Raw genomic sequence first — 55724 nt, forward strand, 5'->3', positions numbered from 1 at the left:
GCCCGGCCTGCGCCGTGCGGTGTTGGAACGTCTTGGCCGCGGCTGGTCGCCCGAGCAGGTCGCCGGCCGGCTGGCTCGCGAGCACGGCCGCAGGGTGATCTCCTATGAGAGCATCTACCGCTTCATCTACGCCCAGCTCATCCGCACCTCGGACTTCAGCTGGCGGCGCTATCTGCCGCGCGGCAAGAGCAGGCGCGGTCGCCGCGGCAAGCGGGGCGGCAGTCCCGCAAGCTTCATTGAGGGCCGTGTTTCGCTGGATCAGCGTCCCATCGAGGTCGCCGATCGCAAGACCCCGGGGGCATTGGGAGGCCGACCTCATGATGTTCTCCAAATACGGTCAGCAGATCCTGGCCGTGCATGAGCGCACCTCCCGCCTGTTGCTCGGCGTCCCCCTCGCAAGCAAGCTCGCCTCCGGCGTCGCGCACCATCTCGTGCGCCTGTTCGAGGTGCTGCCAGAGCCGATCCGCCAGACCGTTACCTTCGACAACGGCACCGAGTTCGCATCTCACCTTTCCCTGCAAAGCCTCTTGATCAAGACGTTCTTCTGCGATCCCCACGCCCCCTGGCAAAAAGGCGGCATCGAGAACGCCATCGGCCGCATGCGCCGCTTCATCCCGCGCAAGACCGACCTCGAGAAGCTGCCGACCCGCCGCCTCCGCAAGTCCATCGCCGCCTACAACAACACCCCGCGCAAATGCCTTGACTTCAGGACCCCCGCAGAGGTCTTTGCTGCTCACGTGTTGCACTTCGAGTGTGAATCCACCTCCCTGCTTTCGCAGGGACGACACTGAATATGGGGCGTTAGCGATCCGCCCGCCCAATCACATCCATCAGCTCGACGATCTTGCGCCGCTGGTCGGCTTTGTCGCCGGACGAGATCGCATGCTCGACGCAATGCGCCACATGATCGCGCAGCACCTCTTCCTCGACGCGGCGTAGCGCCGCGCGCGCCGCGGCGATCTGCGTCACCACGTCGATGCAATAGCGGTCGTCCTCGACCATGGCGGCCAACCCGCGGATCTGACCCTCGATCCGTTTGAGCCGTTTTAAGCAGGATGTCTTGACCTCGTCTCTCATAAGTCTCATATACCCCCCTAGGGTATATAAATCAAGAGGCCGGAATCGCGGCCGGGAAGAGCTTCGTGGCACACGCAACGCACGACCATCCGCACGCGGATCATCACCATCACGGCGCGGCCGCGCATTCCTGCTGTGGCGGCAAGCATGATCACGACACGACGCCGGCTGAAGCGGCGTTCGCGATCGATCCGGTCTGCGGCATGAAGGTCAATCCGGCGACCGCCAAGCACCGCTTCGCCTACAAGGGCGAGGAGTATTTGTTCTGCAGCGGCCGCTGCCGCGAGCGCTTCGAGGCCGAGCCCGAGAAGTATCTCAAGCCGCGCGAGGCGGAGCCGCCGGCGCCTGCCGGCACGATCTACACCTGCCCGATGCACCCCGAGGTGCGCCAGGTCGGTCCCGGCTCTTGCCCGATCTGCGGCATGGCGCTGGAGCCCGAGCAGGTCTCGCTCGACGATGGACCCGACCCAGAGCTGATCGACATGACCAGGCGGTTCTGGATCGGTCTCGCGCTGACGTTACCAGTGTTCGTGCTCGAGATGGGCAGCCATCTCGGGCTGATGCATCTGGTGCCGCAGTCCACCTCGAACTGGATCTCGTTCGTGCTGGCGACGCCGGTGGTGCTGTGGGCCGGCGCGCCGTTCTTCGTGCGCGGCTGGCAGTCGCTGGTCACGCGTAACCTCAACATGTTCACGCTGATCGCGATGGGCACCGGCGTTGCCTATGTCTACAGCGTAATCGCCACGCTGGCGCCGCAACTGTTCCCGCCGGCGTTCCGCGACATGCATGGCGCGGTTGCGGTGTATTTCGAGGCGGCGGCCGTGATCACGGTGCTGGTGCTGCTCGGCCAGGTGCTGGAATTGCGCGCTCGCGCGCAGACCTCGGGCGCGATCCGCGCGCTGCTCGGCCTTGCGCCCAAGACCGCGCGGCGCATCACCGACCTTGGCGACGAGGATATCGACATCGACGCGATCAAGGTCGGCGATCGCCTGCGCGTGCGCCCCGGCGAGAAGGTGCCGGTCGACGGCATCGTCATCGAGGGCAACGCTGTGATCGACGAGTCCATGGTGACTGGTGAAGCGATGCCGGTGACGAAAGCTGAGGGCGCCAGCGTGATCGGCGGCACCGTCAACCAGAGCGGCGGCCTCGTGATGCGCGCCGAAAAGATCGGCCGCGACACCATGCTGTCGCGGATCGTCGACATGGTGGCGAAGGCGCAGCGCTCGCGCGCGCCGATCCAGCGGCTCGCCGATCGCGTCGCGGGCTGGTTCGTGCCCGCGGTGATCGCGGCCGCCGTGCTCGCCTTCATCGCATGGACAATGTTCGGCCCTGAACCGCGCCTGACCTTTGCATTGGTCGCAGCCGTCACCGTGCTGATCATCGCCTGCCCCTGTGCGCTGGGACTGGCGACGCCGATGTCGATCATGGTCGGTGTCGGCCGCGGCGCGCATTCCGGCATCCTGATCCGCGACGCACAGGCGCTGGAGCGGATGGAAGCAATCGATACGCTGGTCATCGACAAGACCGGAACGCTCACCGAAGGCAAGCCGAAGGTCGTGCGCATCATTGCCGCCGAAGGCTTTGACGAGAACGGCGTGCTGCGCCTTGCCGCCAGTGTCGAGCAGGGCAGCGAGCATCCGCTGGCGCACGCGATCATCGCCTCTGCCAGGGAGCGCCAGCTCGCATCATCAGCCGTCAGCAATTTTACCTCGCCCTCCGGCAAGGGCGCGACAGGCACCGTCGAAGGCAAGCAGGTTGCACTCGGCAATTCGGTGCTGATGGCCGAGCAGAGCATTGCGACGGCCGCGCTGGACCAGGCCGCCGAGACCGCGCGGCGGGACGGCGCCACGGCGATCTATATCGCGGTTGATGGCCGCATCGCCGGCGTGATTGCGATCGCCGATCCGGTCAAACCTTCGGCGGCGAGTGCGTTGCAGGCGTTGCGCGGCGAAGCCCTGCGCATCGTGATGCTGACCGGCGACAATGAGACCACCGCGCGCGCGGTGGCGAAGACGCTTGGCATCGACGAGGTCGAGGCCGGCGTGCTGCCGGAGCGCAAGAGCGAGGTGGTGCAGCGGCTGCGCGGCGAGGGCCGCATCGTCGCGATGGCCGGCGATGGCGTCAACGACGCGCCGGCGCTCGCCGCCGCCGATGTCGGCATCGCGATGGGCGGCGGCACCGACGTCGCGATCGAGAGCGCCGGGATCACGCTGCTCACCGGCGACCTGATGGGTCTCGTTCGCGCACGGCGATTGTCGGTCGCGACGATGCGCAACATCCGCCAGAACCTGGCGTTCGCCTTCGTCTACAACGCCGCCGGCGTGCCGATCGCAGCCGGCGTGCTGTATCCGCTGTTCGGCATCCTGCTGTCGCCGATGGTCGGCGCCGCCGCGATGGCGCTGTCCTCGGTCAGCGTGATCGGCAACGCGCTGCGGCTGTCGCGGACGAGGCTGGATTGAACTGCCCTTCACCTCGCCCCGCTTGCGGGGAGAGGTCGGATTGCATCGCAGATGCGATCCGGGTGAGGGGGACTCTCCATGAGTCCATCTTTCACCATCTTCGCGGAAACAGCGCGTCACCCCAGCCCTCTCCCCGCATCCGCCTTCGCCCGAAGGCAGGCTTCGGCGGACAAGACAGCGGGGAGAGGGTGAAGAGAGCTAAGCCGGCAGCAGCAGAAGCTGCGCACGCCGCTCCATCTCGGCATCAAGCCAGGTCGCGAGATCCTCGCTTACCTCGACCATCGGCAGCCGCACCTCGGGGCTGTCGATCAGGCCCTGCCGCCACAGCCAGTGCTTGGCCGGCGCCGGGCTCGGTTCGGCGAACAATAGCCGCGTCAGGCCGGCGACGCTCTGCCAGGCGGCCAGCGCCGCGTCACGCTTGCCTTGCTGCAACAGCGTGCGGATCGAGGCGAAGGTGTTTGTTTCCAGATGTGCCGAGAGCAGGATCGCGCCGTCGGCGCCGTCCGAGAGCGCATCGAATGTCTGCGCGTCCTCGCCGGTCAGCACGCGGAAGCCGGCCGGCCGCCGGTTGAGGAAGTCGATCGACTGAGCGCGGTCGGCGGAGCAATCCTTCATGCCGGCGATGTTCGGATGGTCGGCGAGCGCCAGCAGCGTCTCATTGGTCAGGTTCACTGCCGTGCGATAGGGAATGTTGTAGAGCACGATCGGCCACGACGCGTGATCGGCGAGCGCGTTGAAATGCTGCACCAGCCCGCGCTGCGAGGGTCTGATGTAGTAGGGGCTCGCGATCAGATAACCGTTGATCGGCCAGTCGGCCGTGTCGTCCAGCGCTTCCTTCATCCTGGCGGTGGAGGCGCCGGAGAGCCCGAGGACGACCGGCAAATGGCGGGAGTTGGCAGCGAGCTCGTCGAGCACGACGCTGACCAGCCCCTCCAGTTCGTCAGTGCTGAGCGCCATGCCTTCACCGGAGGTGGCACCGAGGATGAAGCCGTCGACCGGGCCGCTGGCATAGTGCCGCACGAGGCGGCGCAGCGACGTGGCGTCGAGTTCGCCGTCGCGGAACGGCGTGATCAAGGGCAGCCAGAGGCCCTGCAATTGCTGGTGTAGGTTAGTCATGTTCCATCTCCTGGGAAGGCAGAACCGGAGACGGGACCAACAAAAAACCCCGTCCAGGCGGCGGGGTTTCGGGATCGGTTTGAACGCGAAGGTGATCTTATCGCGCGCGATCTCGTGTCCCCGGGAGGGGAGCTTTTTTCGACGAGAGAACGGCGCACGAAGTCGTGATCATGGGATAATGATGCTGCGCTGCGAGGTTGTTGTCAATGCACATGCAGATCGGGGCGTGCGACACGTTTGTGCATGACACAGAGGTGAAAAGACGGAGCGATGAAAAAAAGCCGGGCTCGAATGAGCCCGGCTTAAGGTATTGGCCACGTGAGGCCGACACAATCACCTTCCAAGAGGGATTACTGAACTTCCGCGCCACTGGAGGAGGGGGACATATGCGCGACGCGACCGCTCAGCGTGTCAACACTATGATCCCCATCGACGCCATGCAGCAACTATCCAGGTCGCATGTCAGTCATGCGGAGACCGGGGGCAGCGTGGATAGCCCTATAAACTAGCCCTATAAGGCCGGCTTAATCAGGACGGCCAGCGCTGTGCCTTGCTGACCACGAAGTCGCGGAACACCTGCACCCGGGCCACGGTCTTCAGCTCTTCCGGATAAACGAAGTAGGTGTCGAGCGCGATCGAGTCGGACTCGCCGAACAGCTGCACGAGGTTGTTCTGTTCGACCAGATAGTCCGGCAGCGCGGCGATGCCGAGGCCCTGCTGGCAGGCGCGCACCAACCCCAAGATGTTGTTGACCTTGAAGTAGGGTTCGCGCGGACCGGAGCCGTTGCGGCCGGCATCGATCAGCCAGCTGCGGTTCTGCAGATGCGGCGGCACCTGCGAGTCGCCGAGCATGATGATGCGGTGCGAGTCGAGATCATCGAGCGTCCGCGGCGTGCCGAAGCGCTTGATGTATTCCGGCGAGCAATAGGCGTGGAAGCCGATCGAGAACAGCTTGCGCTGGATCAGGTCCGGCTGGGTCGGCTTGCGGGTGCGGATCGCGACGTCGGCCTCGCGCATCGACAAATCGAGATCCTCGTCGGTGACGATCAGCGAGATCCGGATGTCGGGATACAGCGCGGTGAATTCGTCGAGCCGCGGGATCAGCCAGTTGATGCCGAGCGCCGGCGGGGTCGTGATCTTGAGGTCGCCGCTCGGCCGTTCGCGGCTGTCGGTGAGCTTGGCGCGCGCCGCCTGCAGCTGCATGAACACGTCATGCGCGGTGCGGAACAGGAGGTCGCCCTGTTCGGTGAGGATCAGGCCGCGGGCATGGCGGTGAAACAGCGACACCGAGAGTTCCTGCTCCAGCGCGCTGACCTGGCGGGAGACCGCCGATTGCGACAGGCCAAGCTGCTCGCCGGCATGCGTGAAGCTGCCAGCTTCCGCCGCCGCGTGAAAGACCTTCAGCTTGTCCCAGTCCATGTCCGTAAATCCGTCGCGAGATCGTGCCATGATTATTCCGCCGCTGCGCGATCGCTCGCGCGAAGAGCCAGGAAGCGTTCCGCCTCGAGCGCTGCCATGCAGCCGAGGCCGGCGGCGGTGACCGCCTGCCGGAAGGTCTCATCCGCCACGTCCCCCGCGGCGAACAGGCCGGGCACCGAGGTCGCCGTGGAGTTCGGCGCCACCTCGACATAGCCCGACGGTTTCAGCTTGATCTGGCCTTTGACGAGCTCCGTCGCCGGCGCATGGCCGATCGCGATGAAGACACCGTCGGTCTTGAGGTCCCTCAGCGCGCCGGTCTTGACGTTCTTCAGCCGCACATGGGTGACCTTGTTCGGGTTCTCCGAGCCGCAGATCTCATCGATCGCGGAATCCCACACCACCTTGATCTTGGGATGCTTGAACAGCCGCTCCTGCAGGATACGCTCGGCGCGGAAATGATCGCGGCGGTGCACGATGGTGACCTGGGAGGCGTGGTTGGTCAGGTACAGCGCTTCCTCGACCGCGGTGTTGCCGCCGCCGACCACCACGACTTCCTTGCCGCGGTAGAAGAAGCCGTCGCAGGTCGCGCAGGCCGATACGCCGCCGCCCTGGAATTTCTCTTCCGAGGGAAGTCCGAGCCAGCGCGCCTGGGCGCCGGTGGCGAGGACGACCGTCTCGGCGAGATAGACGTCGCCGGAATCGCAGGTCAGGCGAAACGGCCGCTGGCCGAGTTCCAGTTTGTTGACGAGGTCGGTGACGATCTTGGTCCCAACATGCGCCGCCTGCTTCTCCATCTGCTCCATCAGCCAGGGGCCCTGGATCACGTCGGCGAAGCCCGGATAGTTCTCGACGTCGGTGGTGATGGTGAGCTGGCCGCCCGGCTGGATGCCCTGGATCAGGATCGGCTCGAGCATCGCGCGTGCCGCGTAGATCGCTGCGGTGTAACCGGCGGGGCCGGACCCGATGATGACGACCTTGGCGTGGACAGGCGCGGGCATTAGCTGATCCCTCTCTGCTGGGGACTTTGACGGGGACTTGTGTGGGAAGCACCCCGGAAGCGGGTCACGGCGGTGCTAAAAGTGTCAAATCCAAGTCTAGGATATCTGGGAAGCTATGCAAGATTTGCAATCCATGGCAGCGATTTTTCCCCGGAACTGAAGTCACATTCGCGAAATCATGCGCTGCACGCGCAATAAAATTGCGCAATGCCGGCTGGCTGCGCTATGAGAGTTGCCGGCGAACCAGCCAACCTTCCAAACTCCTAGGGAACTGTAGTCGCGTGTCGAAGAACCTTGACGAGATCGACCTCAAAATCCTCGCCGAGATCCAGGCCGATGGCCGAATCACCAATGTGGAACTCGCCAAACGCGTCGGTATCTCGCCGCCGCCCTGCCTGCGCCGGGTCCGCGCGCTGGAAGAGGAAGGCTACATCCAAGGATACCGCGGCCTGCTCGATCCGCGCCGCCTCGGCTACGACGTCACGGTGTTCGCCTCGGTGCATCTGTCGAGCCAGGCCGACGCCGATCTCCGCGCCTTCGAGAATTTCGTGCGCGCCGAGCCGCTGGTGCGCGAATGCTGGATGCTGTCGGGCGAGGTCGATTTCATCCTCAAATGCGTCGCCCCCGACATGGCGACGTTCCAGGACTTCGTCACCCACCTGACAGCCGCGCCGCACGTGCGCAACGTCAGGACGTCGCTGGTGCTGCACAATTCGAAATACGAAGCCGCGGTGCCGCTGGGCGTGAAGGTAGCGAGCTGAGGCGCCACGCAGCGCCTCGACCGTCATTGCGAGGAGCGAAGCGACGAAGCAATCCATCGCTCCGCATGTGCGGGCAGATGGATTGCTTCGCTTCGCTCGCAATGACGATGTTTGCTACTTCTTGGTTTGCTACCGCTTGCCCATCGCAGCATCGACGCTGATCGGACCCGGACCCGAGGTCGCGAGGTAGAGGCAGGCGAAGCAGAACAGGATCGCCGCGGTGCCGTTGTTGAGCAGCGGCAGGAACACCGGCTCGGCCGGGTTCTTGAACATGTGGCCGAGGAAATAGGCGAACGCCATCTCGCCCGACAGGATGAAGGCGACCAGCCGCGAGAACAGGCCGAGCATCAGCAGCGCACCGAGCACCAGCTCGAGCCAGCCCGCAGCCTGGATCAACGGCGGGATGTTGGCGAAGTACGCGACCACGGGAAACTTGAAGATCTTGGCGACGCCATACTGAAACAGCAGCAATCCGGTGATGAACCGGAACAGGCTCAGCACGGTCGGCTGCCATTTGGAGAACATCTGGTCCATTGTCATTGACCCCCTGTTTGACACACTGGAACGTTGCACGATGCAGAAACACACGGTGTCCGCCACCGGAGTGTGATGTCAACACCTTGCAGCTGGAATCATTCCTCGCGCGATGGCAGTTGCGAGTGAACGCGGCAGTGACACGGTGACGCGCAGCGATGCGTGTTGCGACGCAATCATCAGCCCGAAACTTTGTCCCCGACATGATTATACTGCATAAACATGTCACGGCCTGCCTAGTATGGTGCGCGGAGGCTCACCACTCACATTGCCGTCAAAACGCGGGCATAAAAAAAGCCGCGTGCAAGACGCGGCCTTTTTGCACCAGTCACATCAAGGTAACTACCGCCACTCGACCTTGGTGATCTCGTAGGCCTTGGCGCCGCCAGGCGCCATCACCTCGACGGTGGTGCCCTTCTTCTTGCCGATTAGCGCGCGCGCGAGCGGCGAGGTGATGGAGATGCGGCCCTTCTTGGCGTCGGCCTCGACCTCGCCGACGATCTGCCACACCGCCTTCTTCTCGGTGTCCTCGTCGATCAGCGTTACGGTCGCGCCGAACTTGATGGTGTCGCCGGACAGTTTCGAAATGTCGATGATGTCGGCGCGCGCGAGCTTGTCCTCGAGCTCCGCGATGCGGCCCTCGTTGTGCGACTGCTCTTCCTTGGCCGCGTGATACTCGGCGTTCTCCGAGAGGTCGCCGTGCGAACGCGCTTCCGCGATGTGTTCGATGATGCGCGGACGATCCTCCGACTGGCGTCGCTTCAACTCGTCCGTCAGCGCGGCGTATCCGCCCGCGGTCATCGGAACCTTATCCATCATCTTCGTCCTTCATCCTGCGCGCCCGGCGGCCGTGCAGGAATATCCAGTTCAGCTAACGCAGGAATCAGGACGCACGCGCGCCCGGAAGCCCAGTGATATTCGGCCCCGCTAAGGGCCGTGACAACATCCAATCGCGCGGTGAGTTCCAGCCATTCGGCTAATTGACCGCTTCGGGCCTTCAGCCCGGGCAGCGGTCAGCTTTCGGAAAAGTAACTCTGAAGCGTGCGGACCTCAAGGTCCCCGTCCCGATAGGCCCGGATCCCCCGTGCGGCCGCCACCGCGCCTGAAAGAGTGGTGTAATATGGCACTTTATGCAAGAGGGCAGCCCGCCGCAGCGAGCGGCTGTCGGCCAGCGCCTGCGGACCTTCGGTGGTATTGAAGACCAGCTGGACGTCGCCATTGGTGATGGCGTCGACGATGTGCGGACGGCCTTCGAGCACCTTGTTCACCTTCTCCGTCGGCACGCCATTGTCGCTGAGGTAGCGTTGCGTGCCCGAGGTTGCCATCACCTTGAAGCCGAGCGAGTGCAATAGCCGCACCGCATCCGCGATGCGCATCTTGTCGTCGCCGCGCACCGAGACGAACACCGTGCCTTGCCGCGGCACGCGCGTGCCACCGCCGAGCTGGCTCTTCGCGAACGCGACCTCGAAGGAGCGGTCGATGCCCATCACTTCGCCGGTCGAACGCATCTCCGGTCCGAGCACGGTGTCGACGCCCGGGAAGCGTGCGAACGGGAATACGGATTCCTTCACGCCGACATGGTCGAGCTTCTTCTTCTTCAGCTTGAAGTCGGCGAGCTTCTCGCCGGCCATGATCCGCGCCGCGATCTTGGCGACCGGCGTGCCGATCACCTTGGCGACGAACGGCACCGTGCGGGACGCGCGCGGGTTGACCTCGAGCACGTAGATCTCGCCGTCCTTGATGGCGTATTGCACGTTCATCAGGCCGACGACGTCGAGGCCGAGCGCCAGTTCACGCGTCTGCCGCTCCAGCTCCTCGATGGTCGCCGCGTCGAGCGAATGCGGCGGCAGCGAGCAGGCGGAGTCGCCGGAATGGATGCCGGCTTCCTCGATGTGCTCCATGATGCCGACGATGAAGGTGTCCTTGCCGTCGCAGAGGCAGTCGACGTCGACCTCGGTCGCATCGGACAGATAGCGGTCGAACAGCAGCGGATTCTTGCCGAGCACGGTGTTGATCTGCCCGGTCTTGTCGTTCGGGTAGCGCGCCTTGACGTCGGCGGGCACGAGCTCCGGCAGCGTTCCCAAGAGGTAATCGTTGAGCTGGGTCTCCTCGCGGATGATCTGCATCGCGCGGCCGCCGAGCACGTAGGACGGACGCACCACCAGCGGCAGATCGAGATCGGCGGCGACCAGGCGGGCCTGCTCGACCGAATAGGCGATGCCGTTCTTCGGCTGCTTGAGGCGGAGCTTGTCGAGCACGCGCTTGAAGCGGTCGCGGTCCTCGGCGAGGTCGATCGCGTCGGGCGAGGTGCCGAGGATCGGCACTTCGGCGGCTTCGAGCGCGCGGGCAAGCTTCAGCGGGGTCTGGCCGCCGAACTGCACGATCACGCCGTGCAGCGTGCCGTTCGTGCGCTCGGTCGCGATGATCTCGAGCACGTCCTCGCCGGTGAGCGGTTCGAAATACAGCCGATCGGCAGTATCGTAGTCGGTCGACACCGTCTCCGGATTGCAGTTGACCATGATGGTCTCGTAGCCGGCGTCCTCGAGCGCGAAGCAGGCGTGGCAGCAGCAATAGTCGAACTCGATGCCCTGGCCGATGCGGTTCGGCCCGCCGCCGAGGATGATCACCTTCTTGCGGTCCGACGGCGCGCTCTCGTCGGCGAGCTCGCCGGCGAACGGCCGCTCATAGGTCGAATACATGTAGGCGGTAGGCGAGGCGAACTCCGCCGCGCAGGTGTCGATGCGCTTGAACACCGGGCGCACCCCGAGCGCGTGGCGCTTGGCAGTGACGTCGGCCTCGGTGGTCTCCGTGAGCACGGCGAGCCGCGCATCGGAGAAGCCCATCGCCTTCAGCATCCGCATCGAGAACGCATTCGCCGGCAGGCCGCTGCTGCGGACCTTGTCTTCCATCTCGACGATGCTGCGCAGCTCGGCGAGGAACCAGGGATCGATCTTGCAGGAGTTGAAGATCTCCTCGTTCGACCAGCCGAGCCGCATCGCCTGCGCGACCTGCAGCAGGCGGTTCGGCGTCGGCGTGCCGAGGGCGGCGCGGATCGCATTCTTGTCGTCGCTGCGGCCGAGGCCTTCGATGTCGATCTCGTCGAGGCCGGTCAGCCCGGTCTCGAGCCCGCGCAGCGCCTTCTGCAGGCTCTCCTGGAAGGTACGGCCGATCGCCATCACCTCGCCGACCGACTTCATCGAGGTCGTCAGCGTGGAGGAGGCGCCGGGGAATTTCTCGAACGCGAAGCGCGGGATCTTGGTGACGACGTAGTCGATCGTCGGCTCGAACGAGGCCGGCGTGGCGCCGCCGGTGATGTCGTTGGCGATCTCGTCGAGCGTGTAGCCGATCGCGAGCTTGGCTGCGACCTTGGCGATCGGGAAGCCGGTGGCTTTCGAGGCCAACGCCGAAGAGCGAGAAACGCGCGGGTTCATCTCGATCACGACCATGCGGCCGTCGTCCGGATTGATGCCGAACTGCACGTTGGAGCCGCCGGTCTCCACCCCGATCTCGCGCAGCACCGCAATCGATGCGTCGCGCATGATCTGGTATTCCTTGTCGGTCAGCGTCAGCGCCGGCGCCACCGTGATGGAATCGCCGGTGTGCACGCCCATCGGATCGACGTTCTCGATCGAGCAGATGATGATGCAATTGTCCTTCTTGTCGCGCACCACCTCCATCTCGAACTCTTTCCAGCCGAGAACGGATTCCTCGATCAGCACCTCGTTGGTCGGCGAGGCATCGAGGCCGCGCTCGATGATGTCGAGATATTCTTCCTTGTTGTAGGCGATGCCGCCGCCGGTGCCGCCGAGCGTGAAGGAGGGGCGGATGATCGCGGGCAGGCCGATGTCGGACAGCGCCATCAGAGCCTCGGCCAATGCCTGCTGCTGGTAGCGCTTGCGCCGCTCGTTCTCGCCGGCTTCCCACTTGCGCTCGAACGCTTCGAGCTCGGCGCCGGACAGCTTGGCCTGGTCGGCGAGGTATTTGTCGCGGTCGGACTTCTTCAGCGCCGAGGCGTTGGCGAGCCGCGACCGGGGCGTCTGCAGCCCGATCTTCTCCATGGCGTCGCGGAACAGCTGGCGATCCTCCGCCTTGTCGATCGCGTCCGCCGTGGCGCCGATCATCTCGACGTCGAACTTCTCCAGCGTGCCCTGCTTGCGCAGCGACAGCGCGCAGTTCAGCGCGGTCTGGCCGCCCATGGTCGGCAGCAGCGCGAAGCCGCCGGGCAGGACGTAGCGTTCCTTTTCGATGATCTTGGCGACGATTTCGGGCGTAATCGGCTCGATATAGGTCGCGTCCGCCAGCTCCGGGTCGGTCATGATCGTCGCCGGGTTGGAATTGACCAGGACGATCCGATAGCCCTCTTCCTTCAGCGTCTTGCACGCCTGCGTGCCGGAATAGTCGAATTCGCAGGCTTGGCCGATCACGATGGGACCGGCGCCGATGATCAGGATGGTGGAGATGTCGGTTCTTTTGGGCATCAGCTCTCGCGGACTGGAATTTGGGCACAAAAAAAGGGCGCGCTTCCCGCGCGTCCCTCGAGCCATGCGCTACATTTTGTAGCGCCGGAAGCGCGATCCCTCGCGCGCGGGAGGTCTTTAGACCAGTTTCCGCACCCGCGAAACCCCCAAAAACGCCCAATCAACCGCGATTCTGGGGGAAATCCCTCATTCGATGGATGCCGGGCTTGGGGGCGCTCGGGGGTGGCGGGGAGTGGCCCTGTTGGGGGCCCGGCTTCGTCCTGCGGGCTACGCCGCGGCAGCCTTCGCTACAAGAAGGCTTGCCGAGCCGAAGCTGCGCGAGCAGCGAAGGCTGGAGGCCCGGCCTGGATTTGAACCAGGATAAACAGTGTTGCACCACTGCCGCGTCGAAGCTTCCGCCACCGGGCCGAGCGGATCATTGCTGATTATTTCAGTGCCTGCTACGTTTACTTTTGGTTAACCCTAATTTTTTCTGCAACCTGTGATCAGTGGTGCGCCACGAATGTCATTCGCCACGGATTGTGCCCGATGTTGCGCGGCGCCCGCGAGGCGCTGAACCCCGCGGCAGCGAACTTTGCGATCATCTCGTCCTCGCGGTAGCGCTGCAGCCCGATCCTGGTGCGCAGCTGCCGGTAGTCCGACAGCGCCGTTGAGGCGAGCCCGACCAGCGCATCGCGCAGGAAGCCGTGGGTCGCCGCAAAGCGCAGCAGTGCGATGACGTCCCTGGCCATGCCGACCTCAGGCCGCAGGATATCGCCGAGCACGAAACGGCCGGAGGGTTTCAGCAGGCGGTGGATCACATCGAACGCCGAGTCGAGCTCCTGCGGCGTCATGTATTGCGCCACCGAGTTCATCACCACGAGGTCGATCGAGTCCGCCTGCATGTTCTTCAGTTCATCGAGCGAGCGGACGCGGATCCTGGTGTCGGACGCAAAGCGCGCGACCAGGCGGCCGCGCACGCCGGGCGCCGGCTCCGCCAGATAGAGCTGGGCGCAGGCATTGGCGACCTTCACCGCCGACAGCGCCTCGCCGCAGGCATAATCCAGCACCACGGCGTCGGGCGAGGGGATGTATCCGATGATGTCGTTGGCGATGACCTGGAAATGCAGGTCGCGGTGCAGCTTGCTCGCATAGATCGTATGCGTGGAATCGTAATAATCGATCCATTCATCCATCGCGTTTTGTATCCGGCAGAACGGGTTCCTGACTTCCAGGAACAGGTGGGCTGATGATGCGTTAGCGGTCCGGCGGCCAATGTTCAATGCGCCGAAATACGGGGGTTCCTAACAGGAAGGTTTACCGTGAGCAAAGCCAAGATTGACGCCAACAGGACGGACAAGATCTCGCCCGATCTCGACACGCCGAGCGACCTGCCGCAGGCTGCGGTGGATACGATCTCGACCTCGCTCAACACGCTTCTGGCAGACGCCTTTGCGCTCTACCTGAAGACCAAGAATTTTCACTGGCACGTCAGCGGCCGGCATTTCCATGATTACCATCTGTTGTTGGACGAGCAGTCGGACGCGATCTTTGCGACCACCGACCAGCTTGCCGAGCGGGTGCGCAAGCTCGGCGGCGCGACGCTGCGGTCGATCGGCGACATCGCCAAGCATCAAACCATCAAGGACAATGACGAGGGCTATGTCCCGCCGCGCGAAATGCTGCGCGAGCTGATGGAGGACAACAAGCACATGGCGGCTGCGATGCGCAAGGCGCACAAGCTCGCCGACGACCACGAGGATTCCGGCACCGCCGGCCTGCTCGAAACCTTCATCGACGAAACCGAGCGCCGCACCTGGTTCCTGTTCGAGGCCAGTCGCCAGGAAGGCAGCAACGCGGCCTGATATTCACCCTTTCCCCTTGTGGGAAAGGGTGGCGCAATCGAGCGGAGCGAGATGAAGCCGGGTGAGGGGTCTCTATCCGCGGAGATAGACCCCTCATCCGGCTCGCATCTGTCGATGCGAGCCATCTTCTCCCACAAGGGGAGAAGGGAAGGGGCGCCGGGGCACGAGCCAACTCCTGGCGCTACTCCAATCCCTACCGCTTCCACAGCCGCACCAGCGGCCCGCCCTTGCCCAGCACCGGATCGGTCGCGGGGATCGCCACCAGCGGGATCGTCTTCAGCGCCCGCGCGTGGTTCTCCGGCGTCGGCCGTTGCAGGTCCATCGGCGGGCCCGGCGGATAGGCGCCGACCACGCTGAAATCGCCGCTCGCCGACAGGCATTGATGCCCGGTGCCGGCCGGCAGGATCGCGACGTCGCCGGCTGCGATCTCGAGCGCACGCCCATGCTCGCCGCCGAACTGCACGCGCGCGCTGCCGCGGGCGACGCCCAGCACCTCGTGCACGGTGGCGTGGTAATGCGCGAAGTCGTAGACGCCGTTGCGCCACATCGCGCCCCAGCCGTTCTTGCCGAACAGCTGCTCGATCGTCGCCTCGGGATTGCTGCCGACGTCGACCACGGCCTTGTAGACCAGGAACGGCATCGGATTGTTCGGCACCAGACCGTCGTCCTGAAAGACGAGGGCCTGGGGTTCGGCATCGGTGCTGACGACCGGCATGGTGGCGCTCCAGCGTCGTGAGGGGCCGTGATGTCAGGATAGATCAAACCATCGATCCGGAAACCGTTCCCGCTAGATCTTGAACTTCAAGACGTCGTCCTTGAATTTGAGCCCGTGCCCCGGCCGCTCCGGCGCGGTGATCATGCCGTTGGCGATCTCTGGCGGGTCGACCCAGAGGTCGTCGATCAGGGCCATGTTCTCGCACCAGATGCCATTCGGGATCGAGGCCAAAAGGTGCACATTGAGCTCGGGAAACAGGTGCGGCGCGATGGTGATGCCGAACGTGTCTGCGAGTGCTGCGATCTTGCGCAAATCGGTCATGCCGCCGCGCATCGGGTCGGGTTGCAGGATCGGCAGGCAGGGATTGAGGAAGAACGGCCGCAGATCGTAGCGCGTGAAATGCGTCTCGCCGCCGACGACGCGCATGTCGAGCGCGGCCGCGATGCGCTGGTAGCCGGCGAAATCATCGGCCGGTACCGGCTCCTCGAGCCAGTAGATGCCGTACTTCTCGAACTTGCGTCCCATCTCGATCGCGACATCGGCGCTCCAGCCCATGTTGACGTCGATCATGATGTCGATGTCCGGCCCGAGCGCCTCGCGCATGCGGCGCACGTTGTCGAGGTCCTGCGCCGGCGTATGGACATGCGCGACCTGCATCTTGATCGCCTTGTAGCCCTGTTTGACGAAATGCAGCGCCTTCTCGATCATTCCGTCGCCGCCGGCGCCGCGGAAGCAGCCGGAGCCATAGACCGGGATTTCCGAGCGATAGTGCCCCCACAGCCGATGCAGCGGCAGGCCGGCGCGCTTTCCCACCGCGTCCCACAGCGCGATGTCGAGCGCCGACATCGCCATCGCGGCGATGCCGCCGCGGCCATAGGTCATCGTCGCGGTCCAGAGATCGCGCCAGATCGCCTCGATCGCGGTGGCGTCCTTGCCGATGACGCGCGGAATGATGCACTCGTCGAGACAGGCCGCGATCGACTGCATCCCCGGGCGGAACACGAACAGATAGCCCATGCCGGTGATGCCGCCTGCGGTCTCGACGTCGCAGATCAGGATGTCGCGCGTGGCGCCCAGTGCTGCGCCTTTCAGCCAGGGATCGTCGGCCCAGGGCAGTCGCAGCATCGTCACGCGGATGTCGCGGATGGTCATGTCTGAATGGGCTGACGTCATCGGGCGTTTCCTCAATTCCGGGCCGGATCATGTTTGCCTGATCTCGGACAGGGGAAACTCAATCACAGAGCGCGGGCGACGATCCAGCGCGCTTCGTCATGCCTCCAATGCGCGAAGACGTGATTGCCTTCAGGAATTCCTAGGCAGCTCGAACACCAGGCAGGTGGTGGTGGCATGCGCGACGAGCTTGCCCTTGCCGTCGGTGATGCGTGCCTCGGCGGTCGCAACCCGGCGGCCGGCGTTGAGGACCTGGCCCTCGGTGCGGATCGTGCCGGTGTCCTGGCTCATGCCGCGGACGAAGGAGATCTTGAACTCCAGCGTCGTGTAGCCAAAACCCTTCGGTAGCGTGGTCTGCACCGCTAGCCCCATCGCGGAGTCCAAGAGGATCGCGGCGTAGCCGCCATGCACCGAGCCGATCGGGTTGTAATGGCGCAGGCCGGGGACGCTGTGGATCACCACATGGCCGGTCTCGGCGGTGCAGTCGAACGGCTCGACCGTCTCCATGATCGGCGGCTCCGGCAGGGTGCGGGCGAAGATGCCGCGCACGAAATCGAGCCCCGGCATCGACGCCATCACCTCCAGCGAGGAGACGCCGTAGGTGGGTTGTGGGGCGGCGCTGTCGGTCATTGGAAAATCTCCGTCATTGCGAGCGGAGCGAAGCAATCCATCGCTCCATGCGAGGATAGATGGATTGCTTCGTCGCTGCGCTCCTCGCAATGACGGATGTTGTTTAGGCGGCCTGCTTCTTCTTCCGCATCAGGTCGGCAAAGCGCTGGAACAGGTAGTGCGAGTCGCGCGGGCCGGGCGAGGCTTCGGGGTGATATTGCACCGAGAACACCGGCTTGCCCTCGAGCGCGATGCCGCAATTGGAGCCGTCGAACAGCGAGATATGGGTCTGGGTCGCGCCTTTGGGCAGCGTCGCCTGGTCCACCGCAAAGCCGTGGTTCATCGAGGTGATCTCGACCTTGCCGGTGGTCTCGTCCTTGACCGGATGGTTGGCGCCGTGGTGGCCCTGATGCATCTTCATGGTCTTGGCGCCGACGGCGAGGCCGAGCATCTGATGGCCGAGGCAGATGCCGAAGGTCGGCGTCCCCGAGGCGATCACCTGCTGGATGACGGGCACGGCATATTTGCCGGTCGCGGCGGGATCGCCGGGGCCGTTCGACAGGAACACGCCGTCCGGCTTCATCGCCAGGATGTCCTCGGCCGCGGTCGTTGCCGGCACCACGGTCACCTTGGCGCCGACGCCGGCGAGCAGGCGCAGAATGTTGCGCTTGATGCCGTAGTCGATCGCGACCACGTTGAATTCCGGCGCGGTCTGCTGGCCAAAACCCTTGCCCCACACCCAGGGCGTCTCATCCCAGGTGAAGCGCTGGCCGGAGGTGACCATCGGCACCAAATCCATGCCCTCGAGGCCGGGCCATTCCCGGGCCTCTTCCTTCAGGCCGTGCAGGTCGAACTCGCCGGTCTTCGAATGCGCGATCACCGCATTGGGCATGCCCTTGGAGCGGATCAGCGCGGTCAGTGCGCGGGTGTCGATGCCGGAGAGGCCGATGATGCCGCGCGCCTTCAACCACTGGTCGAGATGGCGGGTGGCGCGATAGTTCGAGGGATCCGTGATCGCCGAGCGCAGGATCACGCCGCGCGCGCCGGGCGTCGCGGCCATGTTCACCGTCTCGATGTCTTCCTCGTTGGTACCGACATTGCCGATATGCGGGAAGGTGAAGGTGATGATCTGGCCGGCATAGGACGGATCGGTGAGGATCTCCTCATAGCCGGTCATCGCGGTGTTGAAGCAGACCTCGCCGACGGCGTGGCCTTCCGCGCCGAGACCGAAGCCTTCCAGCACGGTACCATCGGCGAGCACAAGGAGCGCGGTCGGTTTGTGGTCCGGCCAGGCGGGAGCGTTTTCGGGGGTTGTCATGAGCCCTTTAAATAGTCGCCGCACCCTGCGGCGTCAAAGTGAAAGGGCACGGATTCACACGGCAATCCCGTCCGATTTGACAGGCCAGAACGGCCTTTTAATCTAAAGTTCCTCGAAGCGGCCGTTTGCTTGCCGAAAATGACCCGGTCCGGAGCCTCCCATGGACAACACGATGCCGATCCTGCTCGTCCCGGGCCTCATCTGCTCGCCGCGGATCTTCGCCCCGGTCATCCCGGCGCTGTGGCGGCTCGGGCCGGTCACGATCGCCAACCATGTCCGGGACGACAATATGGGGGCGATCGCCCGCCGGATCCTGGCCGAGGCGCCGCCGCGCTTTGCCCTCGCCGGACATTCGATGGGCGGTTACATCGCCTTCGAGATCATGCGGCAGGCGCCGGAGCGCGTGGCGAAGCTGGCGCTGATGAATACGCAGGCGAGGGCGGACACTCCGGAGGCGACCGCGCGCCGCCGCGGCATGATGGAGCGTGCCAAAAGCGGTCAATATCGCAGCGTGGTCGACGAACTGTTTCCCGGCTTCGTGCATCCGTCGCGGCAGGGCGACGCGAGCCTGCGCCAGATTGTTGATGATATGAGCGAGGACGTGGGCGCCGAGGCTTTCATCCGCCAGCAGAACGCGGTGCTCAGCCGGCCGGATTCGCGGCCGAGCATGGCTTGGATCAAGTGCCCGACCTTGGTGCTGACGTCGGATACCGACAACACCGTTCCGAATTCATTGTCGGACGAGATGGCCAACGGCATTCCGGGCGCCAAGCTCGTGGTGCTCGCCGATTGCGGTCACCTGCCGCAGCTGGAGCAGCCGCAGGCCTGCGCCGATGCGCTGGTTGAGTGGCTGAGGAACTAGGTTGTCCTGTTGGTGCAAACTGCCTACATGAAGGGATTACCGGCTTAAGGATACCAGGATGCTGCGCGACGACATCAACACTGCGGTCAAGGAAGCGATGAAGGCGAAGGACGAGCGCAAGCTCTCCACGCTGCGCATGGTCAATTCGACCATCAAGAACGCCGACATCGACGCGCGCGGGCAGGGCAAGCCGCCACTCTCCGATGCCGATCTGCTCGGTCTGTTGCAGAAGATGATCAAGCAGCGCCAGGAATCGGTCGAGCTCTACGACAAGGGCGGCCGCGCCGAGCTCGCTGACCAGGAGCGCGCGGAGATCGCCGTGATCTCCGCCTACCTGCCGAAGCAGATGTCCGACGACGACGTGAAGGCCGCGATCGCGGCCATCATCGCCGAGACCAATGCCGCAGGGATCAAGGACATGGGCAAGGTGATCGGCGCCTTGAAGGCGAAATATGCCGGCCAGATGGATTTCGGCAAGGCCAGCGGCCTGGTGAAGGCGGCGCTCGCGGGATAGCGGTGGAGGCTTCCGATGTTTCGTGTCGCCGCGGACAGCCTGGAAGCCTACCTCGCCTTTGATCCGGCCCGGACCGAAGATCTCGAACAACTGCACGCGGTGATGCGGAAGGCTGCGCCTTCGCTCAAGCGGCATTTTCATGCGGGCACGCCGGCCGGCGAGGCCGGCATGCGCATGAACATGATCGGCTACGGCCAGTTTCGCTACGCGATCAAGTCCGGCAAGACGGCAGCCTGGCCCGTGATCGGCGTGGCGCTGCAGAAGAACTACATCAGCGTCTATGTCGCGGTGACCCGTGGCGGCAAGCCGTTGGTGTCTTGCTACGCCGGCAAGCTCGGTGAATTGCGCGCCGGCGGCAACAATTTCAGTTTTGAGACGTTTGATGATCTGAAGACGCCCGCCGTCGCGGCGCTGTTCGCCGAGGCCGCCGATATCTTTAGGGCGGATCAGGAGAACCCGGTCCGCTATATGCAGGGAAGCTGAGGACCCGTGGCAGGCGCCGCCCCGGATGAAGTTCTGGGTATACAGGGAGACAGGCCATGGCCGATCAGCAAGCTCCTTCCGGTCCGGATCTGACACAAGGCGTGGCCCTTTCCGACTTCCCGGGCGCGATGTTGCTCGGCCATGTCGGAGAGGAGGACGTGCTGCTGGTGCGCTCGGGGCCGGATATCTTCGCCATCGATGCGCATTGCAGCCACTACCATGGCCCGCTCGCCGACGGCCTGGTCGAGGGCGAGACCATCCATTGCCCCTGGCATCACGCCTGTTTTGATATTCGCACCGGCGAAGCGACCGCCGCGCCCGCCTTCAACGCGCTCGCGGTCTGGAAGGTCGAGCGCGACGGCGATCGCATCGTCGTGCGCGAGAAGCGCGCGCAGCCGAAGTCTCGCGTCAAGGGCGCCCTCGATGCGCCCGGCCGGATCGTGATTGTCGGCGGAGGTGCGGCAGGCTTCGCCGCGGCCGAGATGCTGCGGCGGCAGGACTATCGCGGCAGCATCGTCATGCTGAGCGGCGAGACCACGCCGCCGGTGGACCGGCCGAATTTGTCGAAGGACTTCCTCGCCGGCAGCGCGCCGGAAGACTGGTTGCCGCTGAAGCCGGACGATTTCTATGCCGACGCGGCGATCGATCTGAAACTCGCGACCGAGGCCAAGTCGATCGACACCGGCCGCCGCAATGTCGTGCTCGCCGGCGGCGAAGCGATCCCCTATGACCGGCTGCTGCTGGCGACCGGTGCCGAGCCGGTGCGGCTGCCGATCCCGGGCGCGGACCAGCCCCACGTTCACGTGTTGCGCACGCTCGACGATTGCCGGGCGATCATCGCCTCGGCCAGCGGCGCGCGCCGCGCTGTCGTGATCGGTGCAAGCTTCATCGGGCTCGAGGTTGCGGCCTCGTTGCGCGCGCGGGAGATCGAGGTTCACGTGGTCGGGCTGGAGCAGCGGCCGATGGAGCGCGTGCTCGGGCCCGACATGGGCGATTTCGTCCGCACGCTGCACGAGGAGCATGGCGTCGTCTTCCATCTCGGCGACACCGTGACCGCGATCGAGGGCAAGCGCGCGCACCTGAAGAGCGGGCCCGTGCTCGACGCCGATCTCGTCGTGGTCGGGGTCGGCGTGAAGCCGCGGCTGACGCTGGCGGAGGCAGCCGGGCTCGCGATCGATCGCGGCGTGACGGTGGACGCCTATCTCGAGACCAGCGTTCCCGGCATCTATGCCGCCGGTGACATCGCGCGCTGGCCCGATCCGCACAGCGGCGAGAATATCCGGGTCGAGCACTGGGTGGTGGCCGAGCGCCAGGGCCAGACCGTCGCGTGGAATATGCTCGGGCAGCGCGAGGTCTTCGACGCGGTGCCGTTCTTCTGGAGCCAGCATTACGACGTGCCGATCAACTATGTCGGCCACGCCGAGCAGTGGGACGAGATCGCGGTGGACGGCAGCATCGCCGGCAGGGATTGCGTGCTGCGCTACAAGCGCGGCGGGCGCCTGCTCGCGGTCGCCTCGATCTATCGCGACCTCGACAGCCTCAAGGCCGAAGCCGCGATGCAGCGCGCGGCGGCCTGACCGCTTTCGCCTCTAGGAGGGTTTGTGGTCTGACCGCAATGGTCTAATCTGCGGCCATGCTTCAGGATGCCAAGACCTACGACGAGCTCTATCGCAACTTCCGCTGGGACGTTCCGGCGCGCTTCAACATGGCGACCGCGTGCTGCGATCGTTATGCCGACGGCACCGGCCGGCTTGCGCTGGTCTATGTCGACGAGGATGGCGGCACCACGCGCACCTCGTTCGACGAGGTCGCGGACGCCTCGCGCCGCTTCGCCAACGTCCTGACCGCCGACGGCCTGGTGCGCGGCGACCGCGTCGCGGTGTTCCTGTCGCAATCCCTCGAATTGCCGGTCGCGCATCTCGCCGCATTCCGCGCGGCCATGATCTCGATCCCGCTGTTCGCGCTGTTCGGCGAGGACGCGCTCGAATTCCGCCTGTCGAATTCGGCGGCGAAGGCCGTCGTCACCGATCAGGCCGGTTGGGAGAAGATCGCAAAAATCCGCGACCGGCTGCCCGAGCTGAAGAGCGTCTATATCGTCGGCGACAAGACGCCGGCTGGGACCAAACCATTCTGGAGCGCGATCAAGTCGGCGTCTCCCGAGTTCACCACCGTCGAGACCTCGGCCGATGATCCCGCGCTGATCATCTATACGTCCGGCACCACGGGCAATCCGAAGGGCGCGCTGCATGCGCATCGCGTCGTGCTCGGCCATCTGCCCAATGTCGAGATGTGCCACAACTTCCTGCCGCGGCCGGGCGACCTGATGTGGACGCCGGCCGACTGGGCCTGGATCGGCGGCCTGATCAACGGCCTGTTCGCATTCTGGTATCACGGCATCCCGATGGTCGGTCACCGCGCCCGCAAGTTCGAGCCGCAGGCGGCGATGCAGATGATGGCCGAACTCGGCATCCGCAACGTGTTCCTGCCGCCGACCGCGCTGAAGCTGATGCGGCAGGCCGATGTGAAGAACTCCGGCGTCAAGCTGCGCAGCATCTTCACCGGCGGCGAGTCGCTCGGCGGCGAATTGCTGGGCTGGGTGCGCGAGACCTTCGGCATCGATGCCCACGAAGTGTTCGGGCAGACCGAATGCAATCTCGTGATCGGCAGCAACTCCAATTTGTTTCCGATCCGCCCGGGCTCGATGGGCCGCGCCACGCCGGGCTTCGACGTCCGCATCGTCAACGACAACGGCGAGGAATTGCCGCGCGGGCAGCGCGGCATCATCGGCGTGCGCCAGCCATGCCCCTGCACCATGATCGAGTACTGGCGCAATCCGGAGGCCACCGCGAAGAAATACGCCGGCGAGTTTCTCTTGACCGGCGATCTCGGCGTGCAGGATGAGGACGGCTATTTCTGGTACGTCAGCCGCGAGGACGACGTCATCACCACGGCCGGTTATCGCGTCGGCCCGTCCGAGATCGAGCACACGCTGATGAAGCATCCCGCGGTCGCGATGTCGGCGGTGGTCGGCATCCCCGATCCGATCCGCACCGAATCGATCAAGGCCTGGATCGTGCTGCGGCCGGGTTATGCGGCGAACGACGCCCTCGCGCGCGAGATCCAGGAGTTCGTCAAGGTGCAGCTCGCCGCCCACGAATACCCGCGCTTCGTGCAGTTCGCCGACAGCCTGCCGATGACGGCGACCGGCAAGGTGTTGCGGCGCGAGCTGCGGGCGCTGGGCTAGATTCCTTCCGGCAAGTTCGACACGATAGGCAAATGCAGAAAACTGCCTCCCAGGTCCCGGGCCTGCACCGCGCCTCGCTCAGGAAGCTCCACGAACTGGATGGAGCGCTGGAGCTGATGTACTACGGCTGGCGCGGGATGACGCTGGAGGCCGACGCGTATCTTGCCACGGTCGGCCTGTCACGCCCGCACCATCGCATCCTCTATGTCGTTGCACGGCGGCCCGACATCTCGATCGGTGAACTGATCGAGGTGCTCGGTATTTCCAAGCAGGCCTTGAACCGCCCACTCGCATTGCTGCTGGAGCGTAAACTCGTCGCAGCGAAGCGGTCGCCCGAGCAGCATCGTTCGAAATTGCTGCGCCTGACCGCAGCAGGGCAAAAGATCGAACAGAGCGCGTCCAACCACGAGCGCAAGGTCCTCCGTGACGCCTTCGCCCATGTCGGCGCGCCCGGCGCCGCCGCGTGGATGGCGGTCATGGGGGCGATCGCCGACAACAGCTAGCCGCATCCTCACGTCAACATAGTTGACGTGAGAATTGTGCCGTGCCAGTCTTCCCGCCGTCACGCCGGGGAGGGCGGTAGCATGGGCGAACAGATCATGGATCGGGCGGCGGCCGGACGCTTTGTCGAGGCGTGGTGTGCCAACTGGTGCAAGGTCGATATCGACGCCGTGGTCGCGCACTTTGCCGAGAATGCGGAGATGCGCAGCCCCCTGGCGCTGAAATTGACGGAGTCCCCTGTGGTCGCCGGGGTCGAGAACATCCGCGCCTACTGGCGCAAGGCTTATGGAAGCATCGAAAGCGCTGATCTCAAGATCCTGAACTGGAGCTGGGATGAGACGATCGCGCGCCTGACGGTGTGGTGGCAATTGGGCGACACGCGCGCCAGCGAGTTCATGGACTTCGACGGCGCCGGACGTGTGGTGCGCAGCGAAGCATTCTACGGAAAATAGCCGATGCGATTTTCTGATGTCGTCCTGCTGCTCAACGCGCTCTGGTTTTGCGCCGCCTTTGTCCAGTTCAGCATCGCCCAGCGCAACACGCTCAAGATCCTGGTCCCGCGCGAGGAGCGCGGCAATCCGATTGCGCCGACCTTGTCGGCCAGCGTGGCGTTTCTCGGCGGCATCAACCTGCCGATCGGGCTGCTGTCACTGTATTTCCTGCTCGCAAGGCCGCCGTTCTTCCAGGCCGTCGAGGCGCAGCTCGCGCTGTTCCTGTTCTTCGCCGCGTGTCACTTCAGCCAGTTCGCCTACAATCTGCCGGTGCTGATGCGCGGCGGACGCGTCGGGGTCGCCTACTGGCCGGTGCTGAAGGGTCCGATGCTCCGGATCTTCGTCATCGACGCGACCTTGTTTGCGGCGAATCTTATGGTCGCGCTGTTGCTTGTGTAGCCCGTCATTGCGACTGCGATAACTTTCTCCACGTCGTCCCGGGCAGCGCAGCGCGACCCGGGCCCCATAACCAAAGGGTGTCGTTGTTGCACGGCGCTGTGGCCCCAGCGAACTCTAACCGCCCAGAGCGGTGGTTATGGGTCCCTGCTTTCGCAGGGACGACAGCGGTTTATGGGGCGGCTGTAGCGCAAACCTCACGACGGCATCGCGATCCCCAATTCCTTCAGCGCGGCCAGCATGCGCGCCGGCGGCTGCATCGGGATCACCATGGCCTTGCCGGTCTCCAGCAGGCTCTTCAGGCTGGAGAGGATCGCCGGCCAGCCGGTGCGGCCGCCTTCGAGGATGTCGTCGCTGATCGGGCGGTCATGCGATTGCAGCAAGGTCAGCTTCACGCCGTCGCCGGCCGGCTCGATCTCCCAGGTGACGAGCGTCGGCCCGAGCTTTTCGACCAGCTGCGGCCAGTTGACGTTGAAGGTGACGGTCAATCGCTTCAGGGGATCGCACTCGATTACCTCGCCTGAGATATGCAGCGCGCCGTCGGGCGTGCGAACGATGTAGGCGCCGCCGATGCGAAGATCGACCTCGACCGCGTGGCCGGAGAAATACTGCCGGCTGGACTCGGCACTCGTCAGGGCCTGCCACACCTTCTCCGGCGTGGCGGCGATGTAGATCGCGTAGACGATCGCCGGCTTGAATGTCTCGATGTTCATGTCCGCACGTGTCCTTCGGTAGATCTTCATTGTCATTCGAAGCCGTCGATTCCGAGCGCGGCGGGCGGGATCGCGGCCACCTTGCCGGTTTCGAGCAGGCTCTTGAGGCCGGACAGGATCGCAGGCCAGCCCCTGGAAATGCCGTCGAGCAGCTTGCTGCCGACGCCGAAGCCCTCATGGGTCACCGTCAGCTTCACGATCTGGCCGAACGGCTCGAGCGTGAACACGACCTTGGTTGCCGGCTCCTTGCGCATGTCGGGATCGGCCTCGTGCTTGAACGTGTAGGCGAGGCGCCGCGGCCAGTCGGCCTGAAGGATCTCGCCGGTGTCGGTGGTCTTGCCGCTCATCACCAGCGCGAGCGGCGAGCCGACCTTCCAGTCCGATTGCAGCTCGGTGTCGAACCAGTATTGCCGTGTGAAGGTGCTTGAGGTCAGCGCGTCCCACAGCCGTTCCGGCGTGGTCTCGATATAGGTGACGTAGACGAATTCGGGCTTAGGCATGGTAGGGCTCCCTGGCGGGGCTTGTGAGCAGCTCGGCCGGCAATTCGCGGCCGGTCTCCAGAAAACTCTTCAGGCTTGCAATCACCATCGGCCAGCCGCCGGAGATGTCGCGCAGCGTCTTGGGACCGAGCTGGTCGTGCGTCACCGTCAGCTTGACGACCCCGCCGTGCGGTTCGATGTCGAAGGTGACGCGCGAGATCTGCTCGCGCTCGACGCCTTCCTTCACCACATCCCAGCTATAAGCCAGCCTGTTCGGCGGATCGGCGATGAGCACCTCGCCCTGCACGGCGCGGCTGCCGTCCTTGGCGAGTTTGTAGGGCGACCCGACCTTCCAGTCGGAACTGACGCGATAGCCGAACCAGAAGCGCTCGGTGAACTCGCTCGATGTCAGCGCGTGCCACAGCTTCTCGGCCGTGGTCTCGATATAGGTGATGTAGACGTAGTCGGGTTTACTCATCACGCTTCTCCAATTGTCTTTTCAATTCGCTGAGCGCGGCGAGTTTCCCGCGCTCGAACTTCCTGATCCACCGCTCGCCGATCTGATGGATCGGAACCGGGTTGAGGTAATGCAGCTTCTCGCGGCCATGCTTGATCGTGGTGACGAGGTTGGCCTCCTCGAGAATCACAAGGTGCTTGGTGACGGCCTGACGCGTCATGTCGAGGCCGTCGCAGAGCTCGCCGAGCGTCTGCCCGTTCTGATCATGAAGCCGGTCAAGCAGCGTGCGCCGTGAGGCATCCGCGAGGGCTTTGAAGACTTCATCCATGGGTTGGATAATAGGCAACCAAATGGTTGCATGTCAAGGGCGTGTATTTGGGCGGCCATTTCGCCGTGCTATCGTCAGCGGCAGCCAACGCAGATTGGTAGGAAATACGGGGTGGTGCGCATGGGTGGTCGCGTTACGGCAGCTTGCTGCACGTTTCTTCTTGTCCTGCTCGCAAATGCCGCGAGCGCCCAGCAGAAGATCGGCGATCCGCCCGAAGCCTCCAACATGAGGCTGGTTGGAACCAACGATTTGCAGGCGCGCAGCGCCTATCAGCCGACCATTCATCACCAGGGCGACCGCTGGATCGCCTATATCGGCCACCACGGCGGCACCGACGACATTCCCGATCCCGTCAACCCGATGACCGGCAAGGCCGAGCCGAACGGAACCTCGATCGTCGACGTCACCGATCCCGCGCATCCGAAGTACCTGCGGCACATTCCGGGACAGGAAGGCAAATATGAATCCGGCGGCGCGCAGATGGTGCGGATCTGCGACGGCAAGGATCTGCCGAAGGGCGACCGCAACGCGGTCTACATGCTGCGCGCCGTTGGCAGCGAGGGGCATGAAATCTGGAATGTCGCCGATCCCGCAAATCCCGTCCTCGTGACCCACATTGGCGAGGGCCTGAAGGACACGCACAAGAATTTCTGGGAATGCAGCACCGGCATCGCCTACCTGGTCTCCGGCGCGCCGGACTGGCGCACGCGGCGGATGACGCAGATCTACGATCTCTCCGATCCCGCGCATCCCCTGAAGATCAGGGATTTCGGCCTGCCCGGGCAGGAGCCGGGCGCGACCGGCGCGGTGCCGACCGAATTGCACGGGCCGATCTCGACCGGGCCGAAGGGCAACCGGGTCTATTTCGGCTACGGCACCAACAAGGGCGGCTTCCTGCAGATCGTCGATCGCGACAAGCTGCTGAACGGAGCGAAAGAACCGACGCCGGACAATCTGACATTCCCGGAGATCGCGCGGATGCCGCTGTCGGCGATGAACGGCGCGCATACGGTATTTCCGATGCCCGGCATGCCGATCGCGGAATTCGCTCATGACAAGGACGGCAAGACCCGCGACATCGTGATGATCGTCGACGAGGCGATCCAGAACGAATGCGGCGAGGGCAGGCAGATGGTGTGGTTTGCCGACGTGACGACAGAAGCACGGCCGATGATGATCTCGAGCTTCACCGTGCCCGAAGCGTCCGGCAATTTTTGCGAGCGCGGCGGACGGTTTGGCTCGCATTCGTCGAACGAGAGCATGGCGCCGGTCTATTACAAGAAGCTGGCCTTCATCGCCTTCTTCAACGCCGGCGTCCGCGCGCTCGATATCCGCGATCCCTATCACCCCAGGGAAGTCGGGTACTTCATTCCCTCCATCACAGCGGCGACCGATAAGCGCTGCGTCACCATCGACGGCCGTGACCGCTGCAAGGTCGCGATCCAGACCAACAATGTCGAGACCGATGATCGCGGCTACATCTACGCGGTCGACCGCGCCAACACCGGCCTGCACATTCTCGAACTGACCGGCGCCGCGCGCGCCATCGCCGGTCTGCCGTGAGAGCGCCATGATGCGCGCATGGCCGGTGATCGCGGCGATGTTCATGGCGCTCGGCGGCCTGTCGGCCGTGGCCGGCTACGAGATGGCACAGCCACAGGCCGCGCAGTGGCGCGAGATCGCCTGGCCGTTCCCGCGCGACGGCTGGCCCGCCGGCCGCGCCTTCCGTTGCAGCGCGGCCGAGTGCGGCGGCGATGTCGAGGTCTATCTCAGGCCGAAACTCGGCTTCTGCAACTGCGACAGCGGCGTTGCCGATGACGACGAGGTCGACCGCGTTGCTGATGTCGACATGATCAGCCCGCGCTTCGTGCCGCGCAAGGCGGGCGATGTCGTCGATGTCGCGGATATGCCGGGGCGGATCAGGGCCTATGATCTCGACGGCCACCGCACCGCGATCGGCATTGCGGTGTCGCATCGCTGCGATCTCATGGCGGTGGCGGCGCAGGGCAGCGGCGACGCGGACGGCGTGCAGCGGGTGACGTTGAGATTCCTGGAGTCGCAAGAGATCACGAAATGGATGACGTCAGCGCTGAATGGGCAATAGAATACGTCATGCCCGGGCTTGTCCCGGGCATCCACGTCTTTATGATCCCAACTGCACGAGCATAAGACGTGGATGGCCGGGACAAGCCCGGCCATGACGAGAATTACCAGCTGGATCGCCAACATGTCCCTGCAAGCCTATTTCGCCTTTGTCGCAGCCTGCATCGCGCTGGCGCTGCTGCCCGGGTCCTATCGTCACGATGGTGATCGCCAACGGGCTGCGTTACGGCACCCGCGCCGCGCTCACCAATGTGCTGGGCGCGCAGGTCGGGCTCGCGATCGTGATCGGCATCGTCGCGGTCGGCCTCACCTCGCTGATGGCCACCATGGGCTACTGGTTCAACTGGGTGCGGTTTGCCGGCGCCGCCTATCTGGTCTGGCTCGGCATCAAGCTGATCCGCTCGCCGGTCGAGGGCGTCGGCACCGACGACAAGCCGCCGCCGCCGCGCGGCGGCTTCTTCCTGCAGGGCTTTCTGGTGCTGCTCTCGAACCCGAAGGTGCTGGTGTTCTTCGGCGCCTTCATTCCGCAGTTCATGGATATGGACAAGCCGCATTTGCCGCAGGTGGCGCTGCTCGGCGTCACCTTCATGGCGACCGCGGTGCTGACCGACGCCGCCTACGCGTTGGCGGCCGGCCGCGCCCGGAAGTTCTTCTCAAAAGAGCGGACTCGGCTGATGTCGCGCATATCAGGCGGCTTCATGATCGGCGGCGGCATCTGGCTGGCGCTGACCCGGGCGCGCTGAGCCCGGCGCCGAAACGGTTGGCTGCGCTATAGCGCAATCCGCTCGACGACGTCGCGCACCAGGCCGGTCAGCAGCTCGAGCTTGTATCCGGTCATCGGCAGCGGTTTTGCGCCTGATGCCGCAGGCGCGGCGGCCTGTGCGATGGTCGCGGCGTTGGCTGGCTTGCCTTCCAGCGCGGCAGCGGATGCTGTGAGACGCAGCGGCACCGGAGCGATGCCGCCGGCGGCGATGTGGACCTGCTGGAAGGTGCCGCCCGAGATCACGGCGCGTACGCAGATCTCGACCAGCGGCCATTCCGCATAGGAGCGGCTGATGGCGCGCTTGTAGAGCGCGCGCTCGCCGGCGAGCGGGGCAGGGAGCTCGATTCGCTCGATCCGTTCGCCCGGTGCAAGCAGATTGTCGGCCGCGCCGTTGCTGCCGTCGCCGAGCAGGTCGGTGATCGACAATCCGCTGCGCCGGTCCGTGGTCACCTTGGCGTCGTAGGCCAGCAGCGCCATCGCCATGGTCGACGGATGCGGCGCCACGCAGGGGCCGAGATCGAAGGCGACGTGATAGAGATGATTGCCGGCTCGGGCCGGACAGTCGGTGCCGCCCTTCTTGAGGCAGGCGATCTGCGGATTGCGGAAATACCAGCAGCGCGAACGCTGCGCGAGGTTGCCGCCGAGCGTCGCCATGTGCCGGATCTGCGGCGTGGCGAGGCCCTGCGCGGCAGCAGTGATGCCCGGATAGGCTTGCGCAAGCCGCGCGTCGGACGCGATCGCAGCGATCGCGGTCAGCGCGCCGATCCGCGCCGCGCCGTCCGCGCCCCACGCAATTCCGATCGTATCGGGACTGGCGGTGAGATCGATCACCGCCCCGCACGACAGGCCGCTGCGGCGGCGCTCCGACAGGTCGGTGCCGGCGGCGCGGTACTCGGGCGCGGATATGGCGTCTGCGGTAGCGACACTCATGCGGCATCCCTCCCTTTCAGCGCTTCGACGATACGGTCGGGCCGGATTGGAATCTCGGTGAGGCGCACGCCGATCGCGTTGTGGATCGCGTTCGCGACCGCAGCCGAGGTCGGCACCGTCGACGCCTCGCCGATACCGACGCTGTTGCCGAGCACATGGTCGAAGCCGGCTTCGTCGAAATGGACGTCGATCTCGGGCGTGTCGGCGATCCCGGGGATGCGGTAGTCCTCCATCCCCGCGGTCAGGACGTCGCCGGTCTTCGGATCGAGCTCGCGCGCCTCGTAGAGCGCGTAGCCGAGGCCCTGGATGACCGCGCCGCAGGCCTGGCTGCGTGCCAGCGCGGGTGCTGCGATCTTGCCGACCGCGATGCCGGTGTGCACGTTGAGCACGCGGACATGGCCGAGCCAGGTGTCGACCTCAACCTCGATCACCTGCACCGAACTCGGTACGCCGGCGCCGACCGCAATGTTGGAGAAGCGGCGCATCATCCAGCCGAACACCATGCCGATCAGGCCGACTTCGCGCAGCGGCGAGCGGACGCCGGGCGCGGTGTTCTTGCCGTCCTCGCCGCGCGTCTCCACCACGGCGATGTCGGGCGAGCGCGCGATCAGCTCGCGCCACGGCGCGTTCGAGCCGGGGGCAGGCTTTCGCGTCGCCTGTTCGAGCATCGCGGCCTTCAGCTTCCGCACCGCCTGCAGCGTCGGCGGCATCACCGAGGCGGTGACGCGGCTGCCGCCGGAGCCGGGTCCTTCGGGCAGCGAGGAATCGCCGATCCGCACGTCGATGTCACTGGGTTCGAGATCGAACTCGCGCGCGATCGTGTCGGCAAGCACGCTGCGGGTGCCGGTGCCGATGTCCTGCGTCGCGGTGCTGGCGACGATGCGGCCGCCCTTGACCGCGACCTCGACCTTCACGTTGGGCTGCCAGAGATAGAGCCAGTAGCCGGTCGCCATGCCGATGCCGCGGCGATAGCGCCCGTTCTGCGATGGCTTGCGGTTGCGCCAGATCTCGAGCCCGGAGGCCCAGTCGTATAGCCGCTGGCGGTTCGGATCGGGATCCCAGCGCTTGCGCAGGGCGATCGGATCGACATTGAGCCGCAACGCGGCCTCGTCGATCGCCTGCTCGACCGCGAATGCCATCGGCGGACCGCCGGGGCCGCGGAAGGCGGCGCCGGGCGGCAGATTGCTGATGACGTCGAAATCCGAAAGATCCTTCGCCTCGGCCGGATAGATCAGCCGCGCGAGGCCCGCGATCGTCGAGTTGGTCGCGGCTCCCGTATCGGCATGCGCGGTGACGGAGAGCGCCTTCAGGCCGCCTTGCTCGGACGGCAGCAGCGCCACCTTCAATTCGGCGGCCGGCCGATAGCCGGCAACCGAAAGCTCTTCCTGCCGATCGTAGGCGACCCGCACCGGCGCCTTCGCCTCGCGGGCGAGCTCGATCGCGGCGATCGTCTCGGTGCCGAGGCTCGCCTTCGATCCGAAGCCGCCGCCGACGTGCTCGGCGATCACGCGGACCTTGTCGTGATCGAGCTTGTAGCGCTTTGCGATCTGCTCCTTGAGGTGAAACACTTGCTGCGTCGAGGCGTGCAAGGTCAGCCGGTCGCCGTCGAAGCGCGCCACCGCGGCGTGCGGCTCCAGGCATGCATGCTGCTGCGTGGCGGTGCGGAAGGTGGCCTCGACGAGCAGGGCGTTGTTGGCCTGGCGCGCTTCGTCGACCCAGTTGCGCGCCTTCTTGGCGCGCGTCGAGAACACCGCGGTCGGACCGCGGATGTTCTGCTTCCATGGCGCCGGCCCGCCGGCCGCCTCCGAGACGTTGCCGGCCCGCTTGCGGCTGGCCTTGTCGAACACCACGGGCGCGTCGTCCTTGCGCCCGGCATCGAGCCCGACCACGGCGGGCAGCCGTTCGCTGGTCAGCTTGATCGCAACGAGTGCGGCCAGCGCGGACTTGCGGTCAGGAGCCGCGACCGCCGCAATCGGCTCGCCGACATAGCGCACGATCTTGTCGTCGCCGAGCAGCGACACCGCGGTGACGCCTGCGAGCGCACGCGCCGCGGCAAGATCGAGCGCGGTGATGCGGGCATGTGCCTCGCGCGAGCGCAGGATCAGGCCTTCGAGCTGGCCGTCATGGTTGATGTCGACGGTGTATTTCGCCGCGCCCGTCACCTTGTCGCGCGCCTCGATGCGGGGCGCCGTGACGTTGTCGCCGTCGAAGCGGCCGGCGCAGGCATCCGCCACCGCACGAAAGATGCTGTCATAGGCGCCGCAGCGGCAGAGATGGCCCGACAGCGCCGCGCCGATCTCCTCGCGCGACGGGACGGCCGCTCCCCTGGTCGCGCGCCAGCTGTCGCAGAATGCAGTTGCTTCCACGATGAAGCCGGGCGTGCAGAAGCCGCATTGCAGGGCGTCATGCGCCATGAACGCCTTCTGCACCGGATGCAGCCTGACGGCGCCGATGCCTTCTACCGTCGTCACCGCCTTGCCGGCCGCGGCCTGCGCCGGCATCAGGCAGCTTGCGACCGGCGCGCCGTCGACCAGCACCGTGCAGGCGCCGCAGACGCCGGCGCCGCACACGAGCTTGGTGCCGGTGAGCTTGAGCTGGTCGCGCACGATGTCGATCAGGAGCGCGTCGGGATCGTCGGGCAGGGATTCGACGCGGCCGTTGACGGTCGTCGTGGTCATGACTGTCCTCCAGTCGTCTTGCGTGTCGGCTTTCTGGGGATTGCCGCCTTCTTGACGGGCGGCTTCTGCGATTTGGGTTCGGATTTCGGCGTGGCGCCCGCGCAGAGCGTCCGCACCATGATCGCCATGTCCTTCAGGAACGCATCCGCCGGCTGCATCGCCGGATACTGCGACTTCGCGGCGTACATCGACATCTCGACCAGCCGGGCGAATTCGGCCGGCGACAGGCCCTGCGGCAGCGCCAGCTGCTGCCGGCGCACGACCCGCGAGATCGTGGCGACCATGCGCTCCGCGTAGCGTGCGGCATAGGTTTGATAGAGGTCGCGCGCATGCACGAGGTGTTCGGAATACAATTCCTCGAGATGCGGCGAGCCGTCCAGCGATCCGATCATGGTCGACATCCGCGCGGTCATGCCCGCGGCGAGGATGTCGCCGAGATCGGCGCCGGCCGCTTCCGCGCCGGCGACGGCGGTCTCCTCGGCCGCGATCGCGCTCTCATGCACGCGTTCGATCACGGCGCGGAACAGCGCCTCCTTGGATTCGAAATGATGATAGAGCGCCTGCCGCGTCAGGCCGGCCGCTTCGGCGACCTGCTCGATCGAGGAGCGGCGAAAGCCGTGCCGGCGGAACACCAGCATGGTGGCATCGAGGATGCGGGTTTTCGGTCCCATTTGACGATTTTGACAATTGTAGAAGATTTGTCAAATCGCGATTTGGTGAGGCAGCTCGCCGCGCGGCCCCGTGCGTGTGTGAGCGGCATCACGGATGGCCGCGCCCGGCTGCATCAAGCTTGGGTCATGCAAGGGCGAACCTGTTCGTCCTGGAGCTTGCGAGGATACGCAGATGGCCCAAGAGATGACCGAAGGCATGACCCAGGTCTTTTTCCATTGCTCGAACGCGCGCGGGGTGTTGATGGATCGCCGCGGCACCTCGGTGGCGAGCCTCTCCGAGGCCTGCGAGGCGGCGACCTCCATGATGCGATCGCTGGTCGCAACGGTCAGCATGGAAGACTGGCGCGACTGGGCGGTGCATGTCAGCGACGAGGCCGGCGAGGAGATCGTCATCCTGCCCTTCGCATTCGTTCTCGGCAAACCGAACTGAGCGCGCGCCATGAACGCGATCGCGACGGCCTGGCGGAATCTGATCGCGCGAATTCGCGATCCCTACCGGCCCGAGCGCCATTACATGCGCGGGCCCGGCCCCAAATGGCATGCGAAGCATGCCGTTCAGGTCACGGCAGCCGGCTAGGCCGCGCAATTCTCTCGCATTGGGGCTGGCAGGGACTCCCAGGTGCGAACCAGATCGCCGATCGAGCTCGCCTCCATCTTGCGCATCACGTTGGCGCGATGCAGCTTGACGGTCACTTCGCTGATGCCGAGATCGAAGGCGATCTGCTTGTTGACGCGGCCGCGCGCCACCTCGTACAGGACCCGGCGCTCGCGCGGAGAAAGCGAGTCCAGCCGTCTGACATTGCGCTCGACGATCCTCTCATCGGCGCGTTGCGCGAGATCCTTCCTGATCCCGGCCGTCACCGCATCCAGGAGGGTTTGGTCGCGCACCGGCTTGGTCAGAAAGTCGATGGCGCCGGCCTTCATGGCCTGCACGGTCATCGGGATGTCGCCGTGGCCGGTCAGGAACACGATCGGCTTGCGCCTGCCGCTTGCTGCTAGATGAAGCTGCAGATCGAGACCGCTCGATCCCGGCATCCGAACGTCGAGGATCAGGCAGCCGGGCCGCTCCCATTCGCTCGCCGCGAACAGGTCTTGCGGCGAGGCAAAGCAGGCGCACTCCAGACCGGCCGACAACATCAGTTCCTGCACGGCTTCGCGAACCGCCGGATCGTCGTCCACGATGATGACAAGCGGCTGCTCGGCATCATCCTTTGGCCGCGTCCAACCCAAAGCGGGTTTCTGCGACGTCTCAAATCCATGTGTCATACTTTTCTCCTCATCGAATTCGCGCAACGCGTCGGTCCATGCCCGTCGCCCTCAACGACAGCCATGACGGCTTTCGATGCGCGGTCATCACACGGCCACGGCCTCGTCGGCTGCCGCCGGCAGCGTGAACGTGAATGTTGTTTCGCCGGTCGGGCTGGTCTCGGTCCACAGCCGGCCGCCATGCGTCTCGACGATCGAGCGGCAGATCGCGAGCCCCATCCCCATGCCGTCGGTCTTCGTCGTGACGAACGGCTCGAATATGCGGTCCGGCGATTCCACGCCGGGACCGCGATCGCTGATCTCGATCCGCACGCTGCCGCCGGATCTGCGGGCGCGGATGGCCAGCGACCTGGCGGCTTCGATGCCCTCCATGGCCTCGATCGCGTTGCGAATGAGATTGATGAAAACCTGCTGGATCTGGATCCGGTCGCAGGCCACGGCGGGCAGACCGGGCTCGATCTGCATCGTGACGTTGACGCGGCTCTGCGTTGCGGCGTCGATCATCAGGTCACGCGCTTCCGTGATGATTTCGCCGAGCGTCGCGCGTCTCTTCTCCCGCATCGATTGCTTGAACAGCGCGCGAATGCGGCTGACCACGTCCGCGGCCGCATTGGCATCGCGAATGACGCGTGCGACGATCACTTGCGCGCGTTCGATATTCGGCGCATCCGCGGTCAGCCACCGTTGGCATGCGTGTGAATTGGCGACGATGGCGGCGAGCGGCTGATTGACTTCGTGGGCGATCGATGCGGAGAGCTCCGCCAGGCTTGCCGCTTGGCTGGCGCGTCCCAGGGTGTCCCGGGTTCGCCGCAGTTCCTCCTGCGCCTGGACTTGATCTTCGATATCAAGACAGATCCCGTACCATTGCACCACGATACCTTCAGCATTGCGCATCGGCGCAGCGCGCGCCTCCACCCAGCGATGCACGCCGTCCGAACGGCGAAGCCGATGCTTCAACGAGAACGGCTCGCCCGTCGCGATCGCGCTGCGAACCGCGTCGGTGACGACGGCCGCGTCATCGGGATGCACGATGGCCGCGACTGTCGCGGCGAGCCGTCCCGTGTCGAGATGGTCCAATTGATCAATCGACAGACCCGTGAATTGCACCATTCGCTTGTTGAAGTAAGTGGGTTCGCCGTTCGGAGCCAGGCTCCAGATGAGGCCGGGTACGGAATCGACCAGCCGGGAAAGTTGCTGTTCGCGTTCGAGCAGGGCTGCCTTGGCCTCCTTCTCGTCGTCGACATCGATGGTGGTGCCGTACCAGGCGGCGATGCGCCCGTCCTGATCGCGTTCGGGCGATGCGAAATTGCGAAACCAGCGATAGACGCCGTCCGCCAGCGCAATGCGATGTTCCAGATCATAGTGATCGCCGGTCGCGAGGCTGTGCCGCCACGCTGCCACGAGGCGATCATAGTCATCGGGATGAACGAGGTTTCTGACGCCGAAGGTGTCGCGTCCAAGCGGTGACAGCTCCTTCTTGGAGAGCCCCGTGAGGGTCCTGATACGGCGGCTCATATAGAGAAACTTGCCGTTGGCATCGGTCGACCATGCCAGCGCCGGCATGCTTTCGATGATGCGCAGGGCCTGCTCGGCCTTGCCTGCGCGCATCGCACGCCGGCGTCCGAACCAGATGCCGCCGATGCCGATCACAAGGCAGCACGCCGCGGCGGCAGCCGAGAGGCCGGTCAGCCCCTGCGTCAACCCGGCCAGCACCAGTCCGAACCCGCAGCCCGACAGGGCGAAGCCGAAGCTCTCGACGAAACGCGCCGCGCCTGTCATGTCCGACCCTCCCGTTTCGACTTGCGCCGCTGTCGCGGCGACGGCTTGTCGGGACCATCCGTCCGGTCGGATCTTCGGGAACGATCCTTGACGCGATCGCTGACCCAGTCCTGGACCTCCCCGAAGAACGCCGCCGGTGCGGCCCGCCCGAAGCGCTGCGCAACATCGGCGAGGCTTTGTTCGGCGAGGGCGTCGCGCATGGCCTTCTCGGCGCGAAGCATCACCGCGTGAACGGCGCAGGTTCCTTTCGAGGCCCATGTCGGCGGTCTTGCGCCGAACAACTGACATCGCAGGCGCACATCCTGGCAATCAAACAGCGGCTTGTCGCCCTCGATCGCATCCACGATGTCCAGGAAACTGATCTGCTCCGGCGCCTTCGCGAGCACATATCCGCCTCTGGCACCTTCGGATGCCTGCACGATGCCGGCCTTCTCGAGCTTCGGAAATATCTTGGCGACGAAGCTCGGCGAAATGCCCTGCAACTCGGCGAGGTCGCGGCTGCTCAGTGGCTTGTCGCCCGAGCCGACCAGCCACAGCAGGCAATGGATGCCGTATTCGACGCTCACGGTGACGTGTGCCATAACGCGGACTATAGCAGTCCGAGTTATGTCATGCAATACGCGGATAGCATTTGTCCGAGTTATGCAGATTAATGACGCGGTGATGAAAGCGATGTGTCGACGGCGTCCTAAGCTGCTGAAGTGACGAGGCATTCCGGCATGCGCGTCGGCACTTCCCAGCATGCACGGTCCAGCCGACCTAGCCTCTCGGTAGAGGCAACCTATCCTCGCGCACGATATCGGCAGGTCGACGGAAGTGGCAGTCGCTCCGATCGATGTTTGCTGCTCCGAAAAGATCCCGAGATCATGACCAAGCCGCTGTTGCGTGATGCCCCGGAGAGTTTGTCGGCCGCGTCCAAGGTGCGTCAGACCGGCCAGCCGAGTGCCGAGCACCGTGCGGCCGATCTGGAGATGGCGCGCGTGCTCGGGACCAGCCCGTTTCGCATGGCCCTGGACGCCGCCGGTGGCGGGATCGCCCACTGGAAGCATGAACCGCTGCACGACGTCGTCGAGCCAATGAGCCACCACGTGATCATGGCCTATAACGGCTCGATGCAGCGCATGGAGCGCCGGTCAGGACGGTCGGTCACGATCGGCACGTTTCGTCCCGGGGTCGTGATCATCATTCCCGAGGGATCAAGCTCCCGCTGGGATATTCCGAAGCCTGTTGACGTCGTTCAGCTCTATCTTCCCCGGACGACGCTCGCGCGCGTCGCCGATGAAGCCGACGCCCCATCGACGGATCTGCTGGAGCGGACGGCGCATCCGGACCCCGTGACGTCGCGATTGCTGTTGAGTGCGGCGGACGTCCTGCAGGGCAACGAGGCCCTCGATACGCTGTTCAGGCAGCAACTGACGGATCTCTTGGCCACGCGGCTTCTGGCGGCACACACGGGCGCACCGGCGCCGGTCCGGCTGGCCGGTGGCGGGCTGGCGCCGAAGGCACTGCGTGGCGCGATCGAGCGCCTGCGTTCGGACAGCGAAGCGGACGTCTCGCTCGCGGCGCTCGCTTCGGAGGCCGGCCTGTCGCGCTTCCACTTCTGCCGTGCCTTCAAGGAAAGCACCGGGCTCTCGCCGCATGCCTGGCTGCGCCAGCACCGGCTCGAGCAGGCCATGGACATGTTGCGCGACACCGACGCATCCGTGGTCTCGGTCGCCGCGGCGCTCGGCTACGGCTCGCAGACCGCTTTCGCCGCAGCGTTCAGGAAGCTGACCGGCGAAACCCCGAGCGATTGGCGGCGGCGCCTGCGGTAGCAGCAATCGCTCTTCAGGTCGGGCAATCGCTCTGGGGCGCGCTCAGGCCCAATTCGCTAGATCATCGTGGCACCCATTGCCAACAACGGAGACAAGCGATGGCTTGGAACGATTTAGGCAACTGCCTTGCGATCACGCGGCGAAGCCGGGTGGTTGCGACCGCACTCATGTACGGGCTCACGCTCACCGTCCGCTTCACTTCGGCAGCGGGTGATGACGCGGATTCGCCGGCGCAGGCCTCCCAGGGCGCCAATGCCGTGACGTCGGTGATGATCGACGACGCGGCTCAAGCGCTCACCCGGGACTGGCTCCCGGCGGCCGCGCAGCCGATCAGCCTTCGCCGCGGGGCGCTGTCGAGCGCGCGCGCGCCAGGCTGTCGCGCCGGATGCGAGCCCGCACGGCGCGCGCCGTTTGTATCGAGCTGCGCCGCCCATCGATAGGTACGTGCCTTCCGTTCCACCTCTTCGCGTCACCGATCGCGACAGGCTGCCGTCAGCGGCAAGCGGTGTCGGTCACGCGCGGACATCAGAGACTGCCAACCCAAGGAGATATCACATGCGACTAGTCATCATTGGCGCCGGCTTCGCCGGCATGTATGCCGCACTCTCCGCAGCCCGCCTGCGCGACATCCAGGGCGCATCGCCCGAACAGCTCGAGATCGCACTGGTTGCGCCGGAGCCGACGCTCGTGGTTCGCCCGCGGCTCTACGAACCGAAGCCGGAAACGCTGACGGCGCCGCTGCTCGACGTCTTCAACGCGATCGACGTCGTCTACGTGCAGGGCAGCGCCGAGGCCGTCGACACCAAGTCGCGCACCGTGCAGATCGTCACCGCCAAGGACGCGCGGAAGACGCTGCCTTACGATCGGCTGGTGGTGGCGACCGGCAGCCGGCTGTTCCGCCCCAACGTGCCCGGCCTCGCCGAGCATGGCTTCAGCGTCGACAGTCTCGAGGATGCGATCGCGCTCGACCGGCATCTGCACGGCCTCGCCAAGCAGCCGGCATCAGTGGCGCGCGATACCGTGGTGGTCGCCGGCGGCGGCTTCACCGGCATCGAAGCGGCAACCGAGATGCCGGCGCGCTTGCGGGACATTCTCGGCAAGGACGCCAAGCCCCGCGTCATCATCGTCGAACGCAATCCTGCGATCGCGCCCGACATGGGCGAAGACCCGCGCCCGATCATCGAGGATGCGATGCGCAAGCTCGGGGTCGAGGGCCGGTTCGGCGCCGGCGTCGCCGAGGTCAGCAAGTCCGGCGTCACGCTGTCGAATGGCGAACATATCGAAGCCGCGACCGTGGTCTGGGCGGCGGGCATCCGCGCCGCGCCGCTGACCACCCAGATCCCGGCCGAGCGCGACAATTTCGGCCGGTTGCTGGTCGATCGCGACCTGCGCGTGCCGTCGGTCGCGGGCGTGTTCGCCACCGGTGATGCGGCGCGCGCCGCATGCGACGATGCCGGCAACTACGCGCTGATGTCGTGCCAGCATGCGACGCGGATGGGCGCCTTTGCCGGCAACAACGCCGCGGCCGAGCTGCTCGGGGTTGCGACCAGGCCGTATCATCAGAAGGTCTATGTCACCTGCCTCGACCTCGGCGAGGCCGGCGCGCTGTTCACCCGCGGCTGGGAGCGCAAGGTCGAGCTGGTCGGCGACGTCGCCAAGAAGACCAAGCGGGAGATCAACACCGTCTGGATCTATCCGCCGCGTGCCGAGCGTGCCGCAGCGCTCGCATCCGCCGATCCGGAGCACGTCACCGAAGTCTAGGACGTCCTCCGAACCCGGCCGCGCCCTGCACGGGCGCGGCCACCGTCGACCGTCATAACTGGAGCTCACCACAGTGAAACACGAGACCGTGCGTACGTCGTCGTTCGCGATGCCGCTGACCAGTCCGGCTTTCCCGCCCGGGCCCTATCGCTTCGTCAATCGCGAATACTTCATCATCCAGTACCGCACCGATCCCGAAGCGCTGCGGCGCGTGGTGCCGGAGCCGCTGGAGTTGACCGAGGCGGTAGTGAACTACGAATTCATCCGCATGCCCGACTCCACGGGCTTCGGCGACTACACCGAGAGCGGCCAGGTCATTCCGGTGACCTACAAGGGCCAGCTCGGCGGCTTCACCCATCAGATGTTCCTGAACGATCATCCGCCGATCGCCGGCGGGCGCGAGCTGTGGGGTTTTCCCAAGAAGCTGGCGCAGCCGAAGCTCGAGGTCGAGATCGACACGCTGGTCGGCACGCTGAACTACGGCTCGGTACGGATCGCGACCGGCACCATGGGCTACAAGCACCGCGCGCTCGACGCTGCCGCCGAGGCTAGGAAGCTCGCCGCGCCGAACTTCCTGCTCAAGATCATACCGCATGTCGACGGCACGCCGCGCATCTGCGAGCTGGTGCGCTACCATCTCGAGGACATCACGGTGAAGGGGGCGTGGACCGGACCGGCTGCGCTCGACCTGTATTCGCATGCGCTGGCTCCGGTCGCCGAACTGCCGGTGCTGCAAGTCCTGTCCGCCAAGCACATCGTCGCCGACCTCACGCTCGGGCTCGGCGCCGTGGTGCACGACTATCTCGCCGCCGGCCAGGCCACGCCGCAACGCGCCGGAGCCCTGACCGCGGCGAATGCCGGCTGACCAGCCTCGACCATCATCAGGAGTTTCAGCAATGTTGAACGTGATGCGTGAGCAGATCGATCCGCCGTCGCAGCAGACCAGGTCGTTGCCCTACGACGTCGTGGCCCTGGTGCTGCAAGGCGGCGGCGCGCTTGGCGCCTATCAGGCCGGCGTTTATGAGGGCCTGCACGAGGCCGGCATCCGGCCGAACTGGCTGGCCGGCATTTCGATCGGCGCGCTCAATGCGGCCATCATCGCCGGCTCGCCGGAACGAGAGCGGGTCGAACGGCTGCGTAAATTCTGGGAAGGCATCTGTGCCACGCCCGTCGAATGGCCGACGGGAGAAGGGCTCGCCAATGCCCTGCCGTTCGCCTTCGACATGCGCTCGGCGCACAATGCGCTGGCGGCGATGCGTGCCCTGTTCCAGGGGCAGCCCGGCTTCTTCAAGCCGCGCTTCCCGCCGCCGTTCCTGTCGCCGTTCTCGGGGGCTGCCGCGACGAGCTTCTACGACACCTCGGCACTGCGGCAGACACTCGAGCAACTCGTCGACTTCGACCGGCTGAATTCCGGCGAGGTGCGCGTCAGCGTCGGCGCGGTCAACGTACGCACCGGCAATCTCACCTATTTCGACACCGCCGAGCGCCGGCTCGGTCCGAAGCATTTCATGGCGTCCGGCGCGCTGCCGCCGGGCTTTCCTGCCGTCGAGGTCGACGGCGAGCACTATTGGGATGGCGGCGTGGTCTCGAACACGCCTTTGTCCCGGGTGTTGTCCAGCGAGCCGCGCGACACGCTGACCTTCCAGATCGATCTGTGGTCGGCGAGGGGCCGCGTGCCCAACGACCTGATGGAGGTGTCGAGCCGGCAGAAGGACATTCAATATTCCAGCCGCACCCGCGCCATCACCGATCAGGCGCTGCGGATGCAGAAGATGCGGCAGGCCCTGCAGCGGACGCTCGCGCTGCTGCCGGAGAGCGCCAGGCAGGATCCGGAGATTCGCGAGATCGCCGAGATGGCCCGCCATCGCTCCTGCAACATCATTCATCTGATCTATCAGTCCAAGATCTACGAGCGTCACTCCAAGGACTACGAGTTCGGACCGAATGCGATGCGCGCGCACTGGCAGAGCGGGCTCGAGGACATCCGGCGCACGCTGGCCGACCCGGGCCGGCTCGATCGGCCCGCGCCGGAGCTTGGCATCGTCACCCACGACATCCACCGACGCGACTGAACCCGCGGCGCATCTCATCCCCACACCATCGAAAGGAGCTTCCCATGTTGAAGGGCAAGGTTGCCATCGTCACCGGATCGACCAGCGGTATTGGGCTCGGCATCGCCAAGGAGCTCGCCAGCCTGCGCGCCGACATCGTCCTGAACGGGTTTGGCGATAGCAGCGAGATCGAGGCGATCCGCAGCGGCATCGAACGCGAGCATGGCGTGCGCGTCAGCTATGACGGCGCCGACATGTCGAAGGAAGATGCCGTGCGCGGCCTGGTCACCGCGACGGTCGCCAGTTTCGGCCGCCTCGATATCGTCGTGAACAATGCCGGCATCCAGTTCACCGCGCCGGTCGAGGAATTTCCGGCCGCCCGCTGGAACGCGATCCTCGCGATCAATCTGTCGGCCGCGTTCCATTCCATCGCTGCCGCGCTGCCGCAGATGAAGAAGCAGCGCTGGGGCCGCATCGTCAACATCGCCTCCGCCCATGGCCTCGTCGGGTCGACGCACAAGGCCGCCTATGTCGCGGCCAAGCACGGGCTGATCGGTCTCACGAAAGTGGTAGGCCTCGAGACCGCAGGCAGCGGGGTGACCTGCAATGCGGTCTGTCCGGGTTGGGTGCGCACGCCGCTGGTCGACAAGCAGATCGACGACATCGCCGCGCAGCGTGGCATCAGCCAGCAGGATGCCGCCAGAGACCTGCTCGCCGAAAAGCAGCCGTCGCTCCAGTTCGTCTCCCCGAAGCAGCTTGGCGGCACTGTTGCCTTCCTGTGCTCGGGCGCAGCAGACCAGATCACGGGAACGGCGATCTCGGTCGATGGCGGCTGGACGGCACGGTAGCGCACGGCTTCAGCCGGCCACACCCGGGTGATCGCCCATGTCACTGCTCGCGCGAGACCTGCTCGCATTCCCGGCGCCTGATGCTTCCGCGGATGACGCCATGGAGCTGTCGCGCATGGAAGCGCGACTGCCGGCCTTGCTCAGCGTGATCGCCGGAATGGTTGACAGTACCGGCTTCTTCACGCTGGGCCACATCTTCACGGCCCACGTGACCGGCAACCTCGTGCTGGCGGCCGGCGTTGCCGTCGACGGCGGCGCGTTCCATTGGGCGCAGCTGTTGACCATCCCGGTCTTCATGCTGGCGCTGGCAACCGTCTGGCTGATTGCGCGCGCATCAGGCTTGCACGGCGCGCGACTCGTGCGGCTGTTGCTGCTGGTTCAGTTTCTGATCCTTGCTGCGTTGCTGGTCTTCGGCGTCGTCGCGAGGCCATCCTCCGACCCGGCGGGGGTGCTGGCCGGCACGGCGGCGATGATGGCGGTGTCCGCGATGGCCTGTCAGTACGCGCTGCTGCGCATCGCGGTGCGGGGCGCCATCTCGACTGCGGTGATGAGCGGCAATCTGGCCAATGCCGTTTTATCGGCAATGGACTTGCTTTCGATCCGTCATCCTCTGCTGCCGCATGATGCGACGCCATTGAATCATTCGCTCGGCCGTTTGGCCGGGTTCCTTCTCGGCTGTGTCGTTGCCGCGGCGGCGGTCTCGGTGGCCGGAGACTGGACCTGGTCGCTTCCCGCAGCGCTGGCCGGTGTTGCGATCGCCGTGCGGTAAGCCGGCGGTCGAGATCGCAACGCGTTTCGTCGTTCGCCCCGGCTCCATTTAGAACGATCCTAAGAATTGCTCCGAACGGCAGGACGCATTGCCGCAGTTCCCCGGCGCGCTCGTTGCGGGATCGCAACACGGTCAACGATAAGCCCGACACTGGACGAGTTCTAATCGCCGCGCGACTGCACGCATCTTTCATCGTGCTAGTGACGGCGAGGATGGAGACTTTGGAATCAGGTAGCGAAGTTGACTGCGACGACCAAATCCCTGCGGCGATGGGGCGCCGTCCATAAATGGACCAGCCTGATCTGCACATTGTTCATGCTGCTGTTGTGCATCACCGGCCTGCCGCTGATCTTCCACGACGAGATCGATGATCTCCTGCACAACCAGGTCAAGCCGGCCGAGGCACCGTCCGGCACGCCGCCGGCCAATCTGGATCATCTGCTCGCCAACGCGCTGGCGCAGGCGCCCGGCAAGGTGCCGCACTTCCTGATCTGGGATCGCGACGAACCCGGCGCGATCTGGGTCAGCGTTGGTCCCTCGATCGACGCCAATCCGGTCGACAACCTGCTGATCCGGATGGATACCCATACCGGCGCCTATCTCGATTCCCCCGATGTGACCGGCCGCTTCACCTACATCATGCTGAAGCTGCACACCGACATGTTCGCGGGCCTGCCCGGAAAGCTGTTTCTTGGATTGATGGGCATCCTGTTCTGCGTCGCGATCATCTCCGGCATCGTGGTCTACGCGCCGTCGATGCGGAAGCTGCGCTTCGGCGCCTACCGCGCGCAGCGCACCCGCGTGGTGCGCTGGCTCGACGTGCACAACCTCGCCGGCATCCTGCTGGTGGCCTGGACGCTGGTGGTCGGCTTCACCGGCGTCATCAACACCTGGGCCGATCTCGTGCTCAAGATGTGGCAGTTCGGCCAGCTCGCCGAGATGACCGCGCAGTACAAGGACCGCGGCGTGCCGTCGAAGCTGACCTCGCTGAACGGGGCGGTTGAGGTGGCGAGGCACGCGGTGCCCGGAATGACGCCGAGCTTCGTCGCCTTCCCGGGCACTCTCTTCAGCAGCAAGAGCCATTATGCTGTTTTCCTGCACGGCGATACGCCGCTGACCTCGCGGCTGTTGAAGCCCGCGCTGATCGACGCGGAAACCGGTGCGCTGACCGACAGCCGCGACATGCCCTGGTATGTGTCGACGCTGTACGTCTCGCAGCCGCTGCATTTCGGCGACTACGGCGGCATGCCGCTCAAGATCGTCTGGGCGCTGCTCGACATCCTGACCATCTTCATTCTCGTCACCGGCGTGTATCTGTGGATGCGCCGGCGCAAGGCGGGCGTGAGCCAGGAACGCGCCATCGCCAACGCCGCCTCGATCGACAACCCCGTACTCACGTCGTGACGTCAGCATGGTCGCACATCGCTCATTGACCCAGATCTTCGCCGCGCCGCTCGCGATCGCGATCGTGAGCACGGTGGGATTGATCAGCGCGCTGGTCGGCGACGGCTGGTGGGATGCAGTTTCCTGGGCAGCGCTCGGCCTGCCGGTGCTGCTCTATCTCGCGTTCATCTGGCGGCGCCGGCCGAATTGACGCCGGCTTGCCCGATCGCTGCTAGCTAGATCAGCGCTTCCGCGCGCAACGTTGCCTCGATCTCGCCGAGGATCCGCGCCAGCCGCTCGGCCCACGCGGTTTCACCGGCCTGGTCGGAAATCAGGTCCTGACGGATTTCGATGCCTGAATTCATCAGGCCGCGCTTCTCGCCATGCACGGGGATCGTGTAGTCGGTCTCGTCGCTGACCGCATAGGGCTCGTTGTCGCCGACCACGAGATCGCCCTCGCTGCGCAGATGCTTCAGCAGCAGCGGTGGCAGTGCCTTGTCGTGGTGGTACAGCGTGCCGATGTGCCAGGGCCGCGCGATGCCGGCATAAACCGGCGTGAAGCTGTGCAGCGACACCAGCACTGTCGGCATGCCCTGGCGCGTGCGTTCGTCGATGATCTCGTCGATGCGCTGATGATAGGGATCGAAGATCTGCGCGCGGCGCAGCTCGACGGCTTCGCGCGACAGGCCTTCATTGCCGGGAACGGTGGTGGCCTCGCTGATCAGCGGGACCGAGCTTGCGACATGCGGCGGACGGTTGCAGTCGATCACGAGCCGCGAATAGCGCTGCGCGATCAGGTGCGCGCCGAGCAGGTCGGAGAGTTGCGTTGCGACGTCGGCGATGCCGATGTCCCAGGCGATGTGCCGCACGAGCTCGGATTCGGGCAGGCCGAGATCGCCGAGCGGGGAGGGAATCAGCCTGCCGTAGTGATCGCAGGTGAACAGGAACGGCGAGTGGCCGGCAGGATTGCGTTCAAGAACCGGTGAAACGTCGGTGCTTGCGAGCAGAAACGATGGGCCACCGCCGTAATTCAAGGGCCTTTTCCTCAACTTTGCCTATTCGAGCGGCATCTGGTCTGGAATCGAGCAGCTTTCTCTATAGATTAAGCGGTCCGAAATCACGATGATTGTTTGAAGATGCCGCTCCTGACTATTCATCACAAGACCGTTTATCGCTACGCGCGCCCGGTGGCGTTCGGCGAGCACCGCATCATGCTGCGCCCCCGCGACGGCCATGATCTGCGCGTGCTCGACAGCGCACTTGTGATCGATCCGCAACCGATGTCGCTGCGCTGGATTCACGACGTGTTCGGCAACAGCATGGCGATCGCGGCCTTCGACGAGCGCGCCGACACGCTGTCCTTTGTCTCGACCGCGACGGTCGAGCACAATCCGGCCGACAGGTTCGCGTTGACGCCGGACGACGCCGCCTACTTCTATCCGTTTCTCTACGACGACGAGGAATTCCCCGATCTGCAGCAGTTCATCACGCCGCAATATGGCGACCCGAACGGTGAGCTGTCGGCCTGGGCGCGGCGCTTCCTCGATGTCGAGCCGCCGACGCCGACGTTCAGGATCCTGAGCGGCATGACGCATGGCATTCGCGAGGCGTTCAGCTATCGCAAGCGCTACGAGCAGGGCACCCAGCATCCGCTTGATACGCTGCGGACGCAGTCCGGCACCTGCCGCGACTATGCGCTGTTCATGATCGAGGCGCTGCGCCGGCTCGGCATCGCCGCGCGTTTCGTCTCCGGCTATCTCGCGATGCCTCCCGGCAGCGCGCATGGCTACGTCGGCGGCGGCTCGACCCATGCCTGGGTGCAGGTCTATCTGCCGAGTGCCGGCTGGATCGAGTTCGATCCGACCAACGGCATCGTCGGCACGCGCGATCTGATCCGCGTCGCGGTGGCGCGCGATCCGCGGCAGGCGATCCCGCTGCACGGCGTCTATCTCGGCGCGGCGGATGCGTATCTCGGCATGGACGTCGACATCAAGGTCGTCTCGGTCGGCGAGAGCCTGGCGGAGCAGGAGACAGCCTGACGATGCAGATCAAGGTCGGCTTCGAGATCACCTACACGGCGGCGCAGCCGACCCCGATGGTGATCATGCTGTCGATCCATCCGTCGCGCTACGCCGACATCGTCGGCACCGAGAGCATTTCGACCGAGCCGGACGTCCCGATCGGCCTCTATCGCGACGGCTTCGGCAATGTCTGCGGGCGGCTGGTCGCCCCTCGCGGCGGCGTCACCTTCCGCGGCAGCGCGCTGGTGCGCGATTCCGGGTTGCCCGACATCGTCAACCCGGCGGCGCAGCAGCTGCCGATCGAGCAACTGCCCGACGACATGCTGCTCTATCTGATGCCGAGCCGCTATTGCGAGACCGACAAGCTGACCGACATCGCCTGGTCGCTGTTCGGCAATACACCGCCGGGCTGGGCGCGGGTGCAGGCGATCACCGATTTCGTGCACCACCACGTGACGTTCGGCTACCAGCACGCCCATCACATGAAGTCGGCACACGACGTCTATGAAAGCCGCGCCGGCGTTTGTCGTGACTTCGCGCATCTGGCGCTCACCCTCTGCCGCTGCATGGGCATTCCGGCGCGCTACTGCACTGGCTATCTCGGCGACATCGGCGTGCCGCAGGATCCGGCGCCGATGGACTTTTCCGGCTGGTTCGAGGTCTATCTGTCCGGCCAGTGGTACACCTTCGATGCCCGCCACAATGTGCCGCGAATCGGCCGCATCCTGATGGCGACCGGCCGCGACGCCGCCGACGTGGCGCTCACCACGAGCTTCGGCCGCATGACGCTGGCGAAGTTCGTCGTGGTGACGGATGAGGTGGCGGCGGCTTGATTCTTCCCGGACCTTCCGTCATTCAGGGCGCGTACCATTGCGGCGCCTTCCGTCGTCGTCCCTGCGAAAGCAGGGACCCATACGCCGCGGCTCCCGTTGTTGACAGGACCCGTCGTTCCGGCGTCGCGCAATGATTTGGATTGGTGGTTATGGGTCCCTGCTTTCGCAGGGACGACAGCGAGTGTGAGGCGCAGCTTGTAAGTTATACTGCCCCGTTCTGCCGGAATGACAAGTGAGACCATGACCTCCGACCTTCTCTTCGTCTACGGCACGCTGATGCGCGGCTTCGACCATCCGATGGCGAAGCTGCTCGCCGGCAATGCCGAATTCCTCGGACCAGCGCAGTGCCGCGGCCGGCTCTATCTGGTGAAGCACTATCCGGGCCTAGTGGCATCCGACGATCCCGCCGACATCGTGCATGGCGAACTGTTCCGCCTGCGCGAGCGCGACGCCATGCTGCGCGAATTCGACATGTACGAGGCCTGCGGCGAGGGCTTTCCTCAGCCGACCGAATATGTCCGCGAAATGCTGAAGGTGACGCTTGCCGATGGCAGCGTGCGCGAGGCGTGGACCTATCTCTACAACTGGCCGGTCACCGAGCTGCCGCGGATCGCGTCAGGAAAGTTTCTCGAGTACTAGTACGCACTGCGTCAAGCCCGGCCATGACAGGTTGAAAGAGCTCGCGTCACACCTCCCGCTCGACGCGGATATCCACCTCGCGCTCGACGAAGCTCCATTCCTCGGTCGCGCGCAGCATGGCGACCAGCTCGTCGAACAGGCTGGCATGCTCGGGGGCGAATTCGAACCAGGTCAGGAAGTCGAAGGGCATGCCGAGGTCGCGGGCGTGAAACAGCTGGCGGGCGATCGCCGGCAGGTATTTCAGCGTGCCTTCGATGTGGTGCGACTTGTCCTCAAAGATCGCGCGCCGCTCCTCCTGCGTAAGATCCCACCACGCCGCGGATTTCCGGATAGGGATCAGCGCCGCAAGCGTCGCCTCGCTGCGGCCGAGCCCGGCCTGCACGGCAACGAGCTTCTCGCGTTCTTCCTTCTGGGTGTAGCGCAGATGGCTGGCGACACCTGCAAGCCGCCAGGAGGTCTGCGCCGGCAACAGCGGCAGCGCGATCGCGTCGCTCGCAACGATCGACAGCGCCGCGACCTTCGGCAGCGTCTCGCCCTTCACCCTCGTGATGGACGTGACCTGCCAGCCGCCGCTCTGTCCGCCTCTGAACGTCGTGAACATGACGCTATCCAATCCCGGAAGCGGGGAGGGGGCAAGTTGGCTGAATCATCTCTCCACCGAGGATTTCGGGGTAGCCCGGCGGGACCGGCCGTGACATGACGGGGCCTGTGAATAGCCCGGAAAAACCCCACATTGTTCGTCCAACCGGCCGGCGCCCCTATATGGCTAACCGGTTGACCAGCGACTCACCGGATACCACGCTAAGATCGTCCTATGCGCTTCACGCCCGAATTCCTCGATGAGCTGCGCGCCCGGCTTCCGGTCTCGGAAGTCGTGGGCAAGCGCGTCAAGCTCAAGAAGGCCGGGCGGGAGTGGAAGGGCCTGTCGCCGTTCCAGCAGGAGAAGACGCCGTCGTTCTTTGTCAACGACCAGAAGCAGGCCTGGTTTGATTTCTCCTCCGGGCTGAATGGCAACATCTTCGATTTCCTCATGAAGACCGAGGGCGTGACGTTCCCGGAGGCGGTCGAGCGCCTCGCCGCGATGGCGGGCGTTTCGCTGCCGGCTGCGACGCCCGATGCGGCGCGGAATGCTCAGCACCGCCGCACCCTGCACGACGTGATGGAACTGGCGACCAAGTTCTTCGCGGACACGCTGGCCTCGCGCAATGGCGCCAAGGCGCGCGGCTACCTCGCCGACCGCGCCATCTCGCCGGCGACCCAGCTCCAGTTCCGGATGGGCTACGCGCCGCCGGATCGCTTTGCGCTGAAGGAGCATCTCGGCGCGCAGGGCATTTCGACCGAGGACATGGTCGAGGCGGGGCTGCTGGTGTCCGGCGACGACAAGCCGGTGCCGTTCGATCGCTTCCGCGACCGCGTCATGTTCCCGATCACGGACGCCCGTGGCCGCGTCATCGCGTTCGGCGGCCGGGCGCTGGAGAAGGACGTTCCGGCAAAATACCTGAACTCGCCGGAAACCACGCTGTTTCACAAAGGCGACAATCTCTACAATTTGTTCACCGCGCGGCAGGCCGCGCATGACGGCGCGCAGCTGATCGTCGTCGAGGGCTATGTCGACGTCATCGCCATGGTCACCTCGGGCTTCCCCGGCGCCGTCGCGCCGCTCGGTACCGCGCTGACCGAGAACCAGCTCGCGTTGCTCTGGAAGATGGTCGACGAGCCGATCCTCTGCTTCGACGGCGACCGTGCCGGCAAGAAGGCCGCGTACCGCGCGGCCGACATCGCCCTGCCGCAGCTCAAGCCGGGCAAGAGCCTGCGCATCGCGTTGCTGCCGGAAGGGCAAGACCCCGACGACCTCGCCCGCTCCGGCGGCCGCGCCGCGATCGAGGACGTGATCTCGGCGGCGCGTCCGCTCGCTGAGATGATCTGGTCGCGCGAGATCGAGGGCGGCAATTTCGATACGCCCGAGCGCCGGGCCGCACTCGAGGCCAAGATCGGCGAGCTCACCAACGGCATCCGCGACGAGGTGGTGCGCCGCTATTACCGTCAGGATTTGCAGGAGCGGCTGCAACGCAGCTTCGCCCCGGAGGGGGGCCGCGGCGGTTATGGCCGCGGCGGCGGCTTCGGCAGAGGTAATTTCGGCGGCGGCCGCGGCGGCGAATCACCCCGCCAGTTTGTCCCCCGCGGACCCTCCCAGGGGGGCCAAGGCGGCCGGTTCGGGGCCAAGGGCGGCGTCACCCCCGGGATTTCACGGGGACCCTACCAGGCCGCCAGCCCCCAGCTCGCCAACAGCCCGATCATGCGCGGCCAGCGCAGCGCGATCTCCCGCCGCGAGGCCCTGATCCTGCAATGCCTGATCAACCACCCCTGGCTGCTGCACGACCATCTCGAGGAGGTGGCGGCGCTCGAACTCGCCCACCCCGAGGCCCACAAGCTCAGGGCGGCCATCATCGCGGCCTTTGCCCACGACCATCACCATTCCCCTGACGTCGAGGAGCAGGCCGAAAAGATGCGGGCCGATCTCGAAGCGGGCGGATTATCGCAGATTCTTCAAAGGGTTGAGCGGGCGATCACGACCCAGGCGGTGTGGGGTGCGCAGATCGGCGCGGCGCGCGAGGATGTTTTATCAACCTGGCGTCAACTCGTTGCCTTGCATCAGAAAACCCACGCCTTACTTAGGGAAAGAAAAGATGCGGAAGCGGCCTTGGCTGAAGACTCCAGCGAGGCCAATCTGGCATGGTTGCAGGATATCCAGGCCCGGATGGCAGAAGCCGATGGGACCGAAGCCCTGATTGAAGGGTTCGGAGAATTATCGGGCCGGTTCCAGCGTAATGTCTGATAACAAAAATGCTGCGGACGGCGCTGGCCGAGCCCGCAAAAAGACTCGCCAAACCCATGGTTTGGCTGCAAAAACAGGGTTAAGCGAAACTTAATAGCCTCGCGGCTATTCAAGATTGGAAACCGTTGAGACGGATGACAGGGGTGGCGAGATTTTGCGCCGCCCTTTGTGCGTCGAGAGAGTAAATCTAGATCTCATGCCGATGTGTGCGCGTGGCGCCATTTTGCATGACCGCGTTTCGGGAGCTTAGTGAATGGCCACCAAGGCAAAGACGCTGCAGGTTAAGGACAAGGAAAAAGACGACAAGGCAGCGGATGCTCCTGAGAAGGATTCCGCTGACGCGCCGTCGCCGTTGCTCGACCTGTCGGATGCCGCGGTGAAGAAGATGATCAAGCAGGCCAAGAAGCGCGGCTTCGTGACCTTCGATCAGCTCAACGAAGTGCTGCCCTCCGACACGACGTCGCCCGAACAGATCGAAGACATCATGTCGATGCTGTCAGACATGGGCATCAACGTCACCGAGGCCGACGACTCTGAAGGCGAGGACGAGAAGGACGACGGCGACGACGAGACCGACAACGAGCTCGTCGAGGTCACGCAGAAGGCCGTCACCGAGGTCAAGAAGTCGGAGCCCGGCGAGCGCACCGACGATCCCGTGCGCATGTATCTGCGCGAGATGGGCACCGTCGAGCTGCTGTCGCGCGAAGGCGAAATCGCGATCGCCAAGCGCATCGAGGCCGGCCGCGAGGCGATGATCGCGGGCCTCTGCGAAAGCCCGCTGACCTTCCAGGCCATCATCATCTGGCGTGACGAGCTCAACGAAGGAAAGATCTTCCTCCGCGACATCATCGATCTCGAAGCCACCTATGCCGGCCCCGAATCGAAGGGCGGCATCAATCCGAACCTGATCGGCAACAACGGCGCCGAGGGCGCCGCCGCTGAAGGCAATGGCAACGGCGCCGAAGGGGCCGCACCGGCCCATGTCGCGCCGCCCGCCGCTCCGCCGTCGCCGACCCCGTTCCGCGCCGCGCCCGCCGGTGGCGAAGCCGGCACCGAGGAGAAGGATCCCGGCGAGGCCGCCGCCGAAGGCGACATGGACGACGACGAGTTCGAGAACCAGATGTCGCTCGCCGCCATCGAGGCCGAGCTGAAGCCGAAGGTGGTCGAGACCTTCGACAAGATCGCATCCGAGTACAAGAAGCTGCGCCGCCTGCAGGAGCAGGACATCGCCAACCAGCTGCAGAGCGAGTCGCTGTCGCCGTCGCAGGAGCGCAAGTACAAGAAGCTGAAGGACGAGATCATCGTCGAGGTGAAGTCGCTGCGCCTCAACCAGGCCCGCATCGATTCACTGGTCGAGCAGCTCTACGACATCAACAAGAAGCTGGTCTCGTTCGAGGGCCGCCTGCTGCGCCTCGGCGACAGCCACGGCGTCGCGCGTGAAGACTTCCTGCGCAACTACCAGGGCTCGGAGCTCGATCCGCGCTGGCTCAATCGTGTCTCGAAGCTGTCGGCCAAGGGCTGGAAGAACTTCGTCCATCACGAGAAGGACCGCATCAAGGACCTGCGTCACGAGATCCAGTCGCTGGCGGCGCTCACCGGGCTCGAGATCGGCGAATTCCGCAAGATCGTGCACGGCGTGCAGAAGGGCGAGCGCGAGGCCCGTCAGGCCAAGAAGGAGATGGTGGAAGCCAACCTCCGTCTCGTGATCTCGATTGCCAAGAAGTACACCAACCGCGGCCTCCAGTTCCTCGACCTGATCCAGGAAGGCAATATCGGCCTGATGAAGGCGGTCGATAAGTTCGAATATCGCCGCGGCTACAAGTTCTCGACCTACGCCACCTGGTGGATCCGGCAGGCGATCACCCGCTCGATCGCCGACCAGGCCCGCACCATCCGCATCCCCGTGCACATGATCGAGACGATCAACAAGATCGTCCGCACCTCGCGCCAGATGCTGAACGAGATCGGCCGCGAGCCGACCCCGGAAGAGCTTGCCGAGAAGCTCGGCATGCCGCTCGAGAAGGTCCGCAAGGTCCTCAAGATCGCCAAGGAGCCGCTGTCGCTCGAGACGCCGGTGGGTGACGAAGAGGATTCGCATCTCGGCGACTTCATCGAGGACAAGAATGCGATCCTGCCGATCGACGCGGCGATCCAGTCCAACCTGCGCGAGACGACGACGCGCGTCTTGGCCTCGCTCACCCCGCGCGAAGAGCGCGTGCTGCGCATGCGCTTCGGCATCGGCATGAACACCGACCACACGCTGGAAGAAGTCGGCCAGCAGTTCTCGGTCACCCGCGAACGTATCCGCCAGATCGAAGCCAAGGCGCTGCGCAAGCTGAAGCACCCGTCACGGTCGCGGAAGCTGCGGTCGTTCCTGGATAATTAAGACGACGTCATCCATCGAGACAAAAACGGCGGGCAAAGGCCCGCCGTTTTCATTTGTAGAGATCTCGCAAAATTCAAACGCCGGCGCCCGCGGCCACCCCTCTCCCCAATCCTCCCCCGCAAGGCGGCACTTCTGCGCGTCCTACCCTCAACTGTCGTCGCCCGGCTCGACCGGGCGATCCAGTACGCCGCGGCCTCTCGGCTCAAGCACTTCCGTCTCTGGAATACTGGATCACCCGCATGCGCGGGTGATGACATCCTGGTTGGGACGAGCAGAAGTGCCCCCTTGCGGGGGAGGGTGGGGAGAGGGTACCGCCTGCTCTGATGCTGATGGAGTGCGGAGATTGGTCAGCGAGTGGACTTGACGTAGCAACCGCCTCGCGCGCGCTACTTCTTCTTCGCGCCGACCCGTTCGATCGACTTGATCTCGAGCGGCGGGCGGCCGCCCTTTTCGGCGATCTCGCGGTCCTGGTCGCGCAGGAAGGCGCGCACCGGCTCGTCGCCGTCGAGCCCGCCAATGAGCTCCGAGGGCACGCGGCGGTTGGAGCGCTGCGAGCCGTCTTCATAGAACACGTTGAAGAAGGCGAATTCGCCTTTGGGATTGGTCCCGGGTTTTTTCGGCATGCGCGGCTTGTCCTCGATCGCAGCGCCGCTGTCAAAGCAAATCCCGCGCGCTAGCGCGCTGGGCTGCCCTGCGCAATCCGGCGGCGAAGGTCCTTGCGATGCGATCGGACGTAATCCCGCGAGATGTCAAGATGACAACGGCCTGCGAGATGTCCACCGTTCTCTTGCGTCCGGCGTCTGCCTCAGCCCTCGAACAGCACGAACGCCGCCCACACGCTGGCGTCGCCGGCGCCGGCGACCTTGCCGTCGCGCGCATCGCGCCTCGTCTGGCGCAGCGCGTCGGAATAGGTCAGGCCCTCGGCGAGGTGCTCGTAGAAGCGCACGGTGAAGTTCGCGGTGCCCTCGTCGGCGACCGGCCACAGCGTCAGCAGCGCGCGGCGGGCGCCGGCGATGCCGAGCGCGGTCGGCAGGCCGCGCAGGCCGCTGACAAAACTCTCGTCGCCGCGGCCGGTCTCGCAGGCCGACAGCACCAGCAGATCGAGCCCGGAGAGGTCCCAGTCCATCAATTCGAAGGCGTAGAGATAGCCGTCCTTGTCGTCGCGCAGCGGCCACCGGCTGTCGCCGGCGCCCGACAGCACGATGCCGCTCTGCCACAGCGTATCGA

55 protein-coding genes, 1 tRNA gene and 2 pseudogenes (1 of these 58 running past the window's edge) are annotated in these 55724 nt (G+C 65.3%); 31 read left to right on the top strand and 27 right to left on the bottom strand.

What is annotated here, in order from left to right; genetic code table 11:
* Positions 1-791, top strand: a pseudogene (locus tag BI327_RS43885) (IS30 family transposase); the annotation flags it as partial.
* A 10-nt stretch (positions 792-801) separates the two neighbouring features.
* Here the strand turns inward: BI327_RS43885 and BI327_RS37165 are convergent.
* Positions 802-1077, bottom strand: a complete 276-nt coding sequence (locus tag BI327_RS37165) for a metal-sensitive transcriptional regulator (RefSeq protein WP_069278880.1) — start codon at positions 1075-1077, stop codon at positions 802-804.
* Between the two features lie 65 nt (positions 1078-1142).
* Between BI327_RS37165 and BI327_RS37170 the strand changes: the two genes are divergently transcribed.
* Entirely contained in the window at positions 1143-3536 is a 2394-nt protein-coding gene (locus tag BI327_RS37170; protein ID WP_076866411.1) for a heavy metal translocating P-type ATPase, read from the top strand.
* A gap of 198 nt (positions 3537-3734) precedes the next feature.
* Here BI327_RS37170 and dapA read toward each other — a convergent pair whose 3' ends face one another.
* The 3 genes from dapA to trxB form a co-directional block, all read right to left on the bottom strand.
* Complete coding sequence (gene dapA / locus BI327_RS37175; protein WP_076866414.1) at positions 3735-4652, bottom strand: 4-hydroxy-tetrahydrodipicolinate synthase; 918 nt, start codon at positions 4650-4652, stop codon at positions 3735-3737.
* A gap of 528 nt (positions 4653-5180) precedes the next feature.
* A complete protein-coding gene (locus BI327_RS37185; protein WP_028344089.1) occupies positions 5181-6101 on the bottom strand; it encodes a LysR family transcriptional regulator in 921 nt (306 codons plus the stop codon).
* Between the two features lie 2 nt (positions 6102-6103).
* Positions 6104-7069, bottom strand: coding sequence for a thioredoxin-disulfide reductase (gene trxB / locus BI327_RS37190; RefSeq protein WP_076866417.1), 966 nt, complete (start codon positions 7067-7069; stop codon positions 6104-6106).
* Positions 7070-7350: 281 nt separating this feature from the next.
* On the opposite strand from trxB, the gene BI327_RS37195 reads away from it, so the two are divergent.
* Positions 7351-7830 carry an Lrp/AsnC family transcriptional regulator gene (locus tag BI327_RS37195; RefSeq protein WP_050628849.1) on the top strand — a complete coding sequence of 160 codons (480 nt, stop codon included), beginning with the start codon at positions 7351-7353 and terminating at the stop codon, positions 7828-7830.
* 129 nt (positions 7831-7959) lie between these two features.
* Here the strand turns inward: BI327_RS37195 and BI327_RS37200 are convergent, their stop codons facing one another.
* From BI327_RS37200 to BI327_RS37215, 5 genes are all read right to left on the bottom strand, one after another.
* Positions 7960-8364, bottom strand: coding sequence for a DoxX family protein (locus tag BI327_RS37200; protein WP_076866419.1), 405 nt, complete (start codon positions 8362-8364; stop codon positions 7960-7962).
* A 342-nt stretch (positions 8365-8706) separates the two neighbouring features.
* Positions 8707-9180, bottom strand: coding sequence for a transcription elongation factor GreA (gene greA / locus BI327_RS37205; protein WP_089025704.1), 474 nt, complete (start codon positions 9178-9180; stop codon positions 8707-8709).
* A 197-nt stretch (positions 9181-9377) separates the two neighbouring features.
* Positions 9378-12842 (bottom strand): carbamoyl-phosphate synthase large subunit, encoded by a 3465-nt coding sequence (gene carB / locus BI327_RS37210; protein WP_076866421.1) that lies wholly within the window; start codon positions 12840-12842, stop codon positions 9378-9380.
* A 332-nt stretch (positions 12843-13174) separates the two neighbouring features.
* Positions 13175-13250, bottom strand: a tRNA-OTHER gene (locus tag BI327_RS42545).
* A gap of 77 nt (positions 13251-13327) precedes the next feature.
* Positions 13328-14017: a class I SAM-dependent methyltransferase gene (locus BI327_RS37215; RefSeq protein ID WP_076866423.1), complete on the bottom strand. Its 690-nt coding sequence runs from the start codon at positions 14015-14017 to the stop codon at positions 13328-13330.
* Positions 14018-14143: 126 nt separating this feature from the next.
* Between BI327_RS37215 and BI327_RS37220 the strand changes: the two genes are divergently transcribed.
* Positions 14144-14686 (top strand): Dps family protein, encoded by a 543-nt coding sequence (locus tag BI327_RS37220; RefSeq protein WP_076866425.1) that lies wholly within the window; start codon positions 14144-14146, stop codon positions 14684-14686.
* A gap of 193 nt (positions 14687-14879) precedes the next feature.
* On the opposite strand, the gene BI327_RS37225 is transcribed toward BI327_RS37220, so the two are convergent.
* The 4 genes from BI327_RS37225 to carA form a co-directional block, all read right to left on the bottom strand.
* Positions 14880-15401, bottom strand: a complete 522-nt coding sequence (locus BI327_RS37225) for a cupin domain-containing protein (protein ID WP_076866427.1) — start codon at positions 15399-15401, stop codon at positions 14880-14882.
* A 72-nt stretch (positions 15402-15473) separates the two neighbouring features.
* Positions 15474-16574 (bottom strand): mandelate racemase/muconate lactonizing enzyme family protein, encoded by a 1101-nt coding sequence (locus BI327_RS37230; RefSeq protein ID WP_083742376.1) that lies wholly within the window; start codon positions 16572-16574, stop codon positions 15474-15476.
* Positions 16575-16703: 129 nt separating this feature from the next.
* A complete protein-coding gene (locus BI327_RS37235; RefSeq protein WP_076866431.1) occupies positions 16704-17201 on the bottom strand; it encodes a PaaI family thioesterase in 498 nt (165 codons plus the stop codon).
* A gap of 103 nt (positions 17202-17304) precedes the next feature.
* The gene (gene carA, locus BI327_RS37240) at positions 17305-18498 is read right to left on the bottom strand and encodes a glutamine-hydrolyzing carbamoyl-phosphate synthase small subunit (protein WP_076866433.1); all 1194 of its coding nucleotides are present in this window, start codon (positions 18496-18498) and stop codon (positions 17305-17307) included.
* 160 nt (positions 18499-18658) lie between these two features.
* On the opposite strand from carA, the gene BI327_RS37245 reads away from it, so the two are divergent.
* From BI327_RS37245 to BI327_RS37280, 8 genes are all read left to right on the top strand, one after another.
* A complete protein-coding gene (locus BI327_RS37245; RefSeq protein WP_076866435.1) occupies positions 18659-19360 on the top strand; it encodes an alpha/beta fold hydrolase in 702 nt (233 codons plus the stop codon).
* A 58-nt stretch (positions 19361-19418) separates the two neighbouring features.
* A complete protein-coding gene (locus BI327_RS37250) occupies positions 19419-19874 on the top strand; it encodes a GatB/YqeY domain-containing protein (protein ID WP_076866436.1) in 456 nt (151 codons plus the stop codon).
* 15 nt (positions 19875-19889) lie between these two features.
* Complete coding sequence (locus BI327_RS37255; RefSeq protein WP_076866438.1) at positions 19890-20357, top strand: hypothetical protein; 468 nt, start codon at positions 19890-19892, stop codon at positions 20355-20357.
* 56 nt (positions 20358-20413) lie between these two features.
* Entirely contained in the window at positions 20414-21934 is a 1521-nt protein-coding gene (locus BI327_RS37260; RefSeq protein ID WP_076866440.1) for an FAD-dependent oxidoreductase, read from the top strand.
* A gap of 56 nt (positions 21935-21990) precedes the next feature.
* Complete coding sequence (locus BI327_RS37265) at positions 21991-23601, top strand: acyl-CoA synthetase (protein ID WP_076866442.1); 1611 nt, start codon at positions 21991-21993, stop codon at positions 23599-23601.
* 32 nt (positions 23602-23633) lie between these two features.
* A complete protein-coding gene (locus tag BI327_RS37270) occupies positions 23634-24104 on the top strand; it encodes a MarR family winged helix-turn-helix transcriptional regulator (RefSeq protein ID WP_076866444.1) in 471 nt (156 codons plus the stop codon).
* An 81-nt stretch (positions 24105-24185) separates the two neighbouring features.
* Positions 24186-24554 (top strand): nuclear transport factor 2 family protein, encoded by a 369-nt coding sequence (locus BI327_RS37275; protein ID WP_076866446.1) that lies wholly within the window; start codon positions 24186-24188, stop codon positions 24552-24554.
* 3 nt (positions 24555-24557) lie between these two features.
* Entirely contained in the window at positions 24558-24992 is a 435-nt protein-coding gene (locus BI327_RS37280) for a hypothetical protein (protein WP_076866447.1), read from the top strand.
* Between the two features lie 194 nt (positions 24993-25186).
* On the opposite strand, the gene BI327_RS37285 is transcribed toward BI327_RS37280, so the two are convergent.
* Genes BI327_RS37285 through BI327_RS37300 form a run of 4 tightly spaced genes read right to left on the bottom strand, consistent with a single transcriptional unit; the run spans position 25187 to position 26966 of the window.
* A complete protein-coding gene (locus tag BI327_RS37285) occupies positions 25187-25702 on the bottom strand; it encodes an SRPBCC family protein (protein WP_076866727.1) in 516 nt (171 codons plus the stop codon).
* Between the two features lie 32 nt (positions 25703-25734).
* Positions 25735-26202 (bottom strand): SRPBCC family protein, encoded by a 468-nt coding sequence (locus BI327_RS37290; RefSeq protein WP_076866449.1) that lies wholly within the window; start codon positions 26200-26202, stop codon positions 25735-25737.
* A complete protein-coding gene (locus BI327_RS37295) occupies positions 26195-26659 on the bottom strand; it encodes an SRPBCC family protein (protein ID WP_076866451.1) in 465 nt (154 codons plus the stop codon). Before BI327_RS37295 ends, BI327_RS37290 begins: the two co-directional genes overlap by 8 nt.
* Positions 26652-26966 carry an ArsR/SmtB family transcription factor gene (locus BI327_RS37300; protein ID WP_028343393.1) on the bottom strand — a complete coding sequence of 105 codons (315 nt, stop codon included), beginning with the start codon at positions 26964-26966 and terminating at the stop codon, positions 26652-26654. Before BI327_RS37300 ends, BI327_RS37295 begins: the two co-directional genes overlap by 8 nt.
* Positions 26967-27086: 120 nt before the next feature.
* Between BI327_RS37300 and BI327_RS37305 the strand changes: the two genes are divergently transcribed.
* The 3 genes and pseudogenes from BI327_RS37305 to BI327_RS37315 all read left to right on the top strand — a co-directional run bounded on the left by BI327_RS37305 (position 27087) and on the right by BI327_RS37315 (position 29812).
* Positions 27087-28529 (top strand): LVIVD repeat-containing protein, encoded by a 1443-nt coding sequence (locus BI327_RS37305; RefSeq protein WP_076866453.1) that lies wholly within the window; start codon positions 27087-27089, stop codon positions 28527-28529.
* A gap of 7 nt (positions 28530-28536) precedes the next feature.
* Positions 28537-29070, top strand: a complete 534-nt coding sequence (locus BI327_RS37310; RefSeq protein ID WP_083742377.1) for a hypothetical protein — start codon at positions 28537-28539, stop codon at positions 29068-29070.
* 123 nt (positions 29071-29193) lie between these two features.
* Positions 29194-29812, top strand: a pseudogene (locus BI327_RS37315) (LysE family translocator).
* 26 nt (positions 29813-29838) lie between these two features.
* Here the strand turns inward: BI327_RS37315 and BI327_RS37320 are convergent.
* Genes BI327_RS37320 through BI327_RS37330 form a run of 3 tightly spaced genes read right to left on the bottom strand, consistent with a single transcriptional unit; the run spans position 29839 to position 34111 of the window.
* A complete protein-coding gene (locus BI327_RS37320) occupies positions 29839-30762 on the bottom strand; it encodes an FAD binding domain-containing protein (protein WP_076866455.1) in 924 nt (307 codons plus the stop codon).
* Positions 30759-33440 (bottom strand): molybdopterin-dependent oxidoreductase, encoded by a 2682-nt coding sequence (locus tag BI327_RS37325; protein WP_076866457.1) that lies wholly within the window; start codon positions 33438-33440, stop codon positions 30759-30761. The genes BI327_RS37320 and BI327_RS37325 overlap by 4 nt, the downstream gene beginning before the upstream one ends.
* Positions 33437-34111, bottom strand: a complete 675-nt coding sequence (locus tag BI327_RS37330; RefSeq protein ID WP_076866459.1) for a TetR/AcrR family transcriptional regulator — start codon at positions 34109-34111, stop codon at positions 33437-33439. The genes BI327_RS37325 and BI327_RS37330 overlap by 4 nt, the downstream gene beginning before the upstream one ends.
* A gap of 196 nt (positions 34112-34307) precedes the next feature.
* Here BI327_RS37330 and BI327_RS37335 point away from each other — a divergent pair, with 196 nt between their 5' ends.
* A complete protein-coding gene (locus tag BI327_RS37335; protein ID WP_076866731.1) occupies positions 34308-34541 on the top strand; it encodes a DUF6894 family protein in 234 nt (77 codons plus the stop codon).
* A 9-nt stretch (positions 34542-34550) separates the two neighbouring features.
* Positions 34551-34688 carry a hypothetical protein gene (locus BI327_RS42845; protein WP_167386928.1) on the top strand — a complete coding sequence of 46 codons (138 nt, stop codon included), beginning with the start codon at positions 34551-34553 and terminating at the stop codon, positions 34686-34688.
* Here the strand turns inward: BI327_RS42845 and BI327_RS37340 are convergent.
* The 3 genes from BI327_RS37340 to BI327_RS43395 all read right to left on the bottom strand — a co-directional run bounded on the left by BI327_RS37340 (position 34685) and on the right by BI327_RS43395 (position 37899).
* Entirely contained in the window at positions 34685-35377 is a 693-nt protein-coding gene (locus BI327_RS37340) for a response regulator transcription factor (RefSeq protein ID WP_076866461.1), read from the bottom strand. The genes BI327_RS42845 and BI327_RS37340 overlap by 4 nt on opposite strands.
* 87 nt (positions 35378-35464) lie before the next feature.
* Positions 35465-37156, bottom strand: coding sequence for a PAS domain-containing protein (locus tag BI327_RS37345; protein ID WP_076866462.1), 1692 nt, complete (start codon positions 37154-37156; stop codon positions 35465-35467).
* Positions 37153-37899, bottom strand: coding sequence for an RrF2 family transcriptional regulator (locus tag BI327_RS43395; protein ID WP_245335049.1), 747 nt, complete (start codon positions 37897-37899; stop codon positions 37153-37155). Before BI327_RS43395 ends, BI327_RS37345 begins: the two co-directional genes overlap by 4 nt.
* A gap of 123 nt (positions 37900-38022) precedes the next feature.
* On the opposite strand from BI327_RS43395, the gene BI327_RS37355 reads away from it, so the two are divergent.
* The 9 genes from BI327_RS37355 to BI327_RS37395 all read left to right on the top strand — a co-directional run bounded on the left by BI327_RS37355 (position 38023) and on the right by BI327_RS37395 (position 45993).
* Complete coding sequence (locus BI327_RS37355; RefSeq protein WP_076866733.1) at positions 38023-38970, top strand: helix-turn-helix transcriptional regulator; 948 nt, start codon at positions 38023-38025, stop codon at positions 38968-38970.
* 98 nt (positions 38971-39068) lie between these two features.
* Entirely contained in the window at positions 39069-39410 is a 342-nt protein-coding gene (locus tag BI327_RS37360) for a hypothetical protein (protein WP_076866466.1), read from the top strand.
* Between the two features lie 115 nt (positions 39411-39525).
* Entirely contained in the window at positions 39526-40731 is a 1206-nt protein-coding gene (locus tag BI327_RS37365) for an NAD(P)/FAD-dependent oxidoreductase (RefSeq protein ID WP_076866468.1), read from the top strand.
* 73 nt (positions 40732-40804) lie between these two features.
* The gene (locus BI327_RS37370; RefSeq protein WP_076866469.1) at positions 40805-41596 is read left to right on the top strand and encodes an acetoacetate decarboxylase; all 792 of its coding nucleotides are present in this window, start codon (positions 40805-40807) and stop codon (positions 41594-41596) included.
* A gap of 31 nt (positions 41597-41627) precedes the next feature.
* Positions 41628-42803 carry a DUF3734 domain-containing protein gene (locus BI327_RS37375; RefSeq protein ID WP_076866471.1) on the top strand — a complete coding sequence of 392 codons (1176 nt, stop codon included), beginning with the start codon at positions 41628-41630 and terminating at the stop codon, positions 42801-42803.
* Between the two features lie 44 nt (positions 42804-42847).
* The gene (locus BI327_RS37380) at positions 42848-43630 is read left to right on the top strand and encodes a 3-hydroxybutyrate dehydrogenase (RefSeq protein ID WP_076866474.1); all 783 of its coding nucleotides are present in this window, start codon (positions 42848-42850) and stop codon (positions 43628-43630) included.
* A gap of 37 nt (positions 43631-43667) precedes the next feature.
* Positions 43668-44399, top strand: a complete 732-nt coding sequence (locus BI327_RS37385) for a DUF1275 family protein (RefSeq protein WP_076866475.1) — start codon at positions 43668-43670, stop codon at positions 44397-44399.
* 240 nt (positions 44400-44639) lie between these two features.
* Positions 44640-45803: a PepSY-associated TM helix domain-containing protein gene (locus BI327_RS37390; protein WP_076866477.1), complete on the top strand. Its 1164-nt coding sequence runs from the start codon at positions 44640-44642 to the stop codon at positions 45801-45803.
* A gap of 7 nt (positions 45804-45810) precedes the next feature.
* Positions 45811-45993, top strand: coding sequence for a hypothetical protein (locus BI327_RS37395; RefSeq protein WP_076866479.1), 183 nt, complete (start codon positions 45811-45813; stop codon positions 45991-45993).
* Positions 45994-46018: 25 nt separating this feature from the next.
* On the opposite strand, the gene BI327_RS37400 is transcribed toward BI327_RS37395, so the two are convergent.
* On the bottom strand, positions 46019-46816 hold the full coding sequence (locus BI327_RS37400) for an N-formylglutamate amidohydrolase (protein ID WP_076866480.1): 798 nt from the start codon (positions 46814-46816) through the stop codon (positions 46019-46021).
* A gap of 102 nt (positions 46817-46918) precedes the next feature.
* On the opposite strand from BI327_RS37400, the gene BI327_RS37405 reads away from it, so the two are divergent.
* From BI327_RS37405 to BI327_RS37415, 3 genes are all read left to right on the top strand, one after another.
* Entirely contained in the window at positions 46919-47821 is a 903-nt protein-coding gene (locus tag BI327_RS37405; RefSeq protein ID WP_076866735.1) for a transglutaminase family protein, read from the top strand.
* A gap of 2 nt (positions 47822-47823) precedes the next feature.
* The gene (locus BI327_RS37410; RefSeq protein WP_076866482.1) at positions 47824-48636 is read left to right on the top strand and encodes a transglutaminase-like domain-containing protein; all 813 of its coding nucleotides are present in this window, start codon (positions 47824-47826) and stop codon (positions 48634-48636) included.
* A gap of 240 nt (positions 48637-48876) precedes the next feature.
* Positions 48877-49275, top strand: coding sequence for a gamma-glutamylcyclotransferase family protein (locus BI327_RS37415; protein ID WP_174683075.1), 399 nt, complete (start codon positions 48877-48879; stop codon positions 49273-49275).
* A 46-nt stretch (positions 49276-49321) separates the two neighbouring features.
* Here the strand turns inward: BI327_RS37415 and BI327_RS37420 are convergent, their stop codons facing one another.
* Positions 49322-49876: a chlorite dismutase family protein gene (locus tag BI327_RS37420; protein WP_076866486.1), complete on the bottom strand. Its 555-nt coding sequence runs from the start codon at positions 49874-49876 to the stop codon at positions 49322-49324.
* Between the two features lie 213 nt (positions 49877-50089).
* Here BI327_RS37420 and dnaG point away from each other — a divergent pair, with 213 nt between their 5' ends.
* Positions 50090-52111: a DNA primase gene (gene dnaG, locus BI327_RS37425; protein ID WP_076866489.1), complete on the top strand. Its 2022-nt coding sequence runs from the start codon at positions 50090-50092 to the stop codon at positions 52109-52111.
* Between the two features lie 253 nt (positions 52112-52364).
* Complete coding sequence (gene rpoD, locus BI327_RS37430; protein WP_076866491.1) at positions 52365-54497, top strand: RNA polymerase sigma factor RpoD; 2133 nt, start codon at positions 52365-52367, stop codon at positions 54495-54497.
* Positions 54498-54883: 386 nt separating this feature from the next.
* Here rpoD and BI327_RS37435 read toward each other — a convergent pair whose 3' ends face one another.
* Together BI327_RS37435 and BI327_RS37440 are read right to left on the bottom strand one after the other, a co-directional pair.
* Positions 54884-55120, bottom strand: coding sequence for a hypothetical protein (locus BI327_RS37435; protein ID WP_050426044.1), 237 nt, complete (start codon positions 55118-55120; stop codon positions 54884-54886).
* Between the two features lie 182 nt (positions 55121-55302).
* Positions 55303-55724, bottom strand: the end of a protein-coding gene (locus BI327_RS37440) for a CHAT domain-containing protein (RefSeq protein WP_076866493.1). Its footprint extends 2401 nt past the window's final position; the window shows 422 of its 2823 coding nt (coding positions 2402-2823); its start codon lies off the right edge, out of view — the gene reads right to left on this strand; the stop codon is at positions 55303-55305.

Origin of the sequence: Bradyrhizobium mercantei, assembly GCF_001982635.1 — a bacterium.
Classification (GTDB): Bacteria; Pseudomonadota; Alphaproteobacteria; order Rhizobiales; family Xanthobacteraceae; genus Bradyrhizobium; species Bradyrhizobium mercantei.

Coding starts and splice junctions, on each gene's coding strand:
- BI327_RS37165 (WP_069278880.1), bottom strand. CDS start 1,077: ATGAGAGACGAGGTCAAGACATCCTGCTTAAAACGGCTCAAACGGATC.
- dapA (WP_076866414.1), bottom strand. CDS start 4,652: ATGACTAACCTACACCAGCAATTGCAGGGCCTCTGGCTGCCCTTGATC.
- BI327_RS37185 (WP_028344089.1), bottom strand. CDS start 6,101: ATGGCACGATCTCGCGACGGATTTACGGACATGGACTGGGACAAGCTG.
- trxB (WP_076866417.1), bottom strand. CDS start 7,069: ATGCCCGCGCCTGTCCACGCCAAGGTCGTCATCATCGGGTCCGGCCCC.
- BI327_RS37200 (WP_076866419.1), bottom strand. CDS start 8,364: ATGGACCAGATGTTCTCCAAATGGCAGCCGACCGTGCTGAGCCTGTTC.
- greA (WP_089025704.1), bottom strand. CDS start 9,180: ATGGATAAGGTTCCGATGACCGCGGGCGGATACGCCGCGCTGACGGAC.
- carB (WP_076866421.1), bottom strand. CDS start 12,842: ATGCCCAAAAGAACCGACATCTCCACCATCCTGATCATCGGCGCCGGT.
- BI327_RS37215 (WP_076866423.1), bottom strand. CDS start 14,017: ATGGATGAATGGATCGATTATTACGATTCCACGCATACGATCTATGCG.
- BI327_RS37225 (WP_076866427.1), bottom strand. CDS start 15,401: ATGCCGGTCGTCAGCACCGATGCCGAACCCCAGGCCCTCGTCTTTCAG.
- BI327_RS37230 (WP_083742376.1), bottom strand. CDS start 16,574: ATGACGTCAGCCCATTCAGACATGACCATCCGCGACATCCGCGTGACG.
- BI327_RS37235 (WP_076866431.1), bottom strand. CDS start 17,201: ATGACCGACAGCGCCGCCCCACAACCCACCTACGGCGTCTCCTCGCTG.
- carA (WP_076866433.1), bottom strand. CDS start 18,498: ATGACAACCCCCGAAAACGCTCCCGCCTGGCCGGACCACAAACCGACC.
- BI327_RS37245 (WP_076866435.1), top strand. CDS start 18,659: ATGGACAACACGATGCCGATCCTGCTCGTCCCGGGCCTCATCTGCTCG.
- BI327_RS37250 (WP_076866436.1), top strand. CDS start 19,419: ATGCTGCGCGACGACATCAACACTGCGGTCAAGGAAGCGATGAAGGCG.
- BI327_RS37255 (WP_076866438.1), top strand. CDS start 19,890: ATGTTTCGTGTCGCCGCGGACAGCCTGGAAGCCTACCTCGCCTTTGAT.
- BI327_RS37260 (WP_076866440.1), top strand. CDS start 20,414: ATGGCCGATCAGCAAGCTCCTTCCGGTCCGGATCTGACACAAGGCGTG.
- BI327_RS37265 (WP_076866442.1), top strand. CDS start 21,991: ATGCTTCAGGATGCCAAGACCTACGACGAGCTCTATCGCAACTTCCGC.
- BI327_RS37270 (WP_076866444.1), top strand. CDS start 23,634: ATGCAGAAAACTGCCTCCCAGGTCCCGGGCCTGCACCGCGCCTCGCTC.
- BI327_RS37275 (WP_076866446.1), top strand. CDS start 24,186: ATGGGCGAACAGATCATGGATCGGGCGGCGGCCGGACGCTTTGTCGAG.
- BI327_RS37280 (WP_076866447.1), top strand. CDS start 24,558: ATGCGATTTTCTGATGTCGTCCTGCTGCTCAACGCGCTCTGGTTTTGC.
- BI327_RS37285 (WP_076866727.1), bottom strand. CDS start 25,702: ATGAACATCGAGACATTCAAGCCGGCGATCGTCTACGCGATCTACATC.
- BI327_RS37290 (WP_076866449.1), bottom strand. CDS start 26,202: ATGCCTAAGCCCGAATTCGTCTACGTCACCTATATCGAGACCACGCCG.
- BI327_RS37295 (WP_076866451.1), bottom strand. CDS start 26,659: ATGAGTAAACCCGACTACGTCTACATCACCTATATCGAGACCACGGCC.
- BI327_RS37300 (WP_028343393.1), bottom strand. CDS start 26,966: ATGGATGAAGTCTTCAAAGCCCTCGCGGATGCCTCACGGCGCACGCTG.
- BI327_RS37305 (WP_076866453.1), top strand. CDS start 27,087: ATGGGTGGTCGCGTTACGGCAGCTTGCTGCACGTTTCTTCTTGTCCTG.
- BI327_RS37310 (WP_083742377.1), top strand. CDS start 28,537: ATGATGCGCGCATGGCCGGTGATCGCGGCGATGTTCATGGCGCTCGGC.
- BI327_RS37320 (WP_076866455.1), bottom strand. CDS start 30,762: ATGAGTGTCGCTACCGCAGACGCCATATCCGCGCCCGAGTACCGCGCC.
- BI327_RS37325 (WP_076866457.1), bottom strand. CDS start 33,440: ATGACCACGACGACCGTCAACGGCCGCGTCGAATCCCTGCCCGACGAT.
- BI327_RS37330 (WP_076866459.1), bottom strand. CDS start 34,111: ATGGGACCGAAAACCCGCATCCTCGATGCCACCATGCTGGTGTTCCGC.
- BI327_RS37335 (WP_076866731.1), top strand. CDS start 34,308: ATGACCCAGGTCTTTTTCCATTGCTCGAACGCGCGCGGGGTGTTGATG.
- BI327_RS42845 (WP_167386928.1), top strand. CDS start 34,551: ATGAACGCGATCGCGACGGCCTGGCGGAATCTGATCGCGCGAATTCGC.
- BI327_RS37340 (WP_076866461.1), bottom strand. CDS start 35,377: ATGACACATGGATTTGAGACGTCGCAGAAACCCGCTTTGGGTTGGACG.
- BI327_RS37345 (WP_076866462.1), bottom strand. CDS start 37,156: ATGACAGGCGCGGCGCGTTTCGTCGAGAGCTTCGGCTTCGCCCTGTCG.
- BI327_RS43395 (WP_245335049.1), bottom strand. CDS start 37,899: ATGCTGGGAAGTGCCGACGCGCATGCCGGAATGCCTCGTCACTTCAGC.
- BI327_RS37355 (WP_076866733.1), top strand. CDS start 38,023: ATGACCAAGCCGCTGTTGCGTGATGCCCCGGAGAGTTTGTCGGCCGCG.
- BI327_RS37360 (WP_076866466.1), top strand. CDS start 39,069: ATGGCTTGGAACGATTTAGGCAACTGCCTTGCGATCACGCGGCGAAGC.
- BI327_RS37365 (WP_076866468.1), top strand. CDS start 39,526: ATGCGACTAGTCATCATTGGCGCCGGCTTCGCCGGCATGTATGCCGCA.
- BI327_RS37375 (WP_076866471.1), top strand. CDS start 41,628: ATGTTGAACGTGATGCGTGAGCAGATCGATCCGCCGTCGCAGCAGACC.
- BI327_RS37380 (WP_076866474.1), top strand. CDS start 42,848: ATGTTGAAGGGCAAGGTTGCCATCGTCACCGGATCGACCAGCGGTATT.
- BI327_RS37385 (WP_076866475.1), top strand. CDS start 43,668: ATGTCACTGCTCGCGCGAGACCTGCTCGCATTCCCGGCGCCTGATGCT.
- BI327_RS37395 (WP_076866479.1), top strand. CDS start 45,811: ATGGTCGCACATCGCTCATTGACCCAGATCTTCGCCGCGCCGCTCGCG.
- BI327_RS37405 (WP_076866735.1), top strand. CDS start 46,919: ATGCCGCTCCTGACTATTCATCACAAGACCGTTTATCGCTACGCGCGC.
- BI327_RS37410 (WP_076866482.1), top strand. CDS start 47,824: ATGCAGATCAAGGTCGGCTTCGAGATCACCTACACGGCGGCGCAGCCG.
- BI327_RS37415 (WP_174683075.1), top strand. CDS start 48,877: ATGACCTCCGACCTTCTCTTCGTCTACGGCACGCTGATGCGCGGCTTC.
- BI327_RS37420 (WP_076866486.1), bottom strand. CDS start 49,876: ATGTTCACGACGTTCAGAGGCGGACAGAGCGGCGGCTGGCAGGTCACG.
- dnaG (WP_076866489.1), top strand. CDS start 50,090: ATGCGCTTCACGCCCGAATTCCTCGATGAGCTGCGCGCCCGGCTTCCG.
- rpoD (WP_076866491.1), top strand. CDS start 52,365: ATGGCCACCAAGGCAAAGACGCTGCAGGTTAAGGACAAGGAAAAAGAC.
- BI327_RS37435 (WP_050426044.1), bottom strand. CDS start 55,120: ATGCCGAAAAAACCCGGGACCAATCCCAAAGGCGAATTCGCCTTCTTC.